Source organism: Burkholderia sp. Ac-20353, assembly GCF_017104785.1.
In the GTDB taxonomy this organism is placed as follows: Bacteria; Pseudomonadota; Gammaproteobacteria; order Burkholderiales; family Burkholderiaceae; genus Burkholderia.
This window is the reverse complement of the sequence record NZ_JAAGPL010000005.1, coordinates 1-56,824: the sequence shown is the minus strand read 5'-3', so window position 1 is coordinate 56,824 and position 56,824 is coordinate 1. Positions and strand designations below refer to the sequence as shown.

The window sequence follows — 56,824 nt, the reverse complement described above, 5'->3', positions numbered from 1 at the left end:
GAGCGCGCGTCGGCCGCTGCTCTGGTTCCTCGATGACCTCGGCCAGGCCTCGCCCGCCGTGCAGGCCGCAAAGATGCAGCTGCTGCTTGCCCGTCGCATCGGCGAGCACAAGCTGCCCGAGCACGTCACGTTTGTGGCCGCCACCAACCGCCGCGGCGACAACGCGGGCGTCACCGGGATTCTCGATCCGGTGATCTCGCGCTTTGCGGCGGTGGTCGAGCTGGAGCCGACGATCAACGACTGGACCGCCTGGGCGGTCAATCACGGCGTCCCGCCGGAATTGATCGCGTTCCTCCGGTTCCGCCCGGATCTGCTGTCGGTCGTTAAAACGAACCGTGACATCGAGGCATCGCCGAGCCCGCGCAGTTGGGGCTTCGTTGCCAAGGTGTTCCCGTCCGTTCCAGCGCACCTGCTCACCCACGCGGTGAGCGGAGCCGTGGGCGAGGGGGCCGCGTCGGAGTTTGTGAGTTTCCTCAGCATCTTCCGCGCGATTCCGGCGGTCGATGCGATCGTGATGAACCCCGACCTCGGGGCGATCCCCGATGAGCCGAGCGTGCTGTACGCGCTGACGACCGCGCTGGCATGTCATGCGAATGACGGCAACTTCGATCGCGTGCTGCGTTATGCGGAGCGCCTGATCGATGCGGGCTGGCGGGAATTCACCGCCGTTCTGGTGCGCGATGCGGTTCAGCGCAAACCTGAGCTGCAGAACCACTACGCGTTCATCCGTGCGCAAGGTGGGGAGATCGGCAAGATCATCCGCGGCGACTGACCGTCGCCACTCTTCATTCGCTGTTCCTGTTGCCACGGCCCGCTCGCGCGCGCCGTGGTTTTTTTCGCCTCATCCATTTTCTTTCTATCTGGAGTCTTTCCATGAACATCACCGATCTGAAGTCGAAGGTCATGTTGTCGTCCGTCACGATTTCCACGTGGGTCGCTCGTCGTTACGACGGGAAGGTCACCGAGGAAGTCGAGAAGAGCCACCAGGCGCGCGGCATCGGGCGCTTCAACAAGCGCTTGCTGCCCGAGCACGCGCCGAGCTTTGCCGAGGTGGTGTCGATCGGCAACCGCATCCGCTCCTACTACTACGGTCGGACGCTGAAGTACGACCAGCTGGGTGTGCGTCTTCTGCCGACTATGATTTACATGGAGACGGCCGAGAAACTGCGCGCGATGAAAGACGAGTTCGATCTCGCGGTGTCGGTGTTCCTCACCGACTATCTCGACCTGAAGGCACGGGCGCGCGACGAGATGAACACGCTGTACAACGAGGCCGACTATCCGTCGTTGGCCGAGCTGTCCGGCAAGTTCGGTGTCAAGCTGTCGGTGCTGCCATTCCCGGACGCGAGCCAGTTTGGTGTTGATCTGCCGAACGACGTGTTGACGAGCCTGCGCACCGAAATCGACCAGCATGCGTTCGCGTCGATCCAGACTGCGAACAACGATCTGGTCGGCCGTCTGTATGAGGCCGTGTCGACGATGGCGAACCGCCTGTATTCGTCGAACAACGTCCGACTCGATGTGGCGAACCACGTGCGCGAGTTGTGCGATCTGCTGCCGAAGCTGAACTTCACCGAGGATCCGAAGCTCGCGCACATCCTCACGCAGGCCAAGACGCATCTGGCCGCGCATACGGGTGCCGATCTGAAGGAATCCAGTGTGCTGCGATCGCAAGTCGCCGCTAAGGCGACGGAGATCGAGGGGCTGATGGCTGCCTTCATGGGTGGTGCACCGTCGCCGATGACCGATCAGGTTGTCGGCCAGTCGGCTCAACTGCAGCCGCTGCGCTTTGCGGCATGAGGCGGCTATGGATCTCCACCTCCATGAACGCATCAAGAGGCAGCGCACCGCGCTCGTGCTCGACCACCCGTTTCTCGGGGCGTTGGCCTGTCGGCTGAAGCTGGTCGAAGATCCGACCTGCAAGACGTTCTGGACGGACAGCGTTGAGGTCGGCTACAACCCGACCTACGCCGCAAGTCTGCCCGATCTGCAGATTCGCGGTGTGCTTGCCCATGAGGTATGGCACGTCGCGAACGGACATTGCTGGCGACAGGGCCACCGGGAGCATGAGGGTTGGAACGAAGCCTGCGACTATGCCGTGAATCCGATCGTGCTGGATGCCGGGCTGCAATTGCCGCCCGGCGGTCTGGTCGACCCACGATTCAAGGGCCGGTCGGCCGAGGAAATCTACGGCATGCGGCTGAACGAAGCGCGGCAGAAAGCGAAGCAGGGCCGCGGCAAGCCCGGTGACGGCAAGCCGGGTGATTCGTCCGTCAATCCGCCGTCCGGGAAGCCGGGTGATTCGCCGGGTTCGCAGCCGTCGAGCGCGCCCGGTGACGCAGCCGATCAGTGCGCACCGTCGTTCGGCGAGGTCCGCCAGTACACCGGATCGGACAAGGCCACGAAAGAAGCCGAGTGGAAGGTGGCCGTGCTGCAGGCGGCGAAAGCCGCCCAGGCACGCGGCTCGTTTGGTGGCGGCCTACAGGCGGCGGTCGAGCAGGCGGTGACGCCGGTCGTGGACTGGCGCTCGCTCCTGCATCGGTTCGCGCAGGACGCGGCGCCGTCCGACTACACGTGGACCGTGCCGAACCGTCGCTACCTGCACGCGGGGCTGTATCTGCCGTCGTTGAATGAGCCGGCAGTAGGCGACGCGGTGTTCGTGCGCGACGCCAGCGGCTCGGTCTGGGATGAAACGCAGGCGCAGTTTGCTGCGGAGATCGCGGCGGTGAGCGATGCCGTGCGCCCGCGCCGGCTGATCGTGATGGATTGCGACACGCAGGTCACGCAGCTGCAGGTGTTCGAGCGAGGCGAGCCGGTCGTTCTCGCACCGATCAAGGGAGGCGGCGGTACGTCGTTCGTTGATCCCTTCCGACGCGTGGCGGCGGAGGGGTTTGATCCGGCTTTCCTGGTCTACCTGACCGACATGGATGGCCGTTTCCCGACGGACGCGCCCGCCTTCCCGGTGCTCTGGGCGTCGACCACGCCGCTCTATCGTGCCAGGCGTGCGCCGTTTGGTGAATCGGTCGAAGTCATCTGCTGAACGCGCGTTCGCGCCCACCTTCTGCAACCCGCCCGGTCCTCGTGACCGGGCATTTTTTTTGTTCACGTGAAACACCAATCACGGGCGGCGGGGGGAGACAACCGCAAAAGCGATACGTTTTTGTGGAGCTTTCCGCCTGAAGAGGCTCATCCGGTTGAACTGGCCGAGCGTTCAATCGTCGCTGAACGGGGCGTCGGGACAGCCGCGAAAGCTACCAAAATTAGGCATTCTTTCAGTCCGATGCCGGATCGTGCAGCTTGAACAATAGCTGCATGTCCGACACTGCCGAAAACCCTCTGCTCAAGGTTCGACCGCTCGAAGAGAACGCGGTCAATCTGTTCTTCGCGTCGCTGCAGCCGCTCGTCGAGCCGCTCGAAGCGCCGGACGTCGCCGAAATCATGGTGAACGATTTCAACAACGTCTGGGTCGAGTCGCGCGGCGAGATGCGCCGCCTCGACATCACGTTCAACCAGGCGACGCTGCAGGGCGCGATTCACGCGCTGGCGGCGTCGGTCGACAAGTCGGCCAAGGCCGGGACCTCGCAGGGGATCATCAACGGTGGGCACAAGAATCTGCGGATCGCCGCGGTCATGCGGCCGACCGCCATCGACGGACATGCGCTGGCCATCCGTAAGCACCGCGAGAAGCACCTGACGCTCGATGACTACGTCCAGATGGGCGCGTTTTCGCGAGTCCACGCGCGGTGCGAGGTCGAGCGCGCGCTGTTTCCGCCCGATGTGCAGGACACCGCGCTGCGGCACGCACTGGCCGAAATGGTGCGCTCGCGCAGCAACGTGCTCGTCGCCGGCGGCACGTCGTCAGGCAAAACGACGCTGCTCAATGCGCTCAATGCCGAGATCCCGCCCGATGAGCGGGTCATCACGATCGAAGACACGATGGAGTTGAAGTTGACCGCGCCCAATCGGGTCCGGCTGCTGTCCAACCCCGACAAGGGCGTCACCACGCAAGTGCTGGTCGCGCTCTGTCTGCGCTTTCGCCCCGACCGGATCATCGTCGGCGAAGTCCGCAGCGGGGAGGCGTACGACTTCATCCAGGCGCTCAGCACGGGCCACGACGGCGGGATGGGTTCGATCCACTCGAACGACGCGCGCGGCGCACTGGGCCGTCTCGAAAGCCTCGCAATGCTCGGCATCCCGACCGGCAGTCGGTGGGAGCTCGCCGACATGCGCAAGGCGATCGCCGACTGCTTCAACTATGTGATCCACATGCGCCGCACCGGCGAGCTGCGGCACATCTCTGAAGTGCTCGAAATCAAGGGGTTCAAGGACGGCGACTACGTCCTCAAGCGTGTTTTCTAACCGGAGTCATCCAATGCAAAAGCAAAAACCAGCTCTCCTCAACCGCCTGCGCGAGAAAGTGGCCGCCAGCTCGCGTGCACTCTTTGCGCGGGGCGAACTGCGCTCGACACTGATTGCGGCGGCGCTCGCTGGCGCCGCGCCGGCCGCGAACGCCGTTGACATGACCAGCCTCGGCGCGGCGACCGACTTGATCTGCCTGATCTCGTCGTACGTCAGCGGAGCGTGGCTGTACACCATCGGCATCGTGCTCATCATCATCGGCGCGGTCGCCATCGCGAATTCGGAAAGTAACATCGGCAAGATGCTTTCGTCGGTGTTCGTGGGCCTGGGTATCGCCGCTTGCGCGGTGCCGATCGTGCGCGACCACCTCCACGTGAACTACACCTGTGCGTAACCCGACCCGGGTGAGCCGCTCGCTGTCGCTGCCCCGCCAGATGGGCGGGGCAGACCGGGGCCTGGCCATCGCCAACGGCACCCTGACGGCGCTGCTCTGCTACAGCAGCATGACGCCGACTTTCCTCATTGTCGGGATTGGCGTGCACTGGCTGTTGCGGTGGCTGTCGACGCGCGATCCGTGGTGGAAGGATGTGCTGGTGATCTACAACCGGTTCCCTGACGTCCACGAGCCGCTGCCGACCGCCCGGTTCTCGGTTCGATTCAAACGTCCGTACGGTTTCGATCAGGATTTGCCATGTTGACCAAGTCCGTCAAGCGCGGCCCGGTGCAGGAAATCGCGCCGTGGGCCACGATGGTGACGCCCGAGCTGATCCTCGACAAGGATGGCTCGTTGCTGGCCGTGTATACCTTCAGCGGCGTTGACGCCGATAGTCCGAACGCCTCGGACATTTCCGCCGCACGCGACAACCTCGACCACGCGTGCAGGAACTTCGACCATCGCGTGACCGCGTGGTGGCGGCTTTCCCATCGACGCGTGAAAGGGGAGATCGACGGCGAGTTTGCGAATGCGATCGACGAGCGGGTCGATGCGATCAACCGCGCGCATGTCAGCAGCGGCAAGTTCTTCCGCAACACGCATTCGCTTGCGCTGGCATTCACGCCCGAGACGGGCATCAACAAGATCTTCGAGAAAATCGCCTACCACATGACCGTGGGTGGCAAGGCCGTGCCGCTCGCCATTTGGGAAACCGTGAAGGACATGCTGTTCGCGCGCAGCGCATTCTCGTTCGACATGGAGCGGGTCACGGCCGACATCAAGCGCTTCGAGTCGATTCTGGACGCATTCAAGGGCGGGGTTACGCGCCTCAAGATGAAGCGCCTCCAGCTTCAGAATGCGCTGGCGTTCCTGCACCAAACCGCCAATCCATCGGTTCCGCCGCGCCGTGTCCGCTACCCGGTCACAATGCTCGACACGCACCTGACCGAGAGTTTCGTCACATATGGCGCAGAGCACCTGATGTTCGAGTCGGCGTACGGAACGCGCTACGCCAAGATCGTGTCGGTGAAAGAGTGGATGGGCTTTCAGGAGGCCGCGCTCGACGTGCTGGCCGACGTCGATGCCGAGCTCGATGTCTGCGTGATGTTTCGATTCCTGTCGACGAGCAAGGCGCAGGCGTACATCGACAAGATCCGCAAGTTCTACAAAGTCGCCGCCTTCAATCCGGTCGCGGTACTGAAATCCTATTTCGCGAAGGAGGAGCAGAAGAACGACGAAGGTCGGGAAATGCTCGCCGACGAGGCTGAGAAAGCCCTGGCGAAATTGATCGCCGACGGCCAGCAATATGGCTTCGCGAATATCTCGGTAGTTGTCTATGGGGACACGATCGCGGAATGTGACGACCTGACCCGCGAAGTGGTCGGCCGGATCGGCAATGCGGGCTTCGGGGTGATTGTCGAGACGCGCAATCTCGCCGCGGCGTGGGCCTCCACGATGCCCGGGCGATGGGATCAGCAAAAGCGACTGCAGTTCGTCGAGACGCCGGCCGTGTCGGACATTGCGCCGTTGCGCGGCGTCGAGGAAGGCAATGCGGTCAACGAATGGCTGACCCAACAGACAGGCGAGCAGACCGGACCGCTGACCGTGCTGCCCACGCGTCACCGAACCCTTCAGCGTGTGACTCTGCATCAGCCCGGCGGCAAGTCGCATGCCCTTGTGGTTGGCCCCATCGGTGCAGGTAAGACGATCTTCCTGAATTTTCTGGTGTCGCAGTCGGGCCGCCACAAGCCACGTCGGATCAAGTTCGACAAGAATCGCTCGACCCGGATTCCTACCGTGATGGCGGACGGTCGCTTTGTCGACGCAACCGGTCGTTTTGGCGTGGCGACGCCGGTCAACCCGCTATCGTTGCTGGCGGACAAGCGGCATTGGACCTACGTGGCGGAGTGGGTGCAGATGGCGATCGAGGACGAAGATTTCCGCTGCGCACCTCAGCAGCAAAGCACGATCTATGAAGCCGTCGCGACGCTGGGCGAGGGCTACACCAAGGAATTCTGGACCCTCTCGAACCTGACGACTCTCCTGCCGATCGAGCTGCGCGAGCGGCTTCAGATCTGGACCAAGGGCGAGAAAAACGGTCGCTTCTTCGATCACGTCGAGGATGCGTTTTCGCTATCGGACGATATCGCGATCGAAATGGGCGACCTGTTTGAAAAATACCCGGTCGCGGCCGCTCTGTTCATGGATTACGCGTTCTATCGCATCTCGCAATGGCTGGACGGCAAGCGCTTCACGATCATCGAGGTCGAAGAGTGCGGCTTCTTCTTCCAGTACGAGCGCTTCTATCAGCGCCTCGAACTCTGGGCTGTCACGATCCGGGGCTTGAACGGGACGCTTGTGATGGCGACCCAGTCGCTTGGGCAGCTTGCGCGCGTGAAGAACTTCGAGATTCTCAAGGAGAACATTCCGAACTTCTTCTTCCTGCCGAACCGGGACGCACGGAACAACAAGCACCTGTATCGCGACGTGTTCGGTTTGACCGATGACCTGATCGACATGATTGCCGACGCGGTACCGAACCGCGATTACCTGTGGGTGACGCCGGACCATGCGCGGATGCTGCAGGCGCAGTTCCCGAAGGAAGTGCTCGCCGTGTTGCGCGCGGACGGCGCGGCGCAGCGTGTGCTCGACAAGCACTATGACTCTGGTTCGCCGCATTGGCGTGAAGCGTACCTCCAAGAAATGTTGACTCTCGACTGAAACGTGACTCCATGAAATTGCGCATTCTCCGTGCCGCCGTCGTCGCGGCGTCCCTTATCACAGCACAGCATGCCACGGCCATGGTCGTCTTCGACCCGACGAACTTTGGCCAGAACGTCGTCACGGCGGCGAAGGCCGTGCGCGGCGAGATCTACCAGAACACCAACATCCTCTACCAGTACCAGATGATGGCGAACCAGCTGTTGCAGGCAAAGGATCTCAATCCAATGGCATGGAAGGCCGCGTATGACCAGATCACCGGTGACATCACCAAGGTAACGAACCTGGTCGGCACGCTCAACGGCCTTTACGGCGACCTCAAGCAGGGTGGTCAGTGGGTCTCGCAAGTGCAAACGCTGATCAGCCGGTCGGGTAAGACCAACGAGCAGTGGTTTGCCGACATGAATACGCTGTATCAGCAGAACGACAAGGTCGTGCGCAACCTGTTCCAGATGGGCTCGGACATCATGCAGCACACGAACGACCTCGCTAAGCGGCGGCAGGATCTGCAGTCTCAACTGTCGCTGTCGCCGACGGCGCAGGCGACGGCGGAGATCACGACGCACTATCTGGACATCGTGACGAGCCAGAACGCCGACCTGTTGCAATTGAATGCGGCCAAGGCACAAAAGGATGCGCAACAGCAGTCGCAGACGATGCAGGACCAGAAGGAGCGGGCAGCGGCGGCCCAGACCTTCATCCAGCAGCAGCAGGCCGAGCGCGCGGCCTACGGCTATACACCGAAGTAAAGGCGGGCGCGATGATCACGCGATGGTTCCACTTCGGGCTGCTCATGCTGGTGGCGATGCTTGTGTGCGTGCCGGTGTCCAGCCGGGCTGACGACAACATGCTCATCGGCGCCGGCGGCGTCAATATTGCGACGCCGCCCGCCACGCAGGGCGCGGCTGGCGGTACCGGCGCAACGGTCGCGCCAGGCGAAATCGCTCAGGGCAGCAAGCAAGCGCTGGCTACGATCAGCGGATTCCTCGGCAACATCATCAATGCCGCCGTCACGGTGAGCCAGACGATCCGCGACCAATCCGACAAGGCGGCGGGTGGCCTCGCGGTCATCACGATCGTGCTCGCGGGCGTTCGCTTTGCCGCGACGCGCGACCCCGTGGCGGCGTGGGGAGCGGCATTCGAAGAACTCGCGATTCTCGGGATTTTCGCGTCGCTCTATCTCGGCTTCGAGACCTTTGCGCCCGGATTTTACGGATGGTTTGTGTCGCTGTCGCAGAAGATCAGTGGCACGGATATGACGAGCGTGGTCGGTGCGATGTTTGGCGCCGGCGGCCAGTTGTTCGACGCATTCATCCAGTCGTTCAAGGGGGCGTCGTGGTGGGAATACCCGGCAACGTTTGCCGCTGTCATCCCGTTGGTGGGCGCGTGGCTCGTGCTCACGATCGCCGCCATCGTGTTCGTCTATTACATCAATATCGGCCTGATCCAGATGGCGATCGGGACGGTCATGGGCCAGCTGGCGATCGCGCTGGGGTTTTCGGAATTTACGCGCGGCTATTTCAAGACCTGGCTGGACTACATGATCAGCGCGGGCATGTATGTCGTTGTCGCGGCGATCATGCAAAAGCTGGTGACGGCGACGATCCTCGAGGCGGTGACCACCGCGGCCCAAAATGGATTAACGACGCCGCTGGCGGCAAGCAAGGTGATGGACCTGTCGATCTTCATGCTGTTGCTGGCCTTCGAAATCCCGAAGATGGCCGGCATGTTCGGCGGCGGCGCGAACGCGAGCGGGGCGGCCTTGGGTAAGCTCGCGAAAGTAGCGACGAAGGGCCTGGTTTGACCGCGCCCACCTTGCATGCACCGCTTTCGGCCGCCGAGTTGCTCAAACTGGCTGACCGTCGCATCGACCTGATCGAGCAATGTGCCAACGAGGCCACGAAGGACGAGTTTGCGCGGAAGTGGTACGCGCTGATGGCGAGGTGCGCTGACTGGTTTTCGTCCGTTCCGCTCAGCCCGGACCTGTATCGCGAGCCGGGAGGAGCATTCCGATGCACGATCGAGACGGCGTTCTACGCGATGCGGCTGGCTGGCGGACAGAAGTTCGGCACCAACCTGCCGTCCGAAAAACGCCGCCGGATAGAGCCGCAGTACAACTATGGCGTGTTTCTGGCCGCGATCTGCTCGCGTCTTGACGAGCCCTTTCGGCATTTCGAGTTCGTTCGTAGCGCAGACCATCAGGCGTGGAACCCGCCGGTGCACGGTCCGGCCGGCCCTTGGCTGGGTGCCGAATCGTATCGCGTCGCCCGTCGCGCGGCGCCGCTTCCGATCGAGCGGATGCGCACCGGGATGCTCGCGCAAGTGCTGATCGGCAGCGAGCTGCTCGCCGGCCTCGATGCCGAAGTGTTGGCGGAGGTGTTCGGGGCGATCAATCCGAACCTGAGCCCGAAGGATGCCGAATCGCTGACGCACAAGGTGGTGCGTCAGGCGGTGGCGACGGCGGCCGAGTTCGACCGCAAGGCGCAGCGTGGGGTGTTCGCGCCAGTCCAATTCGAGGTGCCGTCCGCGATCCACGTGGCGGGAGAGCTTGCACCGGTGCAAGCGCAGCCGAAGCCGGCGGCGCACGCGCCGGGTGGGGGCACGGCCGCGCCGGTCATCGCGCCGGACGTCGACATGGCTGCACCACCCGACGCGCCGCAACCCGCCATTCCCACGGCGACCGCGCCGGCCATGAATGGCGACGGGCAGGCGGTGGTAGCCGACCCAACACCTGACCCGCCACCCGACACGAGCCCTGACAGACGGCCCAACAAACCGTCGGCTACCCCGATGAATCCCCGCGAGAACCCGGTCGGCCCGCCCGTGGCCAGTCCGCCACCCGGGAAGACCGAACCGCCCCCGCAGGCGTTCGGGGAGGTCCTGAAGGGTGCACCGCGCATGATCGTTGAGTTATTCCGCGCACTACGTCAGGACGTTCAGAAGGGCAAGGCCAAGGTCCAGTGGGGCGACATGGGTCTCGTGTTGCCGAAGCGCCTGATCGGAAGCTACGGCGTCGCGAGCGACACGCTGATCGAGCATTTACGGCGGCGCTCGCTGTTGCTCGGCAACGAACCGACGGAAATCACGATCGCCGCCCGCGCCGGCGAGCTAATTCTGGAGCGTAACTCGTGAACAGTTACATCAACCATTTCCGGCCGATCTACGAGTTTCGCGCAGTGATCGGCTGGCTGCTCGCGATCGCGATCCTGCCGTTCTCCGGGATGCCATATGGATGGGCGTTCGCGCTCTTCGGACTCGCGGTGCTGGCACTCCGATCGTCACAGGTCTGGCGCGCACTGAAGTTTCGCATGGCAATTTCGACGAAGTGGCTGACGACGCTCGAGGTGCCTAAGCTGCTCGCGATCCAGAAGCGTATGCGTGAAGAGGCGAGCTCCATGTATCTGGGGATCGGTTACGAGTGGACGCAGAAGCATTGCCAGATCGCGCACGACATCCTGCGGATGCCGACCACCGACATCCCGAGCTTGCCGGCGTGGCTGCCGAAAACCGAGCCGGGCCGAAAGCTGGAAGCGCTCATCGAGCAACTGTTCGCGCCGAAAGACAGCATCCGGGACCGCATGCCCCAAGGTTCGTCCTGGATTCACGGGATGGAGCCGAAGAAGGGCCTTGTGCCGTTCCACTACAAGGCGATGGGCGGCCATACGCTGGTAGGAGGCACGACCGGTGCAGGCAAGACTCGCACCTACGAGGTGATTTCGACACAGGTGATTCACCTCGGCGACGTGCTGCTGATCGTCGATCCGAAGAACGACAAGGAATGGAAGGAGCGGGTCGAGCGCGAGTGCGCGCGCGCCGGTCGCAAGTTCCTCTACTTCAATCAGGCCAAGCCGTCCGAGTCGATTCGCCTCAATCCGATCGAGAACTGGAGCCAGCCGTCCGAAATCCCGAGCCGAATCGCGCAGCTGATGGAGGAGGGGCCCTTTCGGGACTTCGCGTTCCTGTTCATCGACCGCGCCGTCAAGGGTGAGCTGTATATCGGCGACAAGCCGACGCTGCGGTCGATCCTGAAGTATGCGCAGTCGGGCATCACCACGCTGCTGGAGAAGGCGCTCAAGCGCTTCTTCATCGAACGAGGGTTGAGCGATTGGGAAACGCTCGTCGCGGCCGATACCGTCAAGATGGCGAACAAGCCCGGCGTGTCTCGCATCGACGGGATGATCTCGCTCTATCAGGCGCGATTCGCGACGCTGGACCAGGGCCACGAAACCATCGACGGCTTGATCGCGACGCAAACGCACGATCGCGAGCACTACATGCGGATCATCGCGTCGGCGTTGCCGCTGTTGCAGATGCTCGCGACCGGCGAAACAGGGCTGATGCTCGCACCGAAGGCCGACGATTTCGAGGACGAGCGCGAGATCTGGGACATCGACAAGATCATTAAGCAGAAGGCCGTGCTGTACATGGGCCTCGACTCGTTATCGAACAACATCGTGCAGAAGGCGATCGCGTCGATGATCCTCGCCGACGTCGCGGCGGTGTGTGGCTCGATCTACAACTTCTACGCCTCACCGCCGGAAGTGGTGCTCATCATCGACGAGATCGCCGAGGCCATCAACGAGCAGGTGATTCAGGTTCTGAACAAGGGCCGCGGTGCGGGCTTCAAGGCGTTCGTCGCGTTCCAGGCGCGGGCCGACCTCGAAGCCAGACTGGGAAATGCCGCCAAAATGCTGCAGGTTTTGGGGAATCTGAACAACCAGATCATCTTACGCTTGGAGGACAGCGACACTGCTCAGTGGTTCTCCGACAAGGTCGGCGAGACCGCGATTCGCAATCTCGTGATGTCGAGCAGCACGAGTACGGGCAGCGAGGCGCATGTCGGTGAATTTACGGGATCGGTCACCCGCTCGCTCCAGTTGGAGAAGGTGCCGCTGATCCCAACCCGCCTGATCCACGGGCTTCCGAACCTGCAGTATTTCATGCGGATTTCGGGCGCATCGGTGTATCAGGGCCGTATTCCAATCCTAAAAGGCTGAAAACCTACGCATGTCTGCCGTATTCAAAAAAATCATCCGCGATCACAAGCTGTCGGCTCGCCTGATGCCGGTTTTCACGTTGGCCCCGGAGCTTGAGCTGGCGTGCACGCGTGTGGCCGATTTCATCGGCGAAAATTTTATCGGCAAGTCGGAATCGCTCGTCAAGGAGATGCTGACGGAGGGGCTCGAAGGCTTCAAGCGCGTGCGCAAGACTGGGTCGCCGCACGTCGCGTTCATGCAAGGTCTGTTCATACCCGCGCACCTGCTGTATGCGCGCCGCTATGTGGCGCGCGACGGCGAGCGGTACCACGTCTGGTCGCCGATGTTCGAGCCGATACCGTCGTTCGAGGCGCGGCACGCCACGCTCACCAAGGAAATGGTCGACGAGCGGTGCCCGGAGAACATCAGCCAGCGCTCCGCGGCGTTTCAGTTGGCGGCGCGCGCGTTGACCGGCGAGAACTTTCGGCTCTATTTCGAGGAATACGATGTCGCTCACACCTTCTCTGATAGCGACGCTCGCTAGGGTCGATCGGGATGTCGCGCGCCGCGCGATCAGCACGGCGGCCGCGCAGGACGAGCCCGATGCGCCGGTGCCCGCGGAATTCGCGCGCGGGCAGAAGGCGATGGCCTATGCGCTTGCGATGTTCATTCGACGGCGGCCGCTCCATTTCTATGTCGGATCGGCCGGACTGGTCGCGTTCCCGGTCTACCTGCTGGTGCGGGCGACGATGGCGCTGATGAGTTTGTGGGGAGCCGGACATGGCGGGTAGCCGGTTTTTCCAGCACGGCAAGGTTTGGTTCTTCTTCGTGCCGCTGATTGCCGGGATCATCATGCCGGTGCTGCCGGATCAAGCGCTGTTCGTGATCCCGGCGGCGGAGACGCGCTCTGTCGTCGCGACGGTTGGCGAAGATCGGGCAGATGCGGCCGTCGATTCGACCAATGGCATCTTCCGGCGCTACTTCGTCGAGACGGGGATCGTTCGCGCGACGATGGCCGGAACGCGGGATGGGACGATCAACGACGCCGGAGTGTCCGGCTTCGCGCATACCTGGGCACACAACTTCTGGCGGCTGGTCTACCGCGCGGTCTACCGGGCCACGGTGATGAAGCTCTGGATCCTCGGTACTTTCGTTTTTGCGGCCGCGATGTTCACCGACGGCGTCGTGCGTCGAAAGATCCGGGCGGCCGCGGCCGGCTACGCAAGCCCGGTTTCCTTCCATCTGGCCGCGCACGGCCTGTTGACCGTGTTCGGTGCCGCCTTTGCGGTCCTCATCCTACCGATCCCGGTGCTGGCTCCGTACTGGATTGTGGCCGCCGCGTGCGTCGGTGGGCTGCTCTGGCATGCGGCGTCTTCATACCAGTAACGGATTCATCGGAAAACAGGAAATGGCAGTCGTGGACTTTGGTCCTTACGATCGGGGGCATGATGCACACGAAAGTGGAATCGGCAGTTGATCGGGCCGCATGGCAAACACCTTACGGCGCCACGGCGCAAATGCATGCGCCCTTCATAGTTCGCGTTATTTATTCGCTGAATCTCAGACATCCGATCGGATTTCGGCAGGAAAGCAACGCGTCTTCAGCAAGGTAGCTGCCAAGGCGGCGATTCGATTGGTGCGTTAAAAAATTGCAGATAATAAAATGTTAACCGTATATACTGCAGCCAGATAACGCAAACGAGTTCCCGGGATGAGCAACAAGACAGTCCAGCGGCTTCTGCAAGAAACCCGGCGTAGCCACCCGATCGATTCCGACATGCTCAGGGACATGGGGGTGAGCGCCGCGCTCGCAGCGCACATGGTCAAATCCGGTTGGCTGCAGCGTCTCTCGCAGGGGGTCTACCTTTTGACCGGCGACACGCCATCAAGAGATGGCTCGATCGCCTATCTGAGCCGATGCATACCCGGCCTTCATGTTGGTGGCAAAACAGCCCTTGCCTGGCAGGGTGTACACCACAATATCGCCTTCCGGGAAAAGGTAGTTCTATGGGGAGAGAAGTCGTACCGCATTCCTCCGTGGGTGGCGGAACACCTGAGCTACTCGTACCAGACTACAACCCTGTTCGACGACGATTTTCCCTACGAGAAGGGCCTGAAACCCCTTCCGGCCGGCGATCCCGGAGTGCTGGTCTCTGTGCCTGAACGGGCCATCCTGGAGCTCGCGAGCGATATCGGGAAGGGCCAGTCGATGGAGGAGGCGAGCAACCTGATGGTCGGCTTGCGTAATATCCGCTCCGACGTGCTGGACGAGTTTTTGAGCCACTGCAAACGCGTGAAGGTTGTAAGGCTCGTGCGCGACCTCGGCCTTGAAGCCGATTTTTCATGGGCAAAAGACCTTCAGAAGCATGTAGACCGTCTTGGCGCCGGGAAACGATGGTCGAACAAAACGAAGAACGGTCGGCTGACACTCAAGCCGCAATGAATGAGATCGACGTAGACACCGTCCGACTGATGCTCAGCGTCGCACCGATCGTCTTCGACACGCCCCGCCATTCCCACAACTGTTGTGTCAGTCGCAATTACTTTGGCACCCTAAGGGTGGATCGCGCAGACTACCAGAACGTCGATGCTTGGTTCACGGACATCCAGGAGATGACCGGCTTGTGCCAGTTCGCACGCACGTGAAGGACGGAAAGCTAGCTAAAAACCTGGAGCTTTCTGCCTGAAGCCGCTCAACCGGTTGAGCGGCTTTATTAATTTCGTCGCCCGCCGCGCGTACGACGGTCCCAAAAGCCCCTCAAAATCGGCCACGTTTCGGTGCCACGGAGGTTCCCAGTCGTCGCAAAAATAGTCGCATGCCGCGCGTGCGGTGACGATCAACCAACAAGGAGCCCTCCCAATGAGCACGATCAACGAAGCGACGCCCGTCCTCGATGGCGAAACCGAGACGCTCGCGACCACTCAACCGCACGTCCCCGCCGATGCAGAGACGGCGGGCGCCGGCGTCGTTGCCACCGGCGAGACGGATACTCCCGCGCTGCCGACGACCGACGGCGCGGATGATGGCGAACTCGAGCGCGAGCTGGTCGAAATGGAAACCGCCGCCGCGACGCTGCACAAAGAGGGGATGATCAGTGACGCGGAGGTGCAGGAGAAACGTGAGCAGGTTGCGCGCACGCGCAAGCTCTTCAAGGATCTGTCGCCGGCCGAGCGTGCCGCGATTGTCCTGCGCCGCCGCGAGATCGGCCGGGAGCTGATGAGCCGGCAGCTGTCGGGCGCCGCCGTTGTGACGGCCGAGGTTCGCCTGAACCACACTCGCATGAAGCCGCTGTTCGAACAGTGGTGGCCGTACCTGAACCGGATGAGCATCAACATGCAGCGATTCGGCCGGTCGACCTTCGGGGCGGAGGATCAGGAGGTCGTCACGACGTATCTCGACAACCAATTGAAGAATTTGGAAGCGTATGTCGGCGAGCAGCTGGAGGTCGCACGCGAGTATCGCCAGAAATCCGAAGCGTCGATGCGCGAGAGCGGCGAGGTCGTGTTCTCCCCGACGGTCACGAAGCCGTCGCTGTCGGTGGAGGTCGAGGCGTACACGCGCTTTTCCTATCGCCTGCTGACGCTCATCATGAAGTTCGACCAGGTGATGGACCACTTCGACTTCCTCGTCTGGAACGGTCTGCGCGACCAGTCGGACGTCGACGAGGAAACCGCGCGATTCCTGCGCAAGTTCCATCCGATCGGCCTGCGGGGGTACATGACGCACCTGCGGCTGATGACGACGGTTCGCGGCCGGTAAGCCGAGCAGGTGAGTGCTATGCTCGACGAACTGAATCCCCAACAGCGCGAGGTGGCACTCCTGCGCCGCCACTGTCTCGCGATAGCATGCCCGGGCGCGGGTAAGACAAAAACGATTGCGGCCAAAGCGGCCAGGCTGCTCGCCGATTCGGCCGCGGTGGTCGGCGCCGTGACCTTCAGCAAGGATGCCGCGCTGGAGTTGCGCGACCGGATCCTGGCCGTGGCGGGGCCTGACGCGAAGCGACAGCTCATCGCGGGCACATTTCACTCGTTGGCGTTCCGCCAATTGGGGCAACCCGGCCGGCCGCGTCGCGACATAGCCTCCGATGGCGACCGCCTCGGGATGCTCGCGCGGGTGATCACGGAGTTGGGCCTCGAATGGAAAGTCGAAGAGGCCGTGCCGATCATCGAGCGCATCAAGACCAATTTCGGAAAGGTCGACGCCGGCACGACCGAGGCGCAGCTATATCGCGCCTATCAGGACGCACTCGAACGCAACGGCAAGATCGACTTCCAGGACATGCTGCGGCTTTCGGTCGCCGGCATGGAAAGCAGCGAGATTCGCCCGTACCGATTCACGGATCTGCTCGTCGACGAGTTTCAGGACACGGATCCGTTGCAATACCGATGGGTCGAATTGCATGCGCGCGCCGGCGCGCACGTGACCGTCGTGGGTGACGATGACCAGAGCATCTACGGATTCCGCGCGGCGCTCGGCTTTCGCGGTATGGAGAGCTTTGCCGGCACCTTCGAGGCGCAGAAAATCGTGCTTGGCAGCAATTACCGCTGCCGGGCCGAGATCCTGTCGGCTGCCGACAGGGTGATCCGCAACAACGCCGACCGCATCCCGAAAGTGTTACGGGCAGAGCGCGGCGAAGGGGGCGGCATTGGCAGCCAGCGGTTTGATGACGAGTATGCGGATGCGGTGGCCGCCGTCGAGGCATTGCAGCCGCGCCTGACCGCGGGCAAGTCATGCGCGATTCTCGCGCGCACGAACCGCATTCTCGATCCGATCGAGGCGGTATGTCGATCGCATGGCGTGCGGTACTACCGTGCATCGGGTAGCTCGGTGCTCAATCGCCCGCAGGGCGCGCTGATGTGCAACCTGCTCGAGATAGTCGAGGGGCGCAAGCAGAACGGCGTCGACGCGGTGCTGGCCCACATGGGCATGAGTTCGCCCGATCTGGCCGCGTTGCACCGGGACATGGACGCAGACTTCGTGCAGCGGCAGAAGAAGGATCTGGTCGCGCTCGGGCTCGCGGACGATACGGCCACGGCATACCGGGGGTTCATGAAGCGACTGGCGGAGTGGCAATCGCTTTGCGAGCGCGAATTCTATTCGCTCGCGCTCGAAGGCGTGTTCGAGTGGATGATGGGCTACGCGAAGGGCGATCAGGCGATCCGCGCCATTCAGGGCACCTACGACGTGATCAGCCGCTTGAATGGGCTGTTTTCGGAGCGTATCGACTTCCTCAAGCGCGACAACAACAAGCCCGTCGACGGCGCGCTGGTGCTCACCACCATGCACAGCTCGAAAGGCCTGGAATGGGATCACGTGTGGATCAGCCGGGCAGAAGAGGGCGTGGTGCCCGATGAAAAGAGCCCGGAGTCGGAAGAGCGTCGCCTGTTCTATGTCGCGATGACGCGCGCGCGGGACAGCCTCGTTATCTCGACCATCAAAAAAAACCCGGTTTCCCGGTTTGTGATCGAATCGAAGATCGACTGACGTAGGGCGTCAGAGTAAGTGCGACTGGCGCCACCGTTTTGCGACTCGGCGACGGAGCTGGTGCGACTGGCCTACGTTGATTGCGGATGCACGCCATGGCGAGCCCTTAGACCGGTCAGTGAACCGGGAGCGTCAGCCGATGGTCGATGTCCGCAACCATGCATCGGGTTGGCGGCTGAGAGACCCGCCCCCCCGTCACCCGTCCGAACTATGCAACGGCGCTAGTTCTGGGTCTAGACGGTAATATGAGGGCCACGACAACAACCGCAAGATCACTTCGATGGATCGGACTGTGTGCAGCGTCGCGGATGTACTGGAACGGCTTAGGACGGTCGAACGCGGGATAGTGACGTTCGATGGCTGCACCGGAGCGGGCAAAACCACCATGGCGGCGATAGCCAGTTGGGTACTCGGGCACCCGGCAATAGACGTGGACCCCTATGTAAACAAAAATAAGGGCGCATTTTTCAATGAGCTCCAGGTGCCTAAGCTCCGGCGCGATGTTGAGCAGGCGCTAGCGCGCTCGCCGGTGTTGCTGTTATCCGGCGTGTGTATGGGTTGGATACTCCCGAAAATAGACCAACAGTCCGCCCTTTCCGTTTATGTCTGGCGGCGCTCGTCTATCGGTCTTCCATGTGATACGGATATCATCGACGCCGAAGATGGGGCGCCGTTCGAAGACTGTGAGAGCATCATCCCCGCCAACGAATACGATCCCACCGCAGCCGCGCTCGATAGAGAACTCCATGCATACCATGCGGATTGCCACCCTGTCGCTAATGCGGATCTCCTGTATCTGCGCAAGTCCGCCGAATGACAGCCGTGGGGTAAACTTCCAGCGCGGGCAAACCGCAGCACGATCGGGGAAAACAATGAGAAAGGCGTTTGTGGGGTTGCTGATGTTGGCAGGGGCATGCACGGCGGCCTATCCTGCGCGTGTGGTTGTCCCCAACGGCTTTTACACGGGAAACAGCTACCAAGCGCTTTCGCCGCTTGAGCGTGAGCGCTATGTTGCGGGGGTTCTAGATGGCCTGCTGTCTTCGCCGTTGATGGCGAACGCTAATATCCCGTTGGCAGGCAACCTTCAAAAATGTTCGTTGCAACTCGGACTAAACACCGCACAGGCAACGGCCATTGTCGAAAAGTACATGATAGACCACCCCGAACAATGGGGATCTGGGGCGGCGTGGATCGTGCTTGCGGCCATGAAGGATGCATGCAATAAAACCGGTAATCCTATAGCCGAAATGCGATAAACGGAAGCAGCCATGCTTGAACCACCGCCCAATCTCACCGATGGTCAACTCCATCGCCTCATCTATTCGACGTGGGACTTTCAGCAGGCTCTTTCGGCCCTAACGTTCCTCATGGAAGAGTGCGATTTTGAGGCCAGATACAATCGTGTGGAGCTTCGCAAATTCCGCTGCTACGAGGCTAGTCTCATCATCTCGTTTGCAAGACCATTTGAACCATCGAGGGGGCAGACCACCATTGGCTTAAGAGCAATCGGATTACAGCTCAATCCGGAAGAGACACGACTGAAGGAGGCGATGCTCAGCCTTCGCCGAAAGGTCATTGCGCATTCGGACGAGCAACTTATGCACTTCAGGGCCTCAACGCATCAACCACTTGAAGATTCGCTCATTTCCTTGCCCCTGCTTCAGTTCACTGAATCCCTCTACATTGAGGCGGCGCAATGCAGACCGCTGGAAACGCTCCTCCGCAAGCTCATAGCCGGAATCGGCAAAGCCCTCTTTGCCTTGGCACAAGCCGAACCAGAGCGCCTTAACCTTTACAAGCAGCCCAATGTCGCAAATGCAGAGGTCCAACTGGTCGCACGAGCCGACTCGCGTCGATAGGATGCCGCTCGCGTCTCTGCTTCAACATTCTTGAAAGACTGCTTTGTCAAACTGCAAACCTCCACTTTGGGTCGGCTACGGCCAATCGCGTACTGCGAAATGCTACAACTTTGGCGCGGAAGTAGGCCAGTCGCACGAACTCTGACGCGCCCGCCCGGGCACCTGTGGCGCGACTAAACGTAAGTCGTTGATTTTCAGCGTGCACCGTTGCAAACACTCTGTCACCCTACGACTGATCTATCTCCCGACTACGTCGGCCGCCACCCGGCGGCCGAGTCGCATTTGAGACTCTCCCGCGTGGCGGTTAAACCGCTGCCACAGCGATGGGCGCGACCGGTTCAGCCGGCGGGACCTGTTGCACCGGTTCGGCGGTGTTTTCGATCACGAGTTCGCGCGCGACGCGGCTGATCTTGCCATCGAGCGAGGCTTTCGGGCCAAGCCGGATTGTGCCGCAGTAATAGACGTTGCCCTTGACCCGCCCGTTAATCTCCAGCATTTCGCGCGCGTGCACGTCGCCTTCGACTGCGCCGTCGATGCGCACGTATTCGCCTTGAAGTTGCCCCTTAACCATGCCACCCTGCCCGATATGCAGGAGGCCGGCGGTCGAGACGATACTGCCGTTAATCAGCGCGAATGCACTGACGCCGTGGTCGAGGATCAGGTCGCCGTGGATGACTGCGCCTGCTGCGAGCAGCGTGACGTTGAGCGATTTGGTTTTCATGCGGGACCTCGATCAGAATATTTGAACGTCGCCGGACTTTGCGGCTGCCGGGGCCTTGGACGTGGGGGCCGGTGCGGCTGCAGGTGCGGCGGCCGCGTCCGGCTGCGCTTTGGGTGCCACGTGTCGGCGTGGTGCGATATGCCGGACGGGATGCGGCGCGGGCAGCTGCGCGGTAGATTCCGTGTCCGGTTGCGGTCGAACCGGCGCTCGATTGACCTGGGTCTGCGGCTGCGGAGTCGCTGGTGCGGCTGCTGCGCCATTCGACGCTTGGGCCGGAGCCGCTCGACGCGGTACACGAATCGGCGATGCTTCGGCTTGCTCGACGTCACTGGCAGGCGACGGGGCTGCCTTTGGGGCAACAGCGGGGGCTTCGCTCGAGTGCGCGGCCAGTTCACGGGGATCGACCTTCGCCATTCCCTCGGCCACTGGCTTGCCCTCTCCGGCGGGGTCAGCCGAGGTGAGCGGGCGAGGTGAGACTGGAGCGCCTTGCGCGGAATCCGGGCGGGGCGGTACCACTGCCACTGCGGCGTGCGGGGCCGGGGTATGCATGGCCCGCCACAGTTTCGCGGCGCTCATGCCGCCAGCGCCCACCACCATCGCAACCGCGAAGGCGATCAATGCGGGCTTGGCGATTCGCCCATACCGCGTGATGCGCGCGGCCCGCGACCGATCGCTGGCAGACCGCGAGGGTGCCGGCAATGCCGACATTGCCTTTACGTGCCCGGTGATGTCGATCACGATGGGCTGCGACGCGTACTGCGCGTGCAGGGCCTCGATTTCTCGTATGTCCATGGTATCCCCTCAATTGTCTGGTCGAGCGTAACCCGCTGCCGGCACAGTCAAGTGCATCGGCAGACTACGTTCGAAAGGCTGAGATCGCGTTACTGCTCGCGACGCGAGCCGTCGGAGTCGTACTGGTCGTTGTCGGGCTCGCAAATCCGGGCGATCCGCTCGATGCGCCCCTCGGCGTTGGCGAGGATCGTCGCCCGGTCTTGTGCGGTGATCTTCTCGGCGAGCAGTGCCTCCATCGTCGAGACGAAGAGCCGATCGTACTGGGTGAGGCAGCGCACCAGCAGGCCAGCGAGCGGCCGCGTGATCTGCAGTTCGATGCGCTCGTGAGGGAGTCCGACCTTGCGTGCGTTGTGCTTCTCCACCCACTCGATCGCCTTGCGCAGCCATTCCGAGGCGTCCCGCAACGCTACTTCCAGTGCCCGCGTCTTGCCGCCGCGCGCGACGGCAATTTTCGACGCACAGAAGTTGTAGTCGCCGCGAATGAAATTCCGAGCGAATTGCGAGCTGTACCGCAGGACGGTGGTCGAATCGGACGTCGGGATGATCCGCGCGATTCGCGTGTCACTGGTAAGGCGTTCGATCGGCTTCAAACCGCTCGCCGATGGGGCCGGCTCGGCGGGAGTGTCTACGGGGTGTGCAGGGGCGACGGACGGTTCCTCATGGGGGTCCGGCGGCAAATCAAGAACAGCGGCCATGGCTTTTTCGGGTGGTCTCTCTCACCGATGATTGTGAGGGAACCCGATTTAACAATTTGCCGCAAAAGCTAGTCTGTTTTCGCGAGCTTTTCGGGGATTGCGAGCGGGATTTTCCGCAATACTGACTCTACTTCTCGCGTCAACGACGCATCGACCTAGACTTCGAAGCCCGAAGTCCATCTTCTGTATAAGCAGTGCCATCGGGCATGCTCCGACCAGTTGGCAACTGGTGTGGAATCTTCTGCTGATGAGCGCCTCGCCCGCGCTCCCCCTTTTTCAGTCATAAAATTCGTTGCTGGCCGCATTCATTTGCGCCGCGACGTCGTTCGAGCCCGGACATCGGGTGTCTCTCTCCAGACCAGAGTTTGGGTAGAACGACTGTAGCCGACTGAGCCGTGATCCTGCGGCGGAATGGAAATTCCGAAAATGGGTAGTTGCGCGGCGTGACCATGCTGCGCGAGGACGGCTTAACGTCCTCGATATGAGCCGACCGGCTCCCTGAGCACCACGTCCCCAGAAGGGACGTGGTGCTTGGGTCATTTCCACCGAATCCAAGAAGCGCGTTCCTCGACCGGGGAACGCGCTTTTTTTTCGCCGTTTCGTTCTGTCCCGGAGGTTCCAATGCTTCCCAACCGTCTCGACGCGCGCATCGCCACAGTGATCAGCAACACGATCGCCGAGGAGCGTGCAACCGCAGATTCCGCGTCGCCGTCCTGGCGTGCGCGGTGCGAGGTGGCTCAGGTCGCGATGTACAGCGATCCCGAGCGCCGCATCTTTCTTTCACACATCACCGAACGCCGCGGAGAGGCGGCAGCCAGTGAGTTGGAGCAGTCGGCCAGCACATTGCGCACTCAGGCGATCTTTATTCTTGCAAGGAAACCATCATGAATGCTGTTGTCAGTATGTTGGGCGGTCCCGCGCGCAGCGTGGTCGAGGAACGGGCCATGCGCCCTCCCGTGATCGGGCGAATCCGGCCGGGTATCAAGGTGCTCACCTCCAAGGCGCGGCAGAATCCGAAGGCGGTGAAGCTTTACGAAACGATAGTCGCCGCAGGCGACTCGTTCGAAACGATTGGCAAGGCGATCGAATCGCAATGCCAACTTCGGAACGCGCTCGCGCCGAAGAATGTCGACTATTTCACCTGCCGTCGGTCGGATTTCAACAATCCGGACGTCGCCGACGAGATCCTCAATCTGTACGGCGAGGATCGCGGGCAGGGGCTGCGCCTGTACCGGTTTCCGGTGCTATTCGCCTTCAACGACTGGATGCAGAACCTCCCGAACGAAATGGCCTCATGGGGCACGTCGGGCCGGAAGTTCTTCTCCCAGTATGGGCCGGACGGCATTCGGTACTGCAAGACCTACGCGAAAGCCCAGCACGATCCCCGCGCCCAGCGCGTCACGCGCCATTTCGGTGGCCGCGATGTGATCTTGCGCCAGGACGAGGCCATTGCGGACGGCATCTGCGATCCCGAGCAGTGCCCGCAGTACCAGACCCGTCAATGCAACCTCACCGCGCATTTCGTATTTGCGATTCCCGACATCAAGGGTCTTGGGCTGATCGAACTACCGACCAACTCGATCTACGTGCTGCAGAAGGCCTACGCGGCGATGCAGACCGTTCAGTTGGCGCGCGGCAAGCTCACCGGCACGCGTTTCTGGCTGTCGAAGCGGGAGTTCGACATCACGCGTATCAACGAGAACGGCGAGCCGGTTCGCCAGCCGCAGATGCTGACGGTCCTCGACGCCGATATCGACATCGGGGCGCTGCTGGATGGCGCGGATGACTCGCCGCCGGCGATCGAAGCGGCCCAGAGTGCGGTCGCGCTGCTCGGCGCGGGGAGCACGGTCATTTCGCTTCATCCGTCCGAAGCAAGCGGCGAATCGATGTTCGATGACGAAGCAGGCCCGTCGCATGTCGACGGTACACCACGCGTCGACTTCGGTGATCCGCCTCCGGAATCCATTGAGGAGAAGCGGGATCGTTTACAGGACCTGCTGCAGCGGCTTCGTCTCAACGTCGACGGTCGTCGCGACCACTTCCGCATCTACGGCCACGGGAAATTCGGGCGTGGCTGGACAGAGCGGTCGGCAGACGTCGACGTCATGATCGCAAGGCTGATTGCCGCGATCGACGCACCGGACGTCCTCGACCGAGAGATCGCAGAGGCTGTCGAGACGTTCAACAAGCGGTAACGGCAATCAACATTTCGCCAGCCCTTCGGGGCTGGTGTTCTTTTCAGCGGAGAGCATCTCAGCAAAGTGAGTTTGCTCAAGTGCTTTCGACCGCGTCCTTGACGCATCGAACCAGTCCGCGCAAGCGGCCATCTCTTGACTATCCATTTCGGAGAAATGTATGCGCCGGATCGGCAACATCACGGCGTTCTTTGGCGCCATCGACGTACTGAGCAATTGGTATCCAAGTCTCTTCACGTATCACGGGGTTACCTTCACGTGCACCGAACAATTCGTGATGTACGCGAAGGCGATGCTGTTCGAGGACCTCGCCACCGCGTCGCAGATCCTCGCGGCTTCCTCGCCGCGCGAGCATAAACGTCTTGGACGCGTTGTCCGCGGATTCGATAACGTCGCCTGGGAACGGAGTCGCGAATCGATCATGTTCGTCGGCTGCCGGGAGAAATTTCGGCAAAACGCGGATCTCGCAGTGGCGCTGCGGGAAATGGGGACGACCACGCTCGTCGAGGCGAGCCCGTACGACCGCATCTGGGGCGTCGGCCTCGGTGAAACTGATCCGCGCATTGCGGATCCGTCGAACTGGCAGGGGTCGAACCTGCTCGGCAAGACGCTGATGCGGGTGCGCGACGTGCTCTTCCCGCAGTAATTCTCGTTCGCCGGGTGTCGGCGTTCATTAATTGTTGGCCGCCGTGAGGCGGCCATTTTTCATTATGGAGGCAACGATGGAAATCGCGCATTTTTCTGACTTGCACTACTCGCCGGAAAACCTCGCCGAGGCCGACCGATGTTTCAGCTACGCGGTGGACGATGCGATCGCGCGTGGTGCACGTGTCGGCGTCGTCTCGGGCGACTCGACCGATCATCGGCTCGATGCGCACGCGCCTGCACTGCATGCGCTTGCGACGCAGGTGCACCGGCTCGCCGATGCGATGCCCGTGATCATGCTGCAGGGCACATTCTCGCACGAGCCGCCCGGCACGCTCGACAACTTTGCGTTGATGGGCGCGCGCTATCCGGTGTTTGTGGCGGATCGGATCTGTCAGGTGGCACTGTTCGAGGGTGAGTTCCGCGCATCCACCGGGCCCGTGTTTTCCGAGAAGGACATGCTCGATTTCATGGGCCTGAATCCGGACGCCGTGTTCACCTGTTTGCCAACCATCAACAAGGGCGATCTCGCGTTGAAAGTTGGCGCGTTATCGGCGTCGACATCGCTTGGCGAGGTTCTGTCGGACTATCTGTCTGCGGCGGGCCGGCTCAATCGCCGATTCCGCGGGATGGGGATTCGGACGGTGGGCATCTCGCATGGGACGGTGAACGGGTGCACGACCGAGCACGGCGTCACGATGGCGGGCTTCGACCATGAATTCAGCCTCGGCGCGCTGTTCGACGCCGAGTGTGCCGCGTTCATGCTCGGCCATATCCACAAAGCTCAGGGTTGGAACCTTGCCGGCCGGCGCGTTGGCTATCCGGGTTCGATCGGGCGCTTCCACTACGGTGAGGAGGGCGACAAGGGTTACCTGGTCTGGGATGTCTCGGCGGATGGCGCGACGTCGCAGCTGGTCGCGACGCCGTCGCGCGAGATGGTCTATCTCGAGTTCGACGGCCCGCCCGACGCGGAGCAGCTTGCGGCGCTTGCTGCCGAATCGGCCGGCAAGTTCGTGCGGGTTCGCTGGCAGATCGACGAGGAGCACCGGCAACTGGTCGACCGCAAGGCGATCGAGGCGATGTTTGCTGGTGCGGCGGGGTTGAAGCTGGAGCCGCGTGTGCTGCCCGTTGTCCGCAGCCGCGCCGAAGGCATCAGCAAAGAGCTCACGGTGAACGCCAAGGTGGCGCGCTGGTGCGAGTTGGCCAGTGTTGTGCCGTCGCCCGTGCTGGAACGACTGCAGTTGCTCGACACCGGGGACGCGGACGCGATCGCTGCGGCCGTGCTCGACCGCGTCGCGCAATTGCGGGGGCCGGCGGTGGACCAGGTTGCCGATTCGCTTGTCGATCGGCCGTCGCAGGATGTTGCGACACTACCGACAGCCCATGTCGAAACGGTATCGCAGTCGTCGTCACTGTCCTGGCTCGACGATGACCTGTTTGCCGCTTAACTTTGAACACTCAGCCGTGTTCCGATAGCCCTCGGGCTATCGAAACGAGGTTCACCCCGCGTCGCACGACGCATCGATCGCAGTAACGCTGCATCAATTTTCTTTATCCCTGGCGGGGCGTGACCCCGTGGGGCGCACTCCGTCCAACATCGCTGGAGTGTGCTCATGTTTGGTCTCTATCCTGCCGGCGCAAGCTGGACAAAACTCGTCGCTTCCAAAGCGAATGCCCGCGCCCTTCAACAGAATCTCGTGGAGCGTGCGGGATTCGTTGCCGGGATTTTTCATCAACCGTTCGGCCAAGCGCGCGGATTTGCGGTCGCCCAGCGCAACGGCTTTATCGTGCTGGCTGATTCGATCGAATCGGATCAGCCGGAGCTCGCCGTGGTTCCGGACGTCCAGTTGCAAAACCTGCTTTGGTCCTTCAATAGTGGCTACGCAGGCCAATGGTCGCCGCGTGAACTGCAAGCGATGACTGGCAAGGCCGATTGGAATGGCGTCCTCACGGGTTCCGTTGCGGACTTTGCGGCCGTGTCCGAGGCTGTCGAACACGCCGCGGTCGGCACGCTGTTGAAGCCGGCTCCTGCTCCTGCTCCATCGGTGGCGACTGACCCGTGGCCTGATGACGGCAACGAAGCGTGGCTGCCGGCGGACTACCTGCACGATGCCCCGTATCAGGAGGTGTCGTCATGCGTCCGTTGAAACTCGTGCTCGAAGGCTTTCTCGGCGTTCGCGACGGCATGAAGCGCGAACGGCTCGAGCTGGATCTGGAAGTGCTCCCGACCGGACTGATCGCGCTGACCGGCCCGAACGGTGCCGGGAAAACGACGATCATGGACAACCTGCATCCGTACCGGATCATGCCGTCGCGCGCAACGAAGCTGTCGGTCGATGCGTTCTCGTATTGGGATCATGTCTACGGCGTGCAGGCCCGCAAGGAATTCGAATGGACGCACGACGGCATCCGCTATCGGTCGGAGTTCGTATTTCGCAGGCCGGGCAAGACCGGGAAGGCAGACTACTTTCTGTTCTATCGCACGACTGACGGAGAGTGGCGGCCCGTGACATTGCCTGACGGCACGGTGTCGGACGGCAAGGGCGAGACCTACGATCGTTGCATTGAGGCGATTCTCGGCTCGCTGGACGCGTTCTTTACGAGTGCATTCTCGGCACAGAACCGTCGGCCGCTCTCGTCGTATGGCGCGTCCGAAATCAAGGCGCTGCTAGCCGAACTACTGAAGATCGAACACCTGCGCACGCTCTCCGCGAAAGCGGGGGACGTTGCGAATGCACTGTCCAAGCGGCTCGACGTCGTGCAGCAGGAGATCGTTGCGTTTTCCGGCAAGCGTAAGCGCGCCGAGCAAACGCAGCAATCGATCGCAACCGATATCGAGGCGCTGACCGCCGCGAAAGTGCAGCGCGACGCGTTGCAGTCGTCGACGGCAAATCTGACGCAGCAGCGGGTCGGGCTGGTGGCGAAGCAGTCCGAAAACGCGGGTGTCGAGTCTCGACTCCGCGATCTCTCTACGCGACGCATCGAGCTTAATGCCACGCTGCAGGCGATCGATCGTGACGCGACGGCGGACCGGCAACGGTCCAGCCAACGTCGAAGCGCGATCCAGTCTGCGATTCGAGGCTTCGAGGGCACGATTCAGCAACGTGATGGCATTCTGGGCGCAGCGGCCGCTCGCGACGGGGCGGTGCTCCGTATCGGGCAGCTGGAACCGCGCCTTGAGCCATTGCAGCGCACGATCACCGAACTCGATGCGAAGCGTTTGCATCTGGTGACGCTCCGCTCGTCGCTCTCTGCGCTGCAGTCCCAGGGCACGTCGGCCACGACGCTGCTGGAGAACCTTCGGGCGCAGGCCGCGGTCGTTGACGCGGTGCCGTGCGCGGGCATGGAGATCCACTCAACCTGTCCGTTGCTCGCTCAAGCGCGCAAAGCATCGCATGAGGCCACGTCCCAGACGGTGACGATCCAGGACCTTCGGGGTCGCTACCGAACGCAAAAGGCGGAGGCCGACGCGCTCGAGCCCGCGCTCGCTGAACTTCCGGCGAAGCTGGCCGAATTGAAGAGTGTGTCGGAAAGCCTCTCGGCCGAACGACAGGCGTTGCAGCGCGCGACCGATCTTGCTGCTCGGAAGCCGTTGCTCGATGCAGCCGAAGCCGGGATGGTCACGTCGCGCGCCGAACTGGCGACGTTGGCTAAAGACGAGGCCGAATCCACGCAACGTCGGGAGACGGAACGTGCGCGGGTGTCGTCGCTGATTCGGGAAGTCGAATCGGAGGTACGCCGCCTTGCGGACGTCGATGTCACGCAAGCCATCGCGGACGTCGACCGGCAACTGACGGAGTGTCGTAACGGGCTGACGGCGACGGACGCGCGGATCGAGGCACTAATTCGCAGTCAGGCGACGCGCGAGACCGAATTGGCGGGCCTCGAGCGCGATCTTGCTGGGTTCGACGCCACGCAGGCGTTTGCTGCCCGTATTTCCGACGAGATCGCGCAATGGAAGCTTGTGTCCAAGGGACTCGGCAACGAAGGCGTGATTGCCCTGACGATCGACGACGCCGGGCCGGCGCTCACGCAGACGGTGAACGACCTGTTGCTGGCGTGTTACGGCACCCGGTTCACAGTCGAGATCCAGACGCAGCGCACGCTCGCCAACGGTGACTTGCGGGAAGGGTTCGAGATCCTCGTGCACGACGCCGACAACGTCAGCACCAAGGCGGTCGGGGTGATGTCGGGTGGGCAGAAGGTCTGGATCAACGAGTGCCTGACGCGTGGCATCGCGCTGTATAGCGCCAGCAATGCCGGTCAGCCGTACCAGTCGCTGTTCAGTGACGAGTCGGATGGGCCGCTGGATCCGCAGCGCAAAGTGCAGTTCATGCGGATGAAGCGAGAGGTGTTGAAGCAGGGCGGCTACGAGCGGGAGTTTTTCATTTCACAGACGCCTGACCTGATCGCGGAAGCTGATGCAGTAATCGATGTAGCCGCGCTGGCCCATTAGGGCGGCGCGAATTTCTGTTAGCCCTTGTGGGGAAAGTCCCCGCAAGGGGCGTTCCTCGCTTTTTTTTATGATGAGGAACGCCATGAATTTGAAGTCCACGATGATCGCCCCGGCACGCAGCCTGACGATCTCGATGCGTCCAAAACCCGTTCGCACGGGTACGGAACACGTCTACGAGCTGAATGGTTCGCGCCTGCGCGACGTGCTCGTCGACGGACGTTGGGTAATGGTGGCGGCTACTGCCGTCGTCGCGTCCTGAACCATCGATGCAGGATCGATCGATGAACGGGATGACGAACCTGGTGATACTGATGATCGCGATGCACGGCAGCGCACCGGCGCCAACGCCGGTCTACCGACACGCGGGATTTACGCAGTCGGCCGCTGAGAAGCGGTCGACCATCAAAACGGACGCGATTGTCTGCAAGGATGGCCGCGTCAGAACCTTTCCGCTCGGCCAACCAAGGCCGTGCTCCTGACCGACTGCTTGACCGGCCCCGCTTTCGAAAGATCGCGGGGCTTTTCCTCGTATACACCTTGGAGAATCGCATGAAAAAGCAAATCCAGATCGCGACGCTCTTGGCGTCAATGTTTTGTTGCGGTGCGCTCGCCTTTGCGGTGCGCGCGCACGCCGAGACCGGTCCGGCTGTCGAAGTGGCGTTCTCGCCGAATGGCGGCGCCGAGCGGCTCGTACTTCGCACGATCGACAGCAGCGACGCTCCATTCGTGTGATGGCATATTCGTTCACGTGGTCCGCGGTGGTGCGCGCGCTGATCGACGCAAAGCACCGCGGCGTCGATGTCGCCGTGACGGTCGATTATCGGAACAATCTCGAGGAGGATCGCAGCGGCCGCGCAAAGGCCGCGCTCGGGAGCCTGGTGTACGCGGGCATTCCGGTGCGCATCGTCAGCGCCTATCCGCTGCAGCATTCGAAGTACGTCGTCGTTGATGGCATCACGGTCGAGACGGGCAGCTACAACTACAATCAACAAGCGGTCAGGTTCAACTCGGAGAACGTGATTGTCGTGCACGGCAATGAGACGATCGCCGATGCCTATCTCAGAAATTGGGAGACTGTTTCGGCACGCGGTGACCTGTACCGCGCGCCGCAAACCCGATCCGCCTCTAACCTTTAACCCTCGCGGGAGCACGCTCCCGTTGGGAGGGTGTTCCCACTCACAATGGGAACAGCAACATGTTCAACGAAAGGACTGAGCGGATGGAAACCGCGATCGCGACGCTTGTCACACTCATCGCGCAAGGCTACAAGCTAGCTTGTGCGGTCAGCGGCGGCAAGGACTCTACCTGCACCGCAATCCTCGTGCTCGAAGCTGCTCGACGCGCCGACGCCGATTATCCGGGCGAGCACTACATCACCAGCGCCGACACGATGATCGAAAACCCGAGCATGCACTGGCATCTGCAGGTCATGCTTGACGAGATCCGCGACTGGTCGCGTGCCGATGGCGGCGGGGTGTCGGTTCACGTGGCGACGCCTTCGCTGGCTTCGCAGTTCGTGGTTGCCACGATCGGACGCGGCACCCTGCCGCGGACGGTTGAGAACGGCGTGAAGGACGGCAAGCGCATTCGTGCGTGTGCATCGGACTGGAAGGTCGATCCGCAAAATCGGCTGCGCGTGTCGCTCGAGCGATCGGCGGCAGCCGGTGGAGGTCGCGAGGTCGTCACCGTGCTTGGCAATCGCTTCGACGAAAGCGGCAGTCGTCTGGCCGCCATGGTCGGGCGAAGCGAGAGCGCGCATAAACCCGTCCGGAAAGCCGACGGCTATCTGACACTTTCGCCGATTGCGAAATGGTCGACGGACTCTATTTGGACCATGCTCGCATTGTCCGCCTACGAGGAGCGACGCCCCGTTCCATCACCGGTGTCTGCACGCTCGATCGAGCGCTTGTCGGCGTTGTATCGTGCCGGGAACGAAGGCACGTGTGGCGTGATTCTCGGTGAATCCGGCGCCCGTGCGGCTTGTGGCTCGCGAGAGGATGTTCTCAAGTACCGTGTGGGGCAAGATGCTCCAACGCTGCTTCTCGCAGGGCATCCGAAAGCTTGGGGTCGTCAACCGCACGCGCTAGCAGTAGCGCTCCAACCATCGTGGCTACAGTAACAAGCGCAGATTCATGCGCATCGGGTTGTCCCCAGTCAGGCGACTGGCGAGCAACAAGATCAATCATTTCCTTGATGTGTCGAGTGGACACACGTCGAATCTCAGGCACTTGACGCGGCATTTCTGAGCCGAGGGCAGCGACAGGGCACCCAAGCTCGGGGTTTTCGACGTGCTCTTTGGAAAGATAAGCACGGACAAGCGACGCTAATGCTTGCTCTGGAGGGGCACAGGCTGCGATGCTAGCCGACGCGGCTACGGCTTCCGCGCCCGCGCGGTCAGCCGCCTCAGCCAACATCGCCTCGCGCGAAGCGAAGTGAGCATAGAACCCGCCGTGTGTCAGGCCCACTTCCTTCATGATATCGGCAACGCCGGTGCCATCATATCCGCTGCGCCGAATGGCACGCGCTGCGGCCTCGACGATGCGCTGATGGGTCAACTCCTTACGGCCGGGTGTGGTTCGTGGCATGTTGACTGCAACTGCATGTTTGTATGATGAACATCATATACTATTCTGTGAGAAAGGGTTTCGCGCGGAATTGATGACGTCTCTGCTCTCGAGTGCCAGATCGTCGGATTTGGTCGAGAGAAAGACTCGAGATTGGGATTCGCGTATCTGCGATTCCGCGTTGGGTGACAGGTGAGTCTCAGGTTGCTCGCCGTTTCCGCGCGGGTGGGGCGGCCGAATCAAATTCTTCCGTATGTATCCGTCCAGCAATGACGCTGCTTGTGGCGGACTCGACTCTGTCGCGCGCCGCGCCAAGTCCAATGATGAGGTTGTTGCACATTGGCAAAAGGACTTCCGAAGGCGGGTCGGCAACGTCGGCGAAGTGTCCTGCAAGCTCGAGCATCACGAATCCATGTACAGCACCCCATAGCTGCCGAGCAATGTGAGATGGGTCGGCCGGCTGGACGCACTTGGCTGCCACAAGACGAGCACATGCGTCGACCAATTGGGCATAGGCAGCATTAAATGCCGGAGAATGTTCACTCGAAACCGGAGCGGTACCGACCCGTGCAGGACCGTATCTAGTATGAATTGAGAGACCAAACATCAGGTCATACAGATGGGCGTTGCTTCGTGCAACGTCTCGATGCGCCAATGCCATTCCGCACAAGTCGACCAGCGGATTATCCGTCTTCGGGACTAGCTCAAATGCAGTGGCCAGTCTACAAAGGCCCTCGTCGGCAACGGCTCGCAGAAGTTCCGGAACCCCGCCGAAGTAGTTGTAAACGCCCATCGTCGATAGGCCAGCTTCGTTTGACACCGACCGAGCCTTCACTTCAGAGGGACCGTTCGTCGCAAGCAAGCGGATCGTGGCTTCGACAAGGCGGGTGCGGACATCAGGGTTTGACCTAGCAGTGGACATATTGCAGTTGCTCCATAACGAAGTTATTCTATCAAATAACGATGTTATTTGGCATGACCTCTGGCCGCAAGTTCGTTAAGCGGAGGCGGCGTACCAAGCACAACAATCGAGGTGGATCGTCGTGGCATCAGTGGGATCTAGAGGAGTGCAAATCGCTTGGAGGAAGGTGATTTCATCGACCTCGGATGTGGCTTGTGTTAGGTGGTGCGAGCGACGCGATTGGCTTTCCTGGTCTGCCAAAGGAAGCGGGGCGCCGATGTTCTCAATTGATTTGATGCATCGAACCGAATCTGCCAGCAGCCGCCCTGCCGACCGTAGACGACGCCGCGATTTACCCACGAGAGCGTATCAGCTCGTCAAGTTTCAGAGGATTGAGAGATGAAGATGACACCTGCGATGCCCGGGCGCCTTGATGTCGAAGCCCGAGGTTCCGTACTGATCGTACGGCTGGAAGGGGGGCCATTGGGGCTGATGGGGCTGAACATGGCCAATGCCCTTGCTGCGTTAGTGGACAAGCTGGAGTCAGACGATTCCGTCAAGGCGGTCGTCCTGACCGGAACCCATCCGGGGCGGTTCATTGGTCATGCGGATGTGCGTTGGTTGCAGGAGGGCGGCAAGAGCATACCGGCCGTTGGGCTTGGTCTTGCTTCAGCGATCGCGCGAGCCTCCGCTGCAGTTCGTCGTGTGCCTCCGCTGGCAGTCGTTGCCTCCGTTACGCCGATGGAAGGCGGGATGCAACTGGACGAACTGCACGACACCTTCCTACGAATGAATCGATGCGGAATTATCTTTGTCGCAGCACTGAACGGATCCGCGCTCGGGCTTGGCAGCGAGCTCGCTCAGGCCTGCGACATCCGTTTGATGGCGGACGGCGATTTCTTCATCGGCCAGCCGGAAATACTGCTTGGTATCAATCCCGGCGGCGGAGGCACGCAACGACTGACACGCCTGGTGGGCGCACATCGCGCCCTCATGATGATGCTCGAGGGTCGGCCAGTACCTCCCAGGAAAGCGCTCGAAATTGGTCTGGTTGACGAAGTTGTGCCTCCTGACGAGCTTCTCGATCGAGCGATTGAACTTGCCAGGTACATGAGTTCCCGCCCGCGAGACGCAATCGCGGCGATCAAGCGAGCGGTGTACCTGGGCGGATCCATGTCGTTGGAAGAGGGATTGCACGTGGAGCGCACCGAATTCATCTCAATCTCGCCGACCGAGACCGCACAGTCTCTAATGGTCGAATACCTCGAGCGCACCGCTCGTGATGGTGACCTGCCGTTGTACGACCCTTCAGTCTACGAGGAGGCACTTAAGGGCGGCCGTTTCCCTTCGCACAGCAACGGCTCAGCAAAATGAACACGATGCCTATTTCACAGATTTCTCAAAAATTCAACCGTCGGGAGGTCCGGTTTGTCTCCGGTGAAACCTACTGCTCTGCATGGCTTTACTTGCCGGTTGGAGTAAAGCGACCACCGATCGTTGTGCTCGGGCACGGGCTCGGCGCGGTCCGTGAAATGCGTCTCGACGCGTATTCTGAGCGTTTTGCTGCTGCAGGAATCGCAGCACTGGCATTCACGTATCGCTATTTCGGTGACAGCGGTGGCAAACCCAGACAGCTGATGTCGGTGAAACGTCAGCTTGCTGACTGGGATGCAGCATTGGACTTCGTGAAAGGATGTACCGATGTCGATGGAAGCCGAGTCGCAGTCTGGGGAAGCTCATTTGGCGGAGGGCACGCGATTCAAGTGGCCAGCCGTCATCCCGAACTGCTTGCGGCCATCAGCCAGTGCCCGTTTACCGATGGGTTAGCATCCGCGGCAGCATTAGGTGTAATGGCCTCAATGCGCATGACACCAGTCATTCTGCGGGACTATGCGGCAAAGCTGTTCGGTCGCCGGCCAGTGATGGTCCCGATCGCGGCGGAGCCCGGCCAGCCGGCGTTGATGAACGCCCACGACGCTCTGCCTGGTTATCTGGCTCTGATCCCTAAGGGGGGAAAATTCGTCAATCACGTGGCGGCAAGAGTGATTCCCGAGATCGCGACGTATCGACCTGGTCGCGCGGCTGCAAAGGTTCAGTCACCAATTTTGTTTTGTGTCAGCACGACCGACACAGTGACGCCGGCGGATCAGACCATCGCGCTGGTGAGGCGAGCGCCGCGTGGCGAAATCAAGTTGTATGCCGCCGGACACTTCGACTTTTACCTTGGCGACCATTTCGAACGACTGGTGTCGGACCAGATTCAGTTTCTCACCGAACACCTGATTGGACGTTCTGCACCCTGATGTCGATGCCAGACTTTCCCACTTACCTATAGAGAGCGATGATGAGTTTTTCCAATCTTCCAGGCCTGCGTGCGGCGTCGGCGCCCACCGCGCCATGCATTGAGGATGCAGCGACTGCCCTGTCGAACGAGGAGTTTTACTCGAGCGTGCTCGAAGCGGCAGAGGTATTCTCGAATCTGGGTGTAGAGGCTGGGGATGTCATAGCCATCATGCTGCCGAATCAGGCCGAATTTGTAGTGGCAATGTTCGCGGCATGGCACTTGGGAGCTGCAGCCACTCCGGTCAAGCCGAGTCTCACTATCAAGGAGGCCACCCACCAAATCGTCGATTCGGGAGCGAAGTTGGTTGTCAATGCTACCGGTGAAAGCGTCGTTCCTGACGTCAGGTCCGTTCCGGTTGCTGCGTTGGCGGGGGGGGTGTGCCATGGGGGAGAACCGATAGATGATCAAAGTAAATTGGCACTCCTTATCTATACGAGTGGAACGACGGGGTTGCCAAAAGGCGTGATGCTGGATCACGCCAACGTTGAGGCCATGACGGAAATGGGTCGACAGTCGCTCAAGGTTACGTCGGCGGATCATTGTCTGCTGGTGCTGCCTCTCTTCCATGTCAATGGCATTGTAGTGAGTACCCTCCTGCCGTTGCTTGTCGGCGGCCGAGTTACGATCCGCGAGCGCTTTGACATCAACACGTTCTTCGAAGACGTCGCGCAGTATCGGCCGACGTATTTTTCCGCCGTTCCGACAATCTACGCGCTCCTTAACGCGCTGCCGGACCACGTCAAGCCCGATACGTCGAGCCTGCGGTACGGGATCTGTGGCGCAGCACCGGCGTCTGCCGAATTGCTGAAGAGTTTCGAATCTCGCTACGGCTTCCCGCTGGTTGAGGGCTATGGTCTGTCCGAGGCGACCTGCGGCTCGACCATCAACCCAGTCAGCGGGGTCCGTAAAACCGGAACGGTGGGTCTGCCCTTCGTTGGACAACGGATTGCGATCGCGGATCCGAACGGTACCCACCTGCCACAAGGCGCCACTGGTGAAGTACTCCTCCAGGGCCCCAATGTCATGCGAGGTTATCTGGGAAAACCCGATGAAACAGCGAAGACCATTGTGGATGGCTGGCTGCACACCGGTGACATCGGGCGTATCGACGAGGATGGCTACCTGTCCATTGTCGGACGTCTGAAAGAGATGATCATCCGCGGTGGCGAGAACATTTACCCCAAAGAAATCGAAGACGTGCTGTCGGAATTCCCTGGTGTGTTGGAAGCGGCCGTAATTGGCGCCCCCGATGAAACGCTTGGCGAAATAGTTATCGCCTATGTCGCGTATCGAACCGGATTCACCGGCACCGAGGCTGAGCTGAACGAGCACTGTGCAGGCCGGTTGACACGCTACAAGAGACCCGTCGAGATCAATGTTCTCGACAGCATTCCGAAGAACGCTGTAGGAAAGATCGACAAGCTCAGGCTGCGAGACATTTGGAAGGCTGGAAACAGATGAGCGTGGGTAGCGACGCTCCTCCTTAACGCCAAATTGCAGTTGGTCCAATGAGGATCGTCACGAGAAACGCGGCCGAGCGTGCAACGTTATGCCGATGGCGTTTGAGCTTCGCATTGCTACATTACATCGGAAGTTCGACAGATGAAGGATGCTTTCGACATGAATACGCATCTCAATGTGGTGCATGACAGCCGGGTTCCAACCGTGTCACCGGCCCCCTTGATTCCGGGCAGGCGGCCGGCGATCTTCGTGACCGGCGCGGCGTCGGGGATCGGACGCGCCTGTGCAGAATTGTTCGCGCGGCGGGGGTGGTTTGTCGGTCTGTATGACATCAATGCAGATGGCGTTGCCGCAGTCGCCGCGACCCTGGGTGAGGGAAACACTATTTACGGGGTACTCGACGTAAGTGATCCGGATGCGTGGGGAGGAATGCTTTCGACATTTTGGGCGCGAAGCGGTGGACGGCTCGATGTGCTGCTCAATAATGCCGGAGTTCTCTCATCGGGTCCTTTCGAAGAGATTCCGTTGGGCAAGCACTACGCGATGCTGAATGTGAATGTTCGGGGGATGGTGACAGGTTGCCATAGCGCGTTCAGGTTTCTGGCGGGAACCCCGAATTCCCACGTCGTCAATATTGCGTCTGCGACAGCAATTTATGGCCAACCGGAACTCGCAACGTACTCGAGTACGAAGTTCGCAGTACGCGGATTCACCGAAGGTCTCGACGTCGAATGGAGCAAGTTCGGCATTCGTGTGAGTGATATCTGGCCGAGCTTCGTCAATACTGCAATGGCCGACGGTTTCAACAATCTCCACAGTGCGAAATCGCTTGGCGTTCGACTCACGCCGGCCAACGTTGCGGAGACCGTATGGGCCTGCGCGACGAGCAAAAACCTGTTTCACCGAACTCACTGGACTGTCGGCTTACAAGCCGGAATGCTGTCGCTCGCCACACGCCTCGCACCGTCCGCCATCACGCGGTGGGTCGTCCAGCGCATCGCACGATGACCAGAAGCGCAATTCGCAACTCGCATTTTTGGTCCAATGATAATCACAGATGATGCAAATCGCGCAGATTAGAGGCGGGATCGTAACGGACATCGAGGCATATCGGCATTCGAGGTAGCGCGAGGTGAAGAATGGGAGAGGGGAATTGTTTTGATTAGCACTACATTTGATTACGATTGGATTGTTATCGGGTCTGGGTTTGGGGGCAGCGTTTCGGCACTGCGCCTAGCGGAGAAGAATTATCGCGTCGCAGTGATCGAGCGCGGCCGGCGCTTTCGCGACGAAGATCTGCCCGAATCCGCTTGGCAATTGAGCAAATTTCTATGGGCACCCATGCTGGGCATGAAGGGCATCATGCGCATGCGTGTCTTTCGTCATGTATTCTTTCCCAGTCAATCGGCGGTCGGCGGTGGCAGCACCGTTTATGGTGGGGTTTTATACCGAGCCCGTCGAAAATTCTTTGACGACGCCCAGTGGCGGGAACTCGGCGATTGGCAGCAGCTGCTCAAACCGCATTACGAGGTTGCCGAACGCATGCTCGGTGCCAGGACCGTGCCATTCGATTCGACAAATCAGCGCTTGGCTCGTGAAATGGCGCTGAATTTCGGAAAGGAGGACGATTTCGTTCTTTCTCCTACTGGAATTTATTTTGGTAAACCAAATATTACGGTAAAGGATCCTTATTTCGGAGGAGAAGGCCCGGATCGCACCGGGTGCACTCATTGCGGCGCCTGCATGGTGGGATGTAGGGTAGGCGCCGTGAATTCGTTGACAAAGAACTACTTGTGGTTCGCGGAGCGTCTTGGCGTCCAGATCGCGGCCGAGCGTGAAGTCGTTGACGTTACGCCGTTGGGGGCTGCCGACGGCAGCGACGGGTATCGTGTGGTCACGCAGCGATCCGGTGGATTACTTGGTCGCAGGGATCGAAAGGTTCATACCGCGCGTGGTGTGGTTTTTGCGGGTGGGACTCTGGGGACCAACGAACTGCTGGCCAATTGCAAGTTGGGTGGCTCGCTGCCACGAATCAGCATTCGCCTCGGCGAGCTGGTGCGTACCAACAGCGAGTCGGTACTAAATGTCCGCCTTCCTACGGATATGAAGACCTGGAACGATGTTACGGCAAGCAGCAGTGTACGATTGGACGACGATACTCAAATCGAATTCCTCACATACGGCCGCAACGCCGACCTCATGGGCATGATGTATACGGTTCTGGTCGGCAAGGGCAATCGCCTGACCCGGCCATTGCAATGGCTGACGAACATTACATTGCATCCGCTGCAGTGGATCAGGACGTTGTGGCCGGTGGGATGGAGCCGCCACATGGTCACCCTGCTGGTGATGCAAGCGCTGGACAACGCCATCGTGCTGCGTGCCAGAAAGAGGTGGATGCGGCATGGCTACCGGCTCACGACGGAACAGAATCGTGATCGTCCGAACCCGACGTATATCGACATCGGTAATCGGGCAGCCCAATGGCTGGCAAAACGTACCGGCGGCATTGCTCAAAGCAACGTACTTGAAGCGTTGGCCAACATTCCGACCACTGCCCATGTGCTGGGCGGCGCTGTAATTGGTGCAAGTTCCGCGTCCGGAGTTGTTGACCGAAATTTGCGCGTATTCGGATACCGGAACTTGCTGGTCTGTGACGGCGCCGCAATGCCGGCCAATCCTGGTGTCAATCCGGCGTTGACGATTACAGCACTAGCCGAGTATGCGATGTCACAAGTGCCGGAAGCCGGTTCGGAGTGGCTCAATCAATCATCAGCAAGCGAGACTGCGCGCTGAGTGAAAAAAACGGGCAACGCGGAACGTGCGAAGGGTGGCTTCCCGAGCGAGGTGCACTCCGTCGAATCGCTAATTGTCATTGAATGTCGATCGACGCGTCGATCCAACTGCCGTGCGGTTGGGTATCCCGAGACCCTTCAACGCGCTCCGGATGGCGCCGGCCCGCCAATATTACAACCACAGTACCGTTTCATTCACTTATCTACAGATGCAAAACCGGAGGAGACAGGATCTTGAAGAATCGAGCATTCGCAATTACCGCCGCGCTGCTGACGGCCACAACCGCGCACGCGCAAAGTGCGGGAGATTTTGTCGTGAATACAGGCTGGTTTCACTTCGCGCTGCAGGACTCCAGTCGCCCTCTTACCGTGTCCGCATTCGGTACGAGTACCACCGTTGCAGGCACTGGCGCGTCGGTTGACGATTCTGATACCTTCGGGCTCACAGCGACGTACTTCATTACCGATCACATTGCTGCTGGTGCCGCTCTTGGCATACCTCCGAAGTACAGGCTAACCGGGACGGGATCCCTCAGTGCGCTTGGCCGGATCGGTTCCGCGTACGAGTGGAGCCCGGCGCTATTGCTGAAGTACTACTTCAACGACGCGACGAGCAACTTTCGTCCGTACTTTGGTGCCGGTGCATCGTATGTCTGGTTCAGCGGTGTGAAATTGGAACCCGCAGCCGCTAGCGGTGCTTTCCTGTATTCGCCGAGGTTCGGCAATGCGCTGGAAGGACCGACCACCGCCAAGCTGAGCAGTTCGTTTGCGCCGATAATCAATGCGGGACTCGCCTACAACATCAACAAGCACTGGTCAATCGATGCATCGCTTTCTTATATGTGGCTTTCTTCCAGGGCCACACTGACGACGCTATCCTCCCAGGGAGCTGTTACCAGTAGTACGAAGCTCAAGCTTAATCCTATCGTTTCATTCGTATCCGTAGGGTATCGCTTTTGACACTCACCTAAGTCGTATGAAGCGGGGGCAGGCCCGCGTACTTTTCCACACGAGTGGATCACGAAAAATGTGGAAAATTTGCGCGGCATCGTGCTGCGCATCAACGGAAACGTCGTTCGTGGGACTCCATTACAGAAGCACTGGGCACGCGATGTTTTGTCAGTGTAATGCCGTTACCTCAGAAAAGCGGTAGGCACACAATCTAACAGGATGGCTCGTTATGAATTTTTCTAGCTACGCAAAGTGCACGCCCGGTAGCGTTGTCAAGCGCTGGGTAAGTGTGACGATAGCCGGTGCAATTCTGACCGGCGCGTTACCTGCGTTTGCCGGTGTTTCCGGCACGCCGGTGGGCGTATGGCAGACGATGGATGACCAAACTCAACAGCCTACAGCGCTTGTACAGATTGCACAGAACGGCGATGGCACAATCAGTGGGAAGATCATCAAGGGATTGGGCGCAAACGACTCACCCGAGCGCCGCTGCGTGAAATGTACCGATGAACGCAAGGATCAGAAAATCCAGGGGATGACCGTCGTTCGTGGAATGAGACAACAAGGCGACGAATGGGACGGTGGCAAGATCCTCGACCCGATCAGCGGCAACGAGTACAGCTGCAAGATGCGCCTCGAGGCAGGAGGGCAAAAGCTCGTCGTGCGTGGCTATATAGGGGTCTCGTTGCTTGGCCGGTCGCAGACCTGGATCCGCCATGGCGATGTCGTCGAACCAGGTGCACAGAACTGATGTCGCATATCGAAAGTGCCGAACTTTGCCATTTTCAGGTGCATGACATAACGTAAGTCCGCCGGCCAAATGAGCGCTCGGACATCATGCTCAAAATCGAGCATCTGCGAGGTCCCGCGGCGTCGGTCGGCAAGCGAGAAATCGCGTGTCTTATAACACGAGGAGGCTGGACGATGAAGGCGTTGATATGCCGGGAATTCGGACCCATTGATCAGTTAGTGCTCGATGATGTCGCTCAGCCGGAACCAGCGACTGGCGAGGTACGGATTCGCGTGCAGGCCGCTTCACTCAATTTTCCCGACACTCTGATCGTGCAGGGCCTTTACCAGTTGAAGCCTGCATTGCCATTTTCACCCGGAGCCGAATTCTCCGGCGTGGTCGATGCCGTCGGTGAGGGTGTCGACGATTGGCGAATCGGCGATGCAGTTGTGGGTTCGACGGGCTATGGCACGTTTGCGGAGTACTGCGTCGCCGATGCACGACATCTCATGAAAATGCCGGTCGGTATGGAGTTTGATCTCGCCGCGTCTTTCATGCTGACCTACGGCACATCGCTACACGCTCTGAAGAATCGCGCATATCTGCAATCTGGCGAGACGCTGCTTGTGATGGGGGCAGCCGGTGGCGTTGGACTTGCCGCGATCGGAATCGCAAAGGCGATGGGTGCTCGCGTCATCGCCGCAGCATCGACACACGAAAAGCGCGCTCTGTGCCGCGACTTGGGGGCTGACGAGACGATCGATTATACGACCGAAGATCTCCGTCGTCGTGTTGCCCATTTGACCGAGGGTCGCGGCGCCGACGTCGTGTTTGATCCCGTCGGCGGAAAATACAGCGAGGCTGCGCTGCGCGCGACCGCGTGGCGCGGGCGCTATCTTGTGGTCGGCTTTGCCGCGGGAGAAATCCCAAAGATCGCGCTCAACCTCGCGTTGCTCATGGAACGCGACATTCTCGGTGTGTTCTGGGGCGAGGCGGTGCGGCGCGGACCGGCGCAGCACATTGCAAACATGCACTTGCTCGCGAGCTGGTTCAACTCCGGCAAGATACGCCCAGTCATTTCTGAGCGCCTACCGTTGGCCGGAGCGGCCGATGCAATGGCCCGGATGGTGGCTCGAAAGGTGATGGGCAAGATCATCGTGCATCCGGGAATGTGATCGTGCTTCAGCAACACGAGACGCCGCCCGTTGCGTATTTCGGACGAACGTGACCGGCCGTTTCGGGATCGTGACCGGCGATTTCGGCAACGTGACCGGTCATTTCGGGAACGTGACCGAGCGGACCGGAAGGCAGGATTGGCGTTGCGCATGACATCACCCACGCGGGCTATGCTCGCCGGCTTTGGCCGGAGACAGCATGCCCGCGCACCGGATGAACATGCGCATGATCAAGGACGTTTTACGACTTTAATTCGACGGCGGCTTCTCGCACGATCGGATCGCCGCATCGCTGGGCATTTCCAAGGGCGTGGTCACGAAGTACGTCGGGCTGGCCGGCGCCGCCGGGCTGGACTGGGCGAACGCCTGCGACATGGATGAAGGCGAGCTCGAGCGCCGGCTACTCGGCAAGCCCACGGGGCCAGCAGCCTACGCCCAGCCCGACTACGGGCGCATCCATCAGGAACTGCGCCGCAAGGGCGTGACGCTCACGTTGCTGTGGGAGGAGTACCAGGCCGAGTTTGCGGACCGGCAGACCTACCGCTATACGCAGTTCTGCGAGCACTACAAGACGTTCACCAAACGCCTGAAGCGCTCGATGCGGCAGATCCATCGTGCCGGCGAGAAGCTGTTCGTCGATTTCGCCGGCCCCACGTTGCCACTGACCACCGGACGCCGAGCGCACATCTTCGTGGCCGCCATGGGCGCCTCGAGCTACACGTTCGCATGCGCGACGCCGGCCGAAACGATGGAGGACTGGCTGGGCGGCATTGCACGCGCGCTGACCTTCTATGGCGGCGTGCCGCAGCTGATCGTGCCGGACAACCCGCGCGCGATGATTGCCGATTTAGATGAGACGCGCAAGATGTTGCGCATCGGTTTGCGATCTCCTTCGACGGACTACTGAGCCAGAAACTCGAGTGCCTTCGGCACAAAATCTTCATTGAACTGAAATATCGTAAGCGAGTAGCCAGTGCCGTCTTGACGCCGGCGGCGTTTATGCCGGTGTAGAGATCTCGTCTGCGACGGCCCAGGGCATGAGCTCGTCAACGCGGTTGATCGCGTGATCTGCGATGCGTGCCAGAACGAAGCGTAGCCAAGCCTCGGGATCGACGCCGTTGAGTTTCGCCGTGCTGATCAGGCTGTAAATTGCCGCGGCGCGTTCGCCACCCGAGTCCGCCCCCGCGAACAGGTAATTGCGCCTCCCGATGGCAAGCTCGCATCCATTCTGCCCATATCGGGCAGGAAGTTGAAGTGCATTATCGGTGGCATCCCCTGTATGGTCAGCGCGTCAAGGTACGAGACGTCGAGCAGCGCAGCGGCGGCCGCGTAGTGCATGTCGAAGCCAGCCCGGGCATAGTCAAGGTGGTGGCAGGTTGGATGCTGGATCGCGTCGCGTGTTCAGCCATGGAGTTGGGCGAGCCGCGGGTCACTGTGGCGGTGCTCCGCGATCTTCATCGGCTACTTGTTGATTGGCGCTTGCGCGCAAACTCATCGGACGGTTCCATCAACGTCCGGGAGAAACGCAATGGGCAAGCCGCCAAGGGGTGTTCCAGCACGACCACAACCGCAAGCTGTAACGCTGTGCCAGATGAACCTAACGTTCGACAACGCCGAGCTCCAGGGGATGAGCACGGTCCAGCGCGCAAGGGCAATCACACATCTTGCGAACCTGCTGATCCAGGCCGCCGGCGGCGCAATCGGGAAGGAGTCTGACGATGACGAACGCTGATCGTCTACCGGCGCCTCTCCTCCAGCGCAAAGCGGTAGTTTATGTCCGACAGTCGACACAGGCCCAAGTCCAAATGAACCTTGAGAGTCAGCGTCGGCAGTATGAACTCGTGGGAGAAGCCAAGCGTCGCGGGTTTCGCGATATCGAGGTGATCGACGATGATCTCGGCCGCTCGGCGAGCGGCACGGTGGCGAGGCCTGGTTTTGAGCGGCTGGTGGCATTGCTCTGCGCCGGCGAAGTCGGGGCCGTTCTTTGCCTGGATGCATCACGTCTTGCCCGTAATGGACGCGACTGGCACCATCTGCTCGAACTGTGCGGTCTCGTCGAGGCGCGCGTCATCGACCTTGATGGTGTGTACGATCCTTGCCGGCCGAACGACCGGTTGCTGCTCGGCATGAAGGGCAGTATCAGCGAGTTCGAACTCAACGTGCTTCGAACGCGGATGCTGGATGCCGCCCGTGCCAAGGCTCGGCGCGGTGAATTGCGCATCAGCGTACCGATCGGCTATCTCTGGCATCGTGATGTCGGCTTGGGTTTCGATCCAAACCAGCGACTGCAGGAAGTCATACGTTTGATCTTTGCACGCTTCCGTGAACTAGGTAGCGCACGACAGGCCTTCTTGTCGTTACGGTCCGAACAAGTCCACTTCCCGCGTCCGACAGATGGCAGAACCCTGACGCACTTCGACTGGACGCTCATACGTTACCGTAACGTGATCTCAGTGCTCCGGAATCCGTTCTACGCTGGGGCCTACGCTTATGGTAAGAGCGGGAAGCAGACGACCATCGTTGATGGCCGTGCGCACAAGACCTACAAGCACCGCAAGCCGTTCGAGGAATGGGAAGTTCTGCTCAAGGATCATCACGAAGGCTACATCGACTGGGCAGAATTCGAGCGCAATCAGAAGCTGCTCGCCGCCAACGCCTATGGCAAGGCAGGCGACGTAAAATCCGGGCGTGGCGGGCGAGCCCTGCTGGCAGGTCTGCTTGGATGCGCACGCTGCGGACGCCGCCTGTCGGTGGCCTATACTGGCCGCACACCGCGACCGGTCTACCGATGCTATCGCTTTGATCTGCCGCCGAAGTGCATGAGTTTCGGTGGCTCTCGCATAGACGCGGCGATCGCAAGAGAACTGATGCGTGTCGTGGAGCCAATGGCGATAGAGGCGGCCTTGCAGGCCGAGCAAATGCATATGGACACCCAGAGCGAGCAGCGGAGGATCATCGAGCTCGAACTGCAGCAGGCTCAGTATGAAGCCACGCTGGCAGAGCGGCGCTACGCCGCCTGCGATCCCGATAACCGTCTGATCGCGGCGCAGTTGGAGAAGAATTGGGAGGCAGCATTGCGTCGTGTACAGGCTTGCCAAGAGCGTCTCGATACGGCATGCACACCGGCGGCAGCCACGCCTGCTCCTGACTTCACAAAGCTTGCCGAAGACCTCGATGCTGCCTGGAATGCTCCCGGGGTCACCATGCGCATGCGCCAGCAGTTGGTTCGGGCTCTGATCGTCGATATTGTTGCGGACGTGGACGAGACGACGCGTGAAGTCATTCTCACAATTCATTGGCAAGGCGGTCAGCACTCACAGGTGCGGATCCGCAAGCCCAGGACCGGCGAGCATGGATGCAGCACCTCCGACGAAGCGCTTGCAGTCATTCGCAGCATGGTAACCCGATGGTCTGATCAAGACATCGCTGCATCGCTCAACCGGATGGGAATACGGACAGGCCAAGGCAAGACCTGGACCGCGCATCGTGTCAGCTCTGTACGGCACGTGCGCGACATTCACGCCTACAGGTCGGCCGAGAAGGACGGTGACTGGTTGACGATGTCCGAGGCAGCGAAACTGCTTGGCGTCACCAATCACGTAATCCGCCGCCTGATTAAGGATCAAATTCTGCCCGCAGAGCAAGTCATGCCAGACGCCCCTTGGCAGATTCGCGCAAGTGACTTGCATACCGAGGCGGTTAACGCCGCGCTGACGCGGAAACTTCGCCCGTGTCGCGACGATACCGAAGGACAACTCCTAATGTTTACCGAGGATTCAGAAGGAGGTGCACAATGATCGCCCCGTCGCAACGCCGCGCAGCGCACGCTCGACCGGCAGGTTGTCGATCTCCAGGCGGCCATCGTCGCAATAGCGCGTGAGCGCCTCCCATCGATTCAGAGCATAGAGGATCGCCCGGCTCGTGTCGGATTTGCGCGAGAGCGTCTCCAACATCGCCGTCAGCCATGCGTGGAGCCGATCTAGCAGTGGCCCGGCGTGGGCTTGCCGATGCGCCCGGCGTTCGTCGGGTGGCTTGCCCCGGATCGTTTCCTCAACCTTGTATAGCGCGCCGATACGTTCGAGCGCCTCGGTATTCAACGCATTCGGGCGAGCGGCGTGCAATTCGTAGAACTGCCGCCGGGCATGTGCCCAGCACGCTGCTTCGGCGACGCGTCCCGTTTCGTAGATCGCCTGGTAACCGCTGTAGGCATCGGCCTGCAGTGTGCCGTTGAACGATTCAAGATGCTGCTGCGGGTGGATGCCCTTGCGATCCGGCGTATAGGCGAACCAGACCGCCGGCGGTGTCACGTCTCCCGAGTTCCGATCGTCGCGCACGTAGACCCACAGCCGTCCGGTTTTCGTCTTGCCATTGCCCGGCGCAAGCACCGGCACTGGCGTATCGTCAGCATGGAGCTTCGTTGCCGCCATGACGTGCCGACGCAGCGCGTCGACGAGCGGTTGCAGCAGCGCCGCACTGTGACCCACCCACTTAGCCAGCAGCGAGCGATCCAGCTCGACGCCTTCGCGCGCATAGATCACCGACTGCCGATAGAGCGGCAGGTGATCCGCGAACTTTGAGACCAGCACGTGGGCCAGCAGTCCCGGACCCGCCATGCCTCGCTCGATGGGGCGGCTCGGCGCAGCCGCCTGGGCGATGTGATCGCAGCACGAACATGCCAGCTTCGGTCGCACATGGCGGATGACCCGGAAGCTCGCCGGCACATATTCGAGTTGTTCCGAGACGTCCTCGCCAAGCGGCTTCATCGGCGCACCGCACGCCGTACAGGTTTCACCGGATTCGGGCCAATGGGTCTGGATCTCGCGCGGCAGGTGTTCCGGCAATGGCTTGCGTTGTACCTGTTCCGGTGCCGTGCGTGGCGTCCTGGGGATCTCGACGGGGGCGGCACCTTCGTCGGCCTCGAGCTCTTCGAGGCGTAGTTCGAGTTGTTCGATCTGATGGTCCAGCTTCTCCGAGCGGCGGCCGAACTGCATGCGGCGCAGCTTCGCAATTAGCAGCTTCAGATGCTCGATTTCTGCCTTGTCCGTCGCCGTTGCTGCCTTGTGCGATTCGACCACGTCTTCCAGAAGCCCGATGCGGGCATCGCGCTCAAGCAGCAGGGCCTTGAGCGCTTCGATGTCGTCCGGGTATGCGTTCGCCGTCGTCATGCCGGCAGTCTACGCGCCGGCCAGCAGGTTTACAACGCCGAGGTTGGCGCCGCCGTGCGCACCGGCTGACGCCAATCGATGCCTTCCAGCAGCATGGACAGTTGCGCCTGGCTCAGGCAGACGACACCTCCGTCCGCCTGCGGCCAGATGAAGCGGCCGCGTTCGAGCCGTTTCATCAGCAAACACATGCCGTCACCACTCCACCAGAGCATCTTGACCAGATCGCCGCGTCGGCCGCGGAACACGAACACGTGGCCGCTGAATGGGTCTCGCTCGAGCACGGTCTGCACCTTCGCGGCCAGGCTGTTGAACCCGGAGCGCATGTCGGTCACGCCAGCGGCCAGCCACACACGTGTCCCGGTGGGAAGGCCCAGCATCACGAACCCGCTCCCAGCAAGCTCGTCAGTACAAGCCTCAGTACATCGGCCTCCGGCTTGCCGTCGAAACAGACGCGTACGCCACGATATTCGACGACCAGACCCGACGATCCGATCGGCTCCGGTACCGGCGGCGATGCCATCTGAACAGGCAGGAACAATTCGGCGGGTGCTGATGTGGGTGTCGCTGCACAGTCCTGATCTCGCCGCCACTTCGACACAAGGTTCGCATTCAGGCCATGCGAGCGCGCGACCTCTGCCGTCGAGCGCGTCGGGTCTCGCGTTTCCGCTACAACCTGCGCGCGGAACTCCTTCGTGTAATTCCTGGAGCCTGGTCGCCGACCCCGCGCCTTGATTTCCATTTTTTCTGATTCCCACCACATTTTGGTGGGGACCAGATTGCCGTCTATGAACCGTCATGAACAGACGGTGCTGGGGCAACGCTTACGAAATATCGCACCATGACCGGAATCCGGATAGATGACGATGCGGTTGTTTGGCAGACGCCGCGCCAGGTCTTCCGAATTCTTTGTCGGGACCATCCGGTCGCTGTCACCATTGAAGATGAACACAGGACACCTGACGACGGAGAGGTCCGCGGGTTCCTTCTGTCCCCCAAGATCTGAGTGCTTCCAGCTGAGCCAGAAACGCGGTTACCGTGATTTCCTTGTCACGGTTCTCAGTGCGTTCCTTCAATCGGGCCAGAAATGTTTTGCCGGCCTCGATGCCGGCCGGCGTACGGGTGAAGAACAGATACTGCTTCGGATCCTGTCCGGTAAAGAACCCCCGGGCCATATCGTAGAACGTCACGCTGGAAACCGAGCTGATACCTTCTCCTCCGGCGGACCCTGTCCCGGCGAGTATCATCTTCCGGACAAGCCGAGGTTCCTTGAGCGCGATTTCCTGGGCGATCATCCCTCCCATCGAGAAGCCAAAGAGGTCTACCTCCTCGAAACCCATAGCCTTGATTAAAGTAATCGCGTCGTCAGCCATCTGCCCGATCGAATCCGACGGGGATCCACTTGAAGCACCAACGCCGCGATTATCGAAGGCGACCACGTAATGTGTCGACGCGAAGCCGTCTACGACTCGAGGATCCCAATTGTCCAAGACCGCGGCCAAATGAGTCAGAAACACCACAGGCGTGCCTCCATGATGTTTCCCGAGTTCCCGGTACGCGAAATTCACTCCGCCTGCGGTGATGATCTTCGTTGGCACACTCTGCCATTTAATGTCCGAAGCTCGTTCCATTGACAAAGAGCTGAACTTCTTTTTATCTGCCGACATATCGGCTGAATTTACTACCGATGAGATAAGAGATGTGATGAAAATGAGTCAGATGACGCTTGTTTTCAGTAGATCGCGCGTTATATTAATCTCCGGGAACTTTTCTATGGCAGTGATTCGAGTTCGTTGCGACTTGCACGTCAGGTGAAGGACGCGGTCGTGGCCAGTGATGGCACCGTAAGCTTTCGATTAAAGTTCGTATCGGTAGAAGCAGCCAAAAAGCCGACGGTCATGAACAGCCTGGACGGACGGTCAGAGTACAGGCGGCAATCGGGCAGGCGCGTGGATTTGGAATACTCGATTGGTTTCAGATGCGGACATGACCAGCACTTGGAGCGGACGTCGCAAGGACCGATTTCGCAGGAATATGGGCCATTGCATGCTCAGTCGATGCGGTAATCGTCAGGCTTGGGTTCACGCCAAGATTGGAGCTGAGCATTGATCCGTCGCAGATCAACATGTTCTGGTAGCCGAAGACGCGGTTCTGAGCATCCATCACACCCCGCTCGGGAGAGTCTGCCATCGCGCATCCGCCCATGCAGTGCGCTGTCGTGGGGATATTGAACAGGATCTTTGTCAGCAAGGTTGTAGGGATGCCGCCCAATGCTCTTGCACCTTTCTCCACGAAGGCGTTTGCTTCCGGGATGAATGTGGGAATTGGATTTCCTTCACTGCACAGTTGTTTTGTGAATGGCCAATACCGCCGTCGTTTGAATTGCATGTTGATAAATGCGTCTGCTGTCTGCATTACGACGAACAGGACCGTCTGACGTGTGAACCCGATGGGGTTATGCACACGTATTGCCTTTACGGGATGGATAAGTAGCGTCCATAGCCAGGTCAGAATCCGCGTCCAGCCGGCGCGCCCGCCGGTTAACACAGTCATCATCAGGCCTGTCGCGACCGAGCCCTCGGGATAACGGACTGCGCCGATGTGCGTGCGCTCGTCGATATACACGCCAGCGCCACCAGCCACGCCGGGCGACATGCTCTTATCCTTGTTCGGGAATCGCACGCCGACGAGCGATTCGGCATTGGTGCGCACGCGCTTGCCAAGGTCGCTACTGATGCGCGGCAGGGAGCCGCTTTGCTTGAGCCGAAACAATAGCTCCATCGTACCTAACGACGAAGCGGAAAATATCACGCCTCGGCAGCGGAAACTGCGGCGACGCTTGTCGAACCAGGTTGTCGAACGCTCCGTGAAAACTTCGTAGCCCTCGCTACCATCTTCCTTTCCATTGATCGGGCGGACGTCCACCACCCTGGTCCAACATAGCGATCCTGCCGCGAGTTGGATTGGAACCTAACCCGGTCGCCGCCCCAGATTCGGAGCAAATCTAGACGGTTTCTTTTTGTTGTGACTAGCATTGCTGTAATCTCGCCGCCGACCAAGACTCTGGGTCCGAGAGAGGCCCTATCGGTCTGAAAAGGCGCGAGATTCCCAGTAATTGTCATCTAGAGCTTACTTGACCGTGATTACGACCTTACCTTTTGCGCGCCCTTGGTCGACATAAGTCAAAGCTTCTTCCGTCGCGTAGAGAGGCCACGCACGGTCCAGGACCGGGCGGATCACTCCGGCTTCGATCAGGGACGTGAGTTCGCTGAGCTGTCGACCTTCGGCGCGCATGAAAACGAACGAGTAGCTTATGCCGCGCTTTCCAGCCTTTTTCCGGATACCGCGACTCAACAGGCGCAGCACCTGCTTCAACAGCCAGGACAATCCCTGTTCGGCGGCGAATTCCGGGGTCGGCGGGCCGGAGATGGAGATGAGGTGCCCGCCAGGCTTAAGCACTTGGAGCGATTTCTCAAGCACGTCGTTGCCGAGGCTGTTCAACACCACATCATAGTCGCGCAGCTCGGTTGCGAAATCCTGTTCCTTGTAGTCGATGACGACATCGGCACCCAACTCCTTGACCCATTTGACATTGCTGGTGCTAGTAGTCGTTGCGACAAACGCGCCGAGGTGCTTGGCCAACTGAATGGCAATGGTGCCGACTCCACCTGAGCCTGCATGGATGAGTACTTTTTGACCTTTCTTCAGCCCCGCCGTCTCGACCAGCACCTGCCACGCGGTCAGCCCGACCAAGGGGAACGACGCAGCTTCTTCCATGGTGAGGTTCTTAGGTTTGAATGCCAGAGACGTTTCCTTGACCGCAATGAACTCGGCGAAGGTACCGATGCGGTCTTGGTCGGGGCGCGCATACACTTCGTCACCCGGCTTGAAGCGACGGACACGGGGGCCCACTTGCACGACCTTGCCAGCCACATCGTTGCCGAGAATCAAGGGCATGCGATAGGGGAGAACCATCTTGAACTCGCCGCTCCTGATCTTGGAGTCCAGCACATTGACGCCTGCTGCATGGATCTCGATTAGAACGTCGTCGTCCCGCAATTTTGGTTCCGGCATCGCCGCGATCCGGCCGATCTCTTTCTTGCCGTAACGATCAATAACGAAGGCTTTCATTTGATTCTGTTCGTCCTGAATGTTTGAGTTGAACTGAAGGCGCGATAGTTTGCGCGCAGGTGATACCAAGAGAGAGGCCGCTCCTCTCGGTCCCATGTTTGTGCTGAGGTCGTGTCATCCATTGAGGAAATCCAGTGCCTTCGACACGAAGTCGGCGTGATACTGGAAGATTCCTCCATGCCCTGCGTCCTCATAGATGATCAGCCGCGAGTCAGGAATCCGACGAGCCATATCGACGCTGTTGGCAGTGGGGACCATCGTGTCGTTGTCTCCGTTGGCAATCAGCACCGGAATGCGAATGCTGCCCAAGGCCTGAGGTGCCTGCCGGCCCCAGGCCTTGATCGCCTTGAGCTGACGCAAGAAGGCGCCGGGCGCTGGCCCTTTATCGCGGTCGGTCTTGCGTTCTTTGATCCGCTTCAGAAAGGCGCTTGCGGCCCGTCGGCCATTTGCCGTTGAGGTAAAGAACAGGTAGTACTTGGGGTCGCGCAACGTGATCAACCCTTTGAGCATCAGCGGCCAGGTAACTGCTCCCACTTGGTCAATACCTTCTCCGCCCGCTGGCCCGGTACCAGTAAGTATGAGCTTGCGCACGAGGCCGGGCGCCTTTATCGCGATGTCTTGCGCCACGAAGCCGCCCAGGGAGAAGCCAAGCAGATCGACCCGCTCGAAACCCAGTTTGTGGATCATGGCAATCGTGTCGCGAGCCATGTGGTCGATTGTCACTGGCGCTGTGCCGCCGGACGCACCGATTCCACGGTAATCAATTGCGATGATGCGATGCCTACTGGCCAAGCCATCAACGATCCGCGGATCGAAATTGTCGAGAACCGCGCCCCAATGATTGAGCAGGATCAGGGGTACGTCGCCCTGCGAGCCAAGTTCCCGGTAGGCGAAGGCAGTACCCCCGACTTCGATTGAACGATTCGGAGTGTGGGCGTAGGATGCGCCCGATTCGGCGCATTGTTCGGAACGAATCATCATAGACTCCTCAAGCTTCTTTCGACTGCCAATCCGACGGTAATGGTGTGGAGAATGACGGCATGGAAAGGAAGATTACGAGTTGACATCGACAATTGTGCGGCCTCGCACTTTGCCTTCGAGCACCCTGAGGGCGATACCCGGAACATCGGCCAGACCGATCGACTCGCTGGTGAGTGCAAGCTTGTCGAGGTCAAGGTCGCTAGCCAGACGTGCCCATGCCTGTAGCCGGACATCCTGCGGCGCGTTGACCGAGTCGATGCCGGCCAAGGTCACATTGCGCAAGATGAACGGCAGCATCGACGCAGGCAGATCCGCTCCCTGCGCGAGCCCGAACGCCGCGACCACGCCACGGTAGCGGGTATGTGCCAGTACATTTGCCAAAGTGTGGCTGCCGACCGAGTCGATAGCGCCGGCCCAGCGTTCCTTGGCAACCGGCGCGCCAAGCTCGGAGAGCGTTCGGCGATCAATCACCTCAGCGGCGCCTAGGTTGCGAAGATAGGTAGCTTCACCCAGCCGCCCGGTCGACGCGACCACGCGGTAACCGAGCTTCGACAGCAAGGCGATTGCGATGGAACCGGCACCGCCACTCGCACCGGTCACGAGTACATCGCCGTGACTCGGTGTCAAGCCTGCATGCTCCAAGGCAAGCACGGACAGCATCGCGGTATAGCCAGCGGTACCAATGGCCATCGCGTCGCGGGTCGAGAAAACTTCCGGCAACTTGACCAACCAGTCTCCGCTAACGCGCGCCTTTTGCGCGAAGCCTCCGTGATGGGTCTGGCTTAGCCCCCAGCCGTTGGCAACCACCCGGTCGCCAACGGCGATCCCCGGATGTGACGATGCCTCGACCGTACCGGCAAAGTCGATCCCAGGGATTAACGGGAATTGTCGAATCACCGGTGCACGGCCGCTGAGCGCGAGCGCGTCTTTATAGTTCACGGTCGAATACTCGATTGCGACGGTAACGTCGCCCGGCATCAGCTCCGCTTCAATGAGGTCGACCAAGTCAGTCGAAATCGCATCTCCAGACTCGTTGGCCAACAGCGCTTTGAATGTCATTGTCTTCTCCAGAGATCAACACATAACCATATGATGGTCATCATAATTTAAGGCAAAAAAACCCACTGCTTATTTCGCCAAGGGGACGAGATCCGCGAGCGCCGCCTTCAGCACCGAATTGGACAACGATTGTTCGTCTACCGCACGCGCCAGCACCACTGTGCCGACCATTGTGGCAGTCGTAACCAACGCGCGCTCATGCGCTCCTGGCTTTCCCCAGTCATCCGAGTGGCGAGAAACCATATCGATCATTTCCTTGATTCGGCGCGTCACCGCCTGCCGTACGGCGGCCGCTTGGCGCGGCATCTCCGAACCGAGCGCGGCAACCGGGCACCCGATCTCGGGGTTCTTCACATGTTCCATCGATAGGTAAGCGCGCAACAGTGCCTGTAGAGATTGTGCTTCCGGAGCTGTGGATGCGATACGCGAGAACGCGGCCACTGCCTCGGCGCCTGCGCGATCAGCTGCCTCGACCAGCATCGCTTCGCGCGATGCGAAGTGCGCATAAAAGCCACCATGCGTAAGCCCGACCTGCTTCATCAGCTCCGCGACGCTCGTGCCATCGTAGCCCCTGCGACGGATTGCCCGGGCAGCAGTTTCGACGATTCGCTCGTGTGTAGCTTCCTTCGAGCGGAGATATGTCTTTTTCATATGATGCGCATCATATTTAATTCTGGCAAAAATGCAAGCTTTTTCACGGACTTGCTGAACGAGTTCGCTGTGGGGATGTTCGGCGAGCGCATTTGAGTCGTGACGAACGAGCGTTACGCGTATGGGCGTAACCGCACTCGTAGTGCGGCGCTTACTCGATGCCGAGGTTTGTGGGCGACGCCTACGCCATCGGATGGCTAGTCAGGAACGCGGTCAACTGCTCCAGAACATTCACTGGAGCTGAATCCGGAAAGAAATGGCCGCCAGGAATTGCTGCGGTCTTCAAGCTTGCGCAGCGATCGGCCCAAGCGGCTGGCAGGTCATAGAGCTTGGCCATCACGCCTGAGGCGCCGTAGAGAACCAGCGCCGGCGCGGAGATGACTTGACGTTGGTCGGCGAGATCGTCCTGAAGGTCCACTGCTAGCGCAGCGCGATAGTCGTTGCAGTAGCCAGCGATAGTTGCCGCATCGCGCCACGAATTTCGGTAAGCTGCCAGTTGCTCTGCATCGAAGTCTTTGGGATCTGCGGCACCCCAACCGAACAGGCAGGTCTCGAAGAAGAAATCGGGATCGCTCTGAATTATCCGCTCCGGGAACGGCGCCGGCTGAGAGAGAAAGAACCAGTGCCAGTAGCTTTGGGCCACCTCCTTGCGTAGGTCGGTCAGCAAGACTGACGTTGGTACGATGTCCATCAGGGTGACGCTCGCCACCACGCGGGGATAGTCGAGTGCGAGCCGATGTGCGGTCCGAGCACCGCGGTCGTGGCCGATTAAGTGGAAACGTTCGTGCCCCAATGCCCGCATCAACCGAACCTGGTCCGATGCCATGGCCCGGAACCCGTAATTGAGCAGGTCGGGCCGCGCCGGCGGCTTGTCCGAGGCGCCGTAACCGCGCAGGTCCGCGCAAACAACTCGGTAGCCACGCGTGATCAACATCGGCGCGATCTTCGCCCAGATTGCCATGGTCTGCGGAAAACCGTGCAACATCAGCACGGGTTCGCCGTCGCCCGCCGCAACACAGGCAATGCTCACGTCATCGACAGCGATGCGATATGGCTGGAAACCTTCAAACATCGAATTCTCCTCTGCTTTGCATTCCAGTGGGTTGCGCAGGAGCGTGCGTCGCTGGCGGGCTGCTCTAAGTGATGGATCGACCGTGCGCTCCATTTTGGCGCTATGACAATTGCCCCGTGCACCCTCTGGGCAGTGCAGGGAGTTGCATTGAGCAGCGGGTTTGGACGCGCGGCCTGGGAACTGCGGGCCGGGGTATGTGCGCCAGGTTCCACACATCAGTCCCGGACGTCAACCTATTCGCGTGCTCGCAGGCGCCGTGTACGGTACGTGCCCCAACCGCTCGTTATCACCGACTTGAGAAATGCCGACAGCCCGCTCTCATGGGGACGAGGATCCCCGCCCTTTGCAATTCGTTTGAGTTGTCGGGTGTACCAAAGGATTTCCATCAGACCCATGCGATCGATCGGTTTGATACCCGTGGTTATTGGACGAACTTTTTGCTTGCTATCGCGACCTTGCAACAATGCGGCGGGTGCATCAGGGTCGATCGCCAGCAACCGCGCGAGACCGATAATGTCTAGAGCTCCGGAACGCAACGCGGCATTCATTCCCGCAGCACTGCGGAAGCCGCCGGTGACCATCATCGGCACGCGCACCGTGGCGCGCGCTTTCTCAGCAAACTCGAGGAAGTAGGCTTCCCGCGCCGCGGTGGAAGCTTTTTGTGGTTGCTTGAGTGCGCCACTCATGGCGGGAGCCTCGTATGTACCGCCCGAAATCTCGATCAAATCGATGCCTGCGTCGACCAAGGCCTGAATCGTCGCCAGCGACTCGTCCTCTGTGAAGCCCCCACGCTGGAAGTCTGCGGAGTTAAGCTTGATACCCACCGGGAAGTCTGAACCGACTTGGCGGCGAATCTCAGCATAGACCGCTAGCACGAATCGCCTCCGCTTCTCTGCACTCCCACCCCATTCGTCGGTACGACGGTTATGGTGCGGCGAAAGAAATTGGTTGACGAGATAACCGTGTGCTCCATGGATTTCCACACCGCTGAACCCGGCCTTTTTACAGACGGCTGCACTACGCCCGAATCGATTGATGATGTCCTGGATTTCGACAGCGGTGGCTTCCCGTGGGGTGTCAAAGAATGCGCTCATGTCTTCGCGGAACGGAACAGCCGACGGAGCGAGATTGCTGGCGTTTAAGCCCTTGGTTGATTGCTTGCCGGGATGATTCAGTTGCGCCCAGATGGCCGCCCCCTGGCCGGTTGCTGCCTGCGCCCATTGCCGCAATACGAGCAAATCTGCCTCATCCTCGATCACAACATTGCCAGGCTCGCCCAATGCCCGGCGATCAATCATCACGTTGCCCGTGGTAATCAGCCCTAAGCCCGATGCAGCCCACCGCCGGTACAACTCGACGAGCGCCAAGGTCGGGCGGTTGTCGTACTAAGCTTTCCGAAAGTATTGTCATTGTCATGAGACAATGGACGAATGAAATCGAAACGCACATCGGACGGCCGGAAACTGGATCACGCGACCTTGCAGGCGATGCGTCAGCAAGCGGTGAAGGC

At 60.5% G+C, this 56,824-nt stretch carries 55 protein-coding genes and 5 pseudogenes (1 of these 60 cut by a window edge); 44 read left to right on the top strand and 16 right to left on the bottom strand.

Features of this window, described 5'->3' with window-relative positions:
• The 21 genes from G3N94_RS01965 to G3N94_RS01865 all read left to right on the top strand — a co-directional run.
• On the top strand, positions 1-772 hold the 3' portion of the coding sequence (locus G3N94_RS01965) for an ATP-binding protein (RefSeq protein ID WP_205790402.1). It extends 254 nt beyond the left edge of the window; the window shows 772 of its 1,026 coding nt (coding positions 255-1,026); the start codon falls outside the window, past its left edge; the stop codon is at positions 770-772.
• A gap of 101 nt (positions 773-873) precedes the next feature.
• On the top strand, positions 874-1,800 hold the full coding sequence (locus G3N94_RS01960; RefSeq protein WP_205790401.1) for a hypothetical protein: 927 nt from the start codon (positions 874-876) through the stop codon (positions 1,798-1,800).
• 7 nt (positions 1,801-1,807) lie between these two features.
• Positions 1,808-3,040 carry a VWA-like domain-containing protein gene (locus G3N94_RS01955; protein WP_205790484.1) on the top strand — a complete coding sequence of 411 codons (1,233 nt, stop codon included), beginning with the start codon at positions 1,808-1,810 and terminating at the stop codon, positions 3,038-3,040.
• Positions 3,041-3,312: 272 nt separating this feature from the next.
• Positions 3,313-4,359, top strand: a complete 1,047-nt coding sequence (locus G3N94_RS01950; protein WP_205790400.1) for an ATPase, T2SS/T4P/T4SS family — start codon at positions 3,313-3,315, stop codon at positions 4,357-4,359.
• Positions 4,360-4,372: 13 nt separating this feature from the next.
• Positions 4,373-4,753: a conjugal transfer protein TrbC gene (locus G3N94_RS01945; RefSeq protein WP_205790399.1), complete on the top strand. Its 381-nt coding sequence runs from the start codon at positions 4,373-4,375 to the stop codon at positions 4,751-4,753.
• Between the two features lie 40 nt (positions 4,754-4,793).
• Complete coding sequence (locus tag G3N94_RS01940; protein WP_241021517.1) at positions 4,794-5,057, top strand: conjugal transfer protein; 264 nt, start codon at positions 4,794-4,796, stop codon at positions 5,055-5,057.
• The gene (locus tag G3N94_RS01935; protein WP_205790397.1) at positions 5,051-7,513 is read left to right on the top strand and encodes a type IV secretion system protein VirB4; all 2,463 of its coding nucleotides are present in this window, start codon (positions 5,051-5,053) and stop codon (positions 7,511-7,513) included. Before G3N94_RS01940 ends, G3N94_RS01935 begins: the two co-directional genes overlap by 7 nt.
• An 11-nt stretch (positions 7,514-7,524) precedes the next feature.
• Entirely contained in the window at positions 7,525-8,262 is a 738-nt protein-coding gene (locus G3N94_RS01930; protein ID WP_205790396.1) for a type VI secretion protein, read from the top strand.
• Between the two features lie 11 nt (positions 8,263-8,273).
• Positions 8,274-9,317, top strand: coding sequence for a type IV secretion system protein (locus G3N94_RS01925; RefSeq protein ID WP_205790395.1), 1,044 nt, complete (start codon positions 8,274-8,276; stop codon positions 9,315-9,317).
• A complete protein-coding gene (locus G3N94_RS01920; protein WP_205790394.1) occupies positions 9,314-10,645 on the top strand; it encodes a TraI domain-containing protein in 1,332 nt (443 codons plus the stop codon). The genes G3N94_RS01925 and G3N94_RS01920 overlap by 4 nt, the downstream gene beginning before the upstream one ends.
• On the top strand, positions 10,642-12,510 hold the full coding sequence (gene traD, locus G3N94_RS01915; protein WP_205790393.1) for a conjugative transfer system coupling protein TraD: 1,869 nt from the start codon (positions 10,642-10,644) through the stop codon (positions 12,508-12,510). The genes G3N94_RS01920 and traD overlap by 4 nt, the downstream gene beginning before the upstream one ends.
• Positions 12,511-12,520: 10 nt before the next feature.
• Complete coding sequence (locus tag G3N94_RS01910) at positions 12,521-13,033, top strand: hypothetical protein (RefSeq protein ID WP_205790392.1); 513 nt, start codon at positions 12,521-12,523, stop codon at positions 13,031-13,033.
• Complete coding sequence (locus G3N94_RS01905; protein ID WP_205790391.1) at positions 12,996-13,280, top strand: hypothetical protein; 285 nt, start codon at positions 12,996-12,998, stop codon at positions 13,278-13,280. Before G3N94_RS01910 ends, G3N94_RS01905 begins: the two co-directional genes overlap by 38 nt.
• On the top strand, positions 13,270-13,875 hold the full coding sequence (locus G3N94_RS01900) for a DUF4400 domain-containing protein (RefSeq protein WP_205790390.1): 606 nt from the start codon (positions 13,270-13,272) through the stop codon (positions 13,873-13,875). The genes G3N94_RS01905 and G3N94_RS01900 overlap by 11 nt, the downstream gene beginning before the upstream one ends.
• A 325-nt stretch (positions 13,876-14,200) precedes the next feature.
• Complete coding sequence (locus G3N94_RS01895) at positions 14,201-14,932, top strand: type IV toxin-antitoxin system AbiEi family antitoxin domain-containing protein (RefSeq protein WP_205790389.1); 732 nt, start codon at positions 14,201-14,203, stop codon at positions 14,930-14,932.
• Positions 14,929-15,135 carry a hypothetical protein gene (locus G3N94_RS01890; protein WP_205790497.1) on the top strand — a complete coding sequence of 69 codons (207 nt, stop codon included), beginning with the start codon at positions 14,929-14,931 and terminating at the stop codon, positions 15,133-15,135. The genes G3N94_RS01895 and G3N94_RS01890 overlap by 4 nt, the downstream gene beginning before the upstream one ends.
• A 214-nt stretch (positions 15,136-15,349) precedes the next feature.
• A complete protein-coding gene (locus G3N94_RS01885; protein ID WP_205790388.1) occupies positions 15,350-16,249 on the top strand; it encodes an ATPase in 900 nt (299 codons plus the stop codon).
• An 18-nt stretch (positions 16,250-16,267) separates the two neighbouring features.
• Positions 16,268-17,974 carry an ATP-dependent helicase gene (locus G3N94_RS01880; protein ID WP_205790387.1) on the top strand — a complete coding sequence of 569 codons (1,707 nt, stop codon included), beginning with the start codon at positions 16,268-16,270 and terminating at the stop codon, positions 17,972-17,974.
• A gap of 280 nt (positions 17,975-18,254) precedes the next feature.
• Positions 18,255-18,791 carry a hypothetical protein gene (locus G3N94_RS01875; RefSeq protein ID WP_205790386.1) on the top strand — a complete coding sequence of 179 codons (537 nt, stop codon included), beginning with the start codon at positions 18,255-18,257 and terminating at the stop codon, positions 18,789-18,791.
• A 55-nt stretch (positions 18,792-18,846) separates the two neighbouring features.
• Positions 18,847-19,230 carry a Rap1a/Tai family immunity protein gene (locus G3N94_RS01870; RefSeq protein ID WP_205790385.1) on the top strand — a complete coding sequence of 128 codons (384 nt, stop codon included), beginning with the start codon at positions 18,847-18,849 and terminating at the stop codon, positions 19,228-19,230.
• A 12-nt stretch (positions 19,231-19,242) separates the two neighbouring features.
• Positions 19,243-19,833, top strand: a complete 591-nt coding sequence (locus tag G3N94_RS01865; protein WP_205790384.1) for a hypothetical protein — start codon at positions 19,243-19,245, stop codon at positions 19,831-19,833.
• A 304-nt stretch (positions 19,834-20,137) separates the two neighbouring features.
• Here the strand turns inward: G3N94_RS01865 and G3N94_RS01860 are convergent, their stop codons facing one another.
• Positions 20,138-20,554, bottom strand: a complete 417-nt coding sequence (locus tag G3N94_RS01860; RefSeq protein WP_205790383.1) for a polymer-forming cytoskeletal protein — start codon at positions 20,552-20,554, stop codon at positions 20,138-20,140.
• Between the two features lie 547 nt (positions 20,555-21,101).
• Between G3N94_RS01860 and G3N94_RS01855 the strand changes: the two genes are divergently transcribed.
• Positions 21,102-21,377, top strand: a complete 276-nt coding sequence (locus G3N94_RS01855; protein ID WP_205790382.1) for a hypothetical protein — start codon at positions 21,102-21,104, stop codon at positions 21,375-21,377.
• 58 nt (positions 21,378-21,435) lie between these two features.
• Here G3N94_RS01855 and G3N94_RS01850 read toward each other — a convergent pair whose 3' ends face one another.
• The gene (locus G3N94_RS01850) at positions 21,436-22,041 is read right to left on the bottom strand and encodes a DUF1845 domain-containing protein (protein WP_205790381.1); all 606 of its coding nucleotides are present in this window, start codon (positions 22,039-22,041) and stop codon (positions 21,436-21,438) included.
• Positions 22,042-22,662: 621 nt separating this feature from the next.
• Here G3N94_RS01850 and G3N94_RS01845 point away from each other — a divergent pair.
• From G3N94_RS01845 to G3N94_RS01800, 11 genes are all read left to right on the top strand, one after another.
• A complete protein-coding gene (locus G3N94_RS01845) occupies positions 22,663-22,929 on the top strand; it encodes a hypothetical protein (protein ID WP_205790380.1) in 267 nt (88 codons plus the stop codon).
• Entirely contained in the window at positions 22,926-24,236 is a 1,311-nt protein-coding gene (locus G3N94_RS01840) for a hypothetical protein (protein WP_205790379.1), read from the top strand. Before G3N94_RS01845 ends, G3N94_RS01840 begins: the two co-directional genes overlap by 4 nt.
• A 160-nt stretch (positions 24,237-24,396) precedes the next feature.
• Positions 24,397-24,882 (top strand): NADAR family protein, encoded by a 486-nt coding sequence (locus tag G3N94_RS01835; RefSeq protein WP_205790378.1) that lies wholly within the window; start codon positions 24,397-24,399, stop codon positions 24,880-24,882.
• Between the two features lie 76 nt (positions 24,883-24,958).
• Entirely contained in the window at positions 24,959-26,329 is a 1,371-nt protein-coding gene (locus G3N94_RS01830) for a metallophosphatase family protein (RefSeq protein ID WP_205790377.1), read from the top strand.
• Positions 26,330-26,494: 165 nt separating this feature from the next.
• On the top strand, positions 26,495-27,028 hold the full coding sequence (locus tag G3N94_RS01825) for a hypothetical protein (RefSeq protein WP_205790376.1): 534 nt from the start codon (positions 26,495-26,497) through the stop codon (positions 27,026-27,028).
• The gene (locus G3N94_RS01820; protein ID WP_205790483.1) at positions 27,016-29,337 is read left to right on the top strand and encodes an AAA family ATPase; all 2,322 of its coding nucleotides are present in this window, start codon (positions 27,016-27,018) and stop codon (positions 29,335-29,337) included. The genes G3N94_RS01825 and G3N94_RS01820 overlap by 13 nt, the downstream gene beginning before the upstream one ends.
• Positions 29,338-29,419: 82 nt before the next feature.
• The gene (locus G3N94_RS01815; protein ID WP_205790375.1) at positions 29,420-29,596 is read left to right on the top strand and encodes a hypothetical protein; all 177 of its coding nucleotides are present in this window, start codon (positions 29,420-29,422) and stop codon (positions 29,594-29,596) included.
• Positions 29,597-29,618: 22 nt separating this feature from the next.
• The gene (locus G3N94_RS01810; protein WP_205790374.1) at positions 29,619-29,816 is read left to right on the top strand and encodes a hypothetical protein; all 198 of its coding nucleotides are present in this window, start codon (positions 29,619-29,621) and stop codon (positions 29,814-29,816) included.
• Between the two features lie 70 nt (positions 29,817-29,886).
• Complete coding sequence (locus G3N94_RS42115) at positions 29,887-30,069, top strand: hypothetical protein (protein ID WP_241021503.1); 183 nt, start codon at positions 29,887-29,889, stop codon at positions 30,067-30,069.
• 26 nt (positions 30,070-30,095) lie between these two features.
• Positions 30,096-30,473: a phospholipase D-like domain-containing protein gene (locus G3N94_RS01805; protein WP_346778627.1), complete on the top strand. Its 378-nt coding sequence runs from the start codon at positions 30,096-30,098 to the stop codon at positions 30,471-30,473.
• A 59-nt stretch (positions 30,474-30,532) separates the two neighbouring features.
• The gene (locus G3N94_RS01800) at positions 30,533-31,456 is read left to right on the top strand and encodes a phosphoadenosine phosphosulfate reductase family protein (RefSeq protein WP_241021501.1); all 924 of its coding nucleotides are present in this window, start codon (positions 30,533-30,535) and stop codon (positions 31,454-31,456) included.
• Here G3N94_RS01800 and G3N94_RS01795 read toward each other — a convergent pair.
• Complete coding sequence (locus G3N94_RS01795) at positions 31,341-31,922, bottom strand: TetR/AcrR family transcriptional regulator (protein WP_205790373.1); 582 nt, start codon at positions 31,920-31,922, stop codon at positions 31,341-31,343. The two genes, G3N94_RS01800 and G3N94_RS01795, sit on opposite strands and share 116 nt — an antisense overlap.
• Before the next feature lie 178 nt (positions 31,923-32,100).
• Positions 32,101-32,823: a TetR/AcrR family transcriptional regulator gene (locus G3N94_RS01790; RefSeq protein WP_205790372.1), complete on the bottom strand. Its 723-nt coding sequence runs from the start codon at positions 32,821-32,823 to the stop codon at positions 32,101-32,103.
• A 378-nt stretch (positions 32,824-33,201) separates the two neighbouring features.
• Between G3N94_RS01790 and G3N94_RS01785 the strand changes: the two genes are divergently transcribed.
• The 9 genes and pseudogenes from G3N94_RS01785 to G3N94_RS01745 all read left to right on the top strand — a co-directional run.
• Entirely contained in the window at positions 33,202-34,176 is a 975-nt protein-coding gene (locus tag G3N94_RS01785; RefSeq protein WP_205790371.1) for an enoyl-CoA hydratase/isomerase family protein, read from the top strand.
• Positions 34,173-35,105, top strand: a complete 933-nt coding sequence (locus G3N94_RS01780) for an alpha/beta hydrolase (protein WP_241021500.1) — start codon at positions 34,173-34,175, stop codon at positions 35,103-35,105. Before G3N94_RS01785 ends, G3N94_RS01780 begins: the two co-directional genes overlap by 4 nt.
• A 38-nt stretch (positions 35,106-35,143) precedes the next feature.
• Positions 35,144-36,607 (top strand): AMP-binding protein, encoded by a 1,464-nt coding sequence (locus G3N94_RS01775; protein ID WP_205790370.1) that lies wholly within the window; start codon positions 35,144-35,146, stop codon positions 36,605-36,607.
• A gap of 141 nt (positions 36,608-36,748) precedes the next feature.
• The gene (locus tag G3N94_RS01770) at positions 36,749-37,615 is read left to right on the top strand and encodes an SDR family oxidoreductase (protein WP_241021499.1); all 867 of its coding nucleotides are present in this window, start codon (positions 36,749-36,751) and stop codon (positions 37,613-37,615) included.
• Positions 37,616-37,765: 150 nt separating this feature from the next.
• Positions 37,766-39,403: a GMC family oxidoreductase gene (locus G3N94_RS01765; RefSeq protein WP_241021498.1), complete on the top strand. Its 1,638-nt coding sequence runs from the start codon at positions 37,766-37,768 to the stop codon at positions 39,401-39,403.
• 230 nt (positions 39,404-39,633) lie between these two features.
• The gene (locus G3N94_RS01760; protein ID WP_346778630.1) at positions 39,634-40,362 is read left to right on the top strand and encodes an OmpW family outer membrane protein; all 729 of its coding nucleotides are present in this window, start codon (positions 39,634-39,636) and stop codon (positions 40,360-40,362) included.
• 220 nt (positions 40,363-40,582) lie between these two features.
• Positions 40,583-41,104, top strand: a complete 522-nt coding sequence (locus G3N94_RS01755) for a DUF2147 domain-containing protein (protein WP_205790368.1) — start codon at positions 40,583-40,585, stop codon at positions 41,102-41,104.
• A gap of 173 nt (positions 41,105-41,277) precedes the next feature.
• Complete coding sequence (locus G3N94_RS01750; protein ID WP_205790367.1) at positions 41,278-42,258, top strand: NADPH:quinone oxidoreductase family protein; 981 nt, start codon at positions 41,278-41,280, stop codon at positions 42,256-42,258.
• Between the two features lie 280 nt (positions 42,259-42,538).
• Positions 42,539-43,099 (top strand): annotated as a pseudogene (locus G3N94_RS01745) (IS21 family transposase); the annotation flags it as partial.
• A 156-nt stretch (positions 43,100-43,255) separates the two neighbouring features.
• On the opposite strand, the pseudogene G3N94_RS01740 reads toward G3N94_RS01745, so the two are convergent.
• A pseudogene (locus G3N94_RS01740) lies at positions 43,256-43,474 on the bottom strand (transposase domain-containing protein); the annotation flags it as partial.
• 312 nt (positions 43,475-43,786) lie between these two features.
• On the opposite strand from G3N94_RS01740, the gene G3N94_RS01735 reads away from it, so the two are divergent.
• Complete coding sequence (locus G3N94_RS01735; protein WP_205790366.1) at positions 43,787-43,990, top strand: hypothetical protein; 204 nt, start codon at positions 43,787-43,789, stop codon at positions 43,988-43,990.
• Positions 43,977-46,055 carry a recombinase family protein gene (locus G3N94_RS01730; protein ID WP_205790365.1) on the top strand — a complete coding sequence of 693 codons (2,079 nt, stop codon included), beginning with the start codon at positions 43,977-43,979 and terminating at the stop codon, positions 46,053-46,055. The genes G3N94_RS01735 and G3N94_RS01730 overlap by 14 nt, the downstream gene beginning before the upstream one ends.
• Here G3N94_RS01730 and G3N94_RS01725 read toward each other — a convergent pair.
• From G3N94_RS01725 to G3N94_RS01675, 11 genes and pseudogenes are all read right to left on the bottom strand, one after another.
• Positions 46,056-47,423 (bottom strand): annotated as a pseudogene (locus G3N94_RS01725) (IS66 family transposase); the annotation flags it as partial.
• Between the two features lie 29 nt (positions 47,424-47,452).
• The gene (gene tnpB, locus G3N94_RS01720; protein ID WP_205790479.1) at positions 47,453-47,800 is read right to left on the bottom strand and encodes an IS66 family insertion sequence element accessory protein TnpB; all 348 of its coding nucleotides are present in this window, start codon (positions 47,798-47,800) and stop codon (positions 47,453-47,455) included.
• Positions 47,800-48,162 carry a transposase gene (locus G3N94_RS01715; protein ID WP_205790364.1) on the bottom strand — a complete coding sequence of 121 codons (363 nt, stop codon included), beginning with the start codon at positions 48,160-48,162 and terminating at the stop codon, positions 47,800-47,802. Before G3N94_RS01715 ends, tnpB begins: the two co-directional genes overlap by 1 nt.
• Positions 48,163-48,216: 54 nt before the next feature.
• A pseudogene (locus tag G3N94_RS01710) lies at positions 48,217-49,051 on the bottom strand (alpha/beta hydrolase).
• Between the two features lie 343 nt (positions 49,052-49,394).
• Positions 49,395-50,345: a GMC oxidoreductase gene (locus G3N94_RS43125; protein WP_346778626.1), complete on the bottom strand. Its 951-nt coding sequence runs from the start codon at positions 50,343-50,345 to the stop codon at positions 49,395-49,397.
• Positions 50,346-50,549: 204 nt separating this feature from the next.
• Positions 50,550-51,551 (bottom strand): NADP-dependent oxidoreductase, encoded by a 1,002-nt coding sequence (locus G3N94_RS01700; protein ID WP_205790363.1) that lies wholly within the window; start codon positions 51,549-51,551, stop codon positions 50,550-50,552.
• Between the two features lie 114 nt (positions 51,552-51,665).
• A complete protein-coding gene (locus G3N94_RS01695) occupies positions 51,666-52,529 on the bottom strand; it encodes an alpha/beta hydrolase (protein WP_205790362.1) in 864 nt (287 codons plus the stop codon).
• 75 nt (positions 52,530-52,604) lie between these two features.
• Positions 52,605-53,591, bottom strand: a complete 987-nt coding sequence (locus tag G3N94_RS01690; RefSeq protein ID WP_205790361.1) for an MDR family oxidoreductase — start codon at positions 53,589-53,591, stop codon at positions 52,605-52,607.
• 69 nt (positions 53,592-53,660) lie between these two features.
• A complete protein-coding gene (locus tag G3N94_RS01685; RefSeq protein WP_205790360.1) occupies positions 53,661-54,242 on the bottom strand; it encodes a TetR/AcrR family transcriptional regulator in 582 nt (193 codons plus the stop codon).
• Between the two features lie 181 nt (positions 54,243-54,423).
• Positions 54,424-55,314 carry an alpha/beta hydrolase gene (locus G3N94_RS01680; protein ID WP_205790359.1) on the bottom strand — a complete coding sequence of 297 codons (891 nt, stop codon included), beginning with the start codon at positions 55,312-55,314 and terminating at the stop codon, positions 54,424-54,426.
• Positions 55,315-55,547: 233 nt separating this feature from the next.
• Positions 55,548-56,699, bottom strand: a pseudogene (locus G3N94_RS01675) (NADH:flavin oxidoreductase/NADH oxidase family protein); the annotation flags it as partial.
• Between the last annotated feature and the right edge of the window lie 125 nt (positions 56,700-56,824).

What these genes read in the sequence shown, in the direction of transcription:
- G3N94_RS42115 (WP_241021503.1), top strand. Translation starts at nt 29,887, where the DNA reads ATGAAAAAGCAAATCCAGATCGCGACGCTCTTGGCGTCAATGTTTTGT.
- G3N94_RS01960 (WP_205790401.1), top strand. Translation starts at nt 874, where the DNA reads ATGAACATCACCGATCTGAAGTCGAAGGTCATGTTGTCGTCCGTCACG.
- G3N94_RS01875 (WP_205790386.1), top strand. Translation starts at nt 18,255, where the DNA reads ATGGATCGGACTGTGTGCAGCGTCGCGGATGTACTGGAACGGCTTAGG.
- G3N94_RS01840 (WP_205790379.1), top strand. Translation starts at nt 22,926, where the DNA reads ATGAATGCTGTTGTCAGTATGTTGGGCGGTCCCGCGCGCAGCGTGGTC.
- G3N94_RS01940 (WP_241021517.1), top strand. Translation starts at nt 4,794, where the DNA reads ATGGGCGGGGCAGACCGGGGCCTGGCCATCGCCAACGGCACCCTGACG.
- G3N94_RS01700 (WP_205790363.1), bottom strand. Translation starts at nt 51,551, where the DNA reads ATGAAAGCCTTCGTTATTGATCGTTACGGCAAGAAAGAGATCGGCCGG.
- G3N94_RS01770 (WP_241021499.1), top strand. Translation starts at nt 36,749, where the DNA reads ATGAAGGATGCTTTCGACATGAATACGCATCTCAATGTGGTGCATGAC.
- G3N94_RS01830 (WP_205790377.1), top strand. Translation starts at nt 24,959, where the DNA reads ATGGAAATCGCGCATTTTTCTGACTTGCACTACTCGCCGGAAAACCTC.
- G3N94_RS01900 (WP_205790390.1), top strand. Translation starts at nt 13,270, where the DNA reads ATGGCGGGTAGCCGGTTTTTCCAGCACGGCAAGGTTTGGTTCTTCTTC.
- G3N94_RS01905 (WP_205790391.1), top strand. Translation starts at nt 12,996, where the DNA reads ATGTCGCTCACACCTTCTCTGATAGCGACGCTCGCTAGGGTCGATCGG.
- G3N94_RS01870 (WP_205790385.1), top strand. Translation starts at nt 18,847, where the DNA reads ATGAGAAAGGCGTTTGTGGGGTTGCTGATGTTGGCAGGGGCATGCACG.
- G3N94_RS01775 (WP_205790370.1), top strand. Translation starts at nt 35,144, where the DNA reads ATGATGAGTTTTTCCAATCTTCCAGGCCTGCGTGCGGCGTCGGCGCCC.
- G3N94_RS01815 (WP_205790375.1), top strand. Translation starts at nt 29,420, where the DNA reads ATGAATTTGAAGTCCACGATGATCGCCCCGGCACGCAGCCTGACGATC.
- G3N94_RS01810 (WP_205790374.1), top strand. Translation starts at nt 29,619, where the DNA reads ATGAACGGGATGACGAACCTGGTGATACTGATGATCGCGATGCACGGC.
- G3N94_RS01735 (WP_205790366.1), top strand. Translation starts at nt 43,787, where the DNA reads ATGGGCAAGCCGCCAAGGGGTGTTCCAGCACGACCACAACCGCAAGCT.
- G3N94_RS01690 (WP_205790361.1), bottom strand. Translation starts at nt 53,591, where the DNA reads ATGACATTCAAAGCGCTGTTGGCCAACGAGTCTGGAGATGCGATTTCG.
- G3N94_RS01820 (WP_205790483.1), top strand. Translation starts at nt 27,016, where the DNA reads ATGCGTCCGTTGAAACTCGTGCTCGAAGGCTTTCTCGGCGTTCGCGAC.
- G3N94_RS01910 (WP_205790392.1), top strand. Translation starts at nt 12,521, where the DNA reads ATGTCTGCCGTATTCAAAAAAATCATCCGCGATCACAAGCTGTCGGCT.
- G3N94_RS01790 (WP_205790372.1), bottom strand. Translation starts at nt 32,823, where the DNA reads ATGTCCACTGCTAGGTCAAACCCTGATGTCCGCACCCGCCTTGTCGAA.
- G3N94_RS01880 (WP_205790387.1), top strand. Translation starts at nt 16,268, where the DNA reads ATGCTCGACGAACTGAATCCCCAACAGCGCGAGGTGGCACTCCTGCGC.
- G3N94_RS01835 (WP_205790378.1), top strand. Translation starts at nt 24,397, where the DNA reads ATGCGCCGGATCGGCAACATCACGGCGTTCTTTGGCGCCATCGACGTA.
- G3N94_RS01950 (WP_205790400.1), top strand. Translation starts at nt 3,313, where the DNA reads ATGTCCGACACTGCCGAAAACCCTCTGCTCAAGGTTCGACCGCTCGAA.
- G3N94_RS01890 (WP_205790497.1), top strand. Translation starts at nt 14,929, where the DNA reads ATGAATGAGATCGACGTAGACACCGTCCGACTGATGCTCAGCGTCGCA.
- G3N94_RS01750 (WP_205790367.1), top strand. Translation starts at nt 41,278, where the DNA reads ATGAAGGCGTTGATATGCCGGGAATTCGGACCCATTGATCAGTTAGTG.
- G3N94_RS01780 (WP_241021500.1), top strand. Translation starts at nt 34,173, where the DNA reads ATGAACACGATGCCTATTTCACAGATTTCTCAAAAATTCAACCGTCGG.
- G3N94_RS01850 (WP_205790381.1), bottom strand. Translation starts at nt 22,041, where the DNA reads ATGGCCGCTGTTCTTGATTTGCCGCCGGACCCCCATGAGGAACCGTCC.
- G3N94_RS01680 (WP_205790359.1), bottom strand. Translation starts at nt 55,314, where the DNA reads ATGTTTGAAGGTTTCCAGCCATATCGCATCGCTGTCGATGACGTGAGC.
- G3N94_RS01895 (WP_205790389.1), top strand. Translation starts at nt 14,201, where the DNA reads ATGAGCAACAAGACAGTCCAGCGGCTTCTGCAAGAAACCCGGCGTAGC.
- tnpB (WP_205790479.1), bottom strand. Translation starts at nt 47,800, where the DNA reads ATGCTGGGCCTTCCCACCGGGACACGTGTGTGGCTGGCCGCTGGCGTG.
- G3N94_RS01855 (WP_205790382.1), top strand. Translation starts at nt 21,102, where the DNA reads ATGGCCCGCCACAGTTTCGCGGCGCTCATGCCGCCAGCGCCCACCACC.
- G3N94_RS01800 (WP_241021501.1), top strand. Translation starts at nt 30,533, where the DNA reads ATGTTCAACGAAAGGACTGAGCGGATGGAAACCGCGATCGCGACGCTT.
- G3N94_RS01695 (WP_205790362.1), bottom strand. Translation starts at nt 52,529, where the DNA reads ATGATTCGTTCCGAACAATGCGCCGAATCGGGCGCATCCTACGCCCAC.
- G3N94_RS01785 (WP_205790371.1), top strand. Translation starts at nt 33,202, where the DNA reads ATGAAGATGACACCTGCGATGCCCGGGCGCCTTGATGTCGAAGCCCGA.
- G3N94_RS01825 (WP_205790376.1), top strand. Translation starts at nt 26,495, where the DNA reads ATGTTTGGTCTCTATCCTGCCGGCGCAAGCTGGACAAAACTCGTCGCT.
- G3N94_RS01685 (WP_205790360.1), bottom strand. Translation starts at nt 54,242, where the DNA reads ATGAAAAAGACATATCTCCGCTCGAAGGAAGCTACACACGAGCGAATC.
- G3N94_RS01930 (WP_205790396.1), top strand. Translation starts at nt 7,525, where the DNA reads ATGAAATTGCGCATTCTCCGTGCCGCCGTCGTCGCGGCGTCCCTTATC.
- G3N94_RS01945 (WP_205790399.1), top strand. Translation starts at nt 4,373, where the DNA reads ATGCAAAAGCAAAAACCAGCTCTCCTCAACCGCCTGCGCGAGAAAGTG.
- G3N94_RS01885 (WP_205790388.1), top strand. Translation starts at nt 15,350, where the DNA reads ATGAGCACGATCAACGAAGCGACGCCCGTCCTCGATGGCGAAACCGAG.
- G3N94_RS01730 (WP_205790365.1), top strand. Translation starts at nt 43,977, where the DNA reads ATGACGAACGCTGATCGTCTACCGGCGCCTCTCCTCCAGCGCAAAGCG.
- G3N94_RS01715 (WP_205790364.1), bottom strand. Translation starts at nt 48,162, where the DNA reads ATGGAAATCAAGGCGCGGGGTCGGCGACCAGGCTCCAGGAATTACACG.
- G3N94_RS01795 (WP_205790373.1), bottom strand. Translation starts at nt 31,922, where the DNA reads ATGCCACGAACCACACCCGGCCGTAAGGAGTTGACCCATCAGCGCATC.
- G3N94_RS01860 (WP_205790383.1), bottom strand. Translation starts at nt 20,554, where the DNA reads ATGAAAACCAAATCGCTCAACGTCACGCTGCTCGCAGCAGGCGCAGTC.
- G3N94_RS01845 (WP_205790380.1), top strand. Translation starts at nt 22,663, where the DNA reads ATGCTTCCCAACCGTCTCGACGCGCGCATCGCCACAGTGATCAGCAAC.
- G3N94_RS01955 (WP_205790484.1), top strand. Translation starts at nt 1,808, where the DNA reads ATGGATCTCCACCTCCATGAACGCATCAAGAGGCAGCGCACCGCGCTC.
- G3N94_RS01755 (WP_205790368.1), top strand. Translation starts at nt 40,583, where the DNA reads ATGAATTTTTCTAGCTACGCAAAGTGCACGCCCGGTAGCGTTGTCAAG.
- G3N94_RS01865 (WP_205790384.1), top strand. Translation starts at nt 19,243, where the DNA reads ATGCTTGAACCACCGCCCAATCTCACCGATGGTCAACTCCATCGCCTC.
- G3N94_RS01925 (WP_205790395.1), top strand. Translation starts at nt 8,274, where the DNA reads ATGATCACGCGATGGTTCCACTTCGGGCTGCTCATGCTGGTGGCGATG.
- G3N94_RS01935 (WP_205790397.1), top strand. Translation starts at nt 5,051, where the DNA reads ATGTTGACCAAGTCCGTCAAGCGCGGCCCGGTGCAGGAAATCGCGCCG.